The organism is Sphingobacterium sp. UBA7038 (assembly GCF_002494055.1).
GTDB classification, from domain to species: Bacteria; Bacteroidota; Bacteroidia; order Sphingobacteriales; family Sphingobacteriaceae; genus Sphingobacterium; species Sphingobacterium multivorum.
In genome coordinates, this window is sequence record NZ_DLAV01000023.1 from 1 (window position 1) to 57,671 (window position 57,671).

The following is a 57,671-nucleotide window of genomic DNA, read 5'->3' on the forward strand; positions in this document are numbered from 1 at the left end:
CGTTTAAAATAAAATCTGCGGGATTTTAAATCCTGCCCGTCTTACTTAAACCCTTCTTTTTTTTCATGGTTTCTTCTTTCGAAGTAACCGTCCCTCCCTTGTGGAGTGGTGCAAAGATAGGGAGTTTACTAACAAACTTCCAAGACTTTTGTTCTTATTTATTTCATTTTGCCCTTAACTGCCTGTAACGGTGCGATATTCTTTTTGTAAAGCAGGTGATCGGAAGGCTGGGAACGCCGGATCCGGCACAGAATGGGGACGGGAACCGGGATCTAACCTGGACATTGCAGGGGAACCGCGGCGCGCTGCGTACATACCGGGAACCGGGCTTTGGCACAGGCTTCCCTGGGGAAAAAGGAATGGTGCTGGAAATTGGATCGTACCGCGGAAACCGGGCTAACCCTGCTGTGTTCCCACTTCCCGGGGAAAGAGAAACGGTATCGTGAACAGTAAAGGTGGTATTGTTAGGCCTGAAAGATGCAAAGGGCATTCTTCGCTCTGCTTTTGCCCAATTGAAAACGGTGTGCCGGCTATTGATAAAGCCAGAACAATGGCAGAACACAGGCTGCCGGAATACCTTCTTCTGTAGCTATACTTTTGTACCGTTTTACTTAGGTTTAGTTTAGGTTTTAGTTAGGTTTTGTTTAGGTATAGTATAGGTTATAGCTAAACAAAACCTAACTTATTGCTAAGCTAAATATAAACAAAAGCTAACCTAAGGAATAAGAAGTCTTCAACTTTTCTTTATTTACTGGGGAAGCACGGCTCATTTAGGGCAAACTTGGGTTCCGCCCCGTGGACAGGGCTCCGGCTGCTACGCAGGGCTTGCGGGAACCTTCGGCTCCCCTCCCCACCTGCTTCGTACCATGCTCGGGGTAGGTTTGCCCTGCAACCGTGTCCTGTCCGTGTTGAGTCCGTGTTGAGTCCGACTCTGGCACGGATTCAGGTTACTTTTAAGGTAGCCGCACCCTGCCCGCAGGGCGAAACTAAGCCCTAGCTAAACCCTCGCTAGGCTCATTCAGGATAGATTCTGGACTGGTTCAAGATCGAAAACGAAACGAACCGCAGCGCGACATCTTACCTAGAAATACCGAAAAATAGCCAAAAAAACACCAAACACTCGGACTCGCATAGGTTACATGGGCCAAAAAGCCCTTGGTTAGCTTCGAGTATGTCGAACTTCTTTTTAATTTTGAAGAGGGATTAGAAAAAGGAAATCCTGCCAATCAAATCCATTGACTAAGTCCCAGCCGACCATAGATAATGGCTAATTATGAAGATAAAAACACATTTATACATTTTTTTATGTAGATTTATCTTCTTAAAATAACCACCAAAGCGATGAGCAGAACTACCCTGAAAGATATAGCGTTGGCACTCAATATTTCTGTTTCGACGGTTTCCAAAGCATTATCAGACAGCTACGAAATAAGTGAAGCGACTAAAAAGATGGTTCAGGAATATGCCAAAAAGCATAATTTCCGCCCAAATAAGTTGGCACGGAGCTTAAAAATAGGAAAATCCAATACAATAGGGGTTATTGTATCCAACATTAGTAATACATTCGTTTCACAAATCCTCGATGGAATTCAAATAGCCTCTCAACAGACTGTCTATGACGTTATTTTCATGCAAAGCCGGGAAGACGAACGGATCGAAAAAAATTGTATTGACGTCTTACGCATGCGCGGTATTGATGGCTTAATGATATCTCCGGTTTCTTCCGATTCAAATATTGAAGAGCTAAAAGCATTGATAAAATCGCAGATCCCCGTCGTTATTTTTGATCGTATCAATCACCAGCTCGACACATTCAAGGTTGGTGTCAATAATTTCCAGGGTTCATATAATGCCACAAAGCATCTCATCGAACAAGGTAAAAAGAATATTTTGCATATCACCGGAAAGAACTTAGGGGTCGCAGCTGAACGATTAAATGGCTTTAAATCTGCTTTATCAGATGCGGGGATTCCTTTTGATACTAGACATTATATCGAATGTAGTTTTAATAATACCACCGATATAGACGAAACAATTCGGGAGATTTTGCGCAAAGAATATCTTGAGCATAAAAATATAGATGCAATTTTTGGAGCAACAGATATTATTACAACCCGAACATTGGGTATTTTGGCTGAGCTTCAGATTCAGGTTCCTTCCGAAGTTGCCGTTATCGGTTTTTCAAACACACAAATTGCTGCTTCGTTAAATCCAGCGCTATCCACCGTTGTACAGCCTGCAACAGAAATTGGAGAATTAGCAACAAATAAATTAATCGCCACCATTAACCAAACAAGACCAATACATGAATTTGAAACGATTGAGCTTCCAACACAGCTCATCATTCGCAAATCTTCCTTATAATTCTTTTGATTATAGTCTCGCCGACATACTTAAAACAAAACAGTCGGGAAATAAGACGTTAGCGCTCTTATTTCCCGACTGTCGTTATGCTAGACCACTATTACAGGTCATAATCTCTAATCTTCGCTTGAATGATTGGTATCATTCACCAACAATACCATACTCTAGGCCCCGTAATTCCGCAAGCCCTCTCAATCTTCCAATGGCAGAATACCCTGGATTTGTTACTTTATTCAGATCATCCAGCATCTGATGGCCGTGATCTGGTCTGAATGGGATCGCTGTAGATCTCAATTGATTTTCAGCAACCAGTATTTTCATGATTTTATACATATTGACATCCCCATCCAAATGGTCTGCCTCGTAAAAGCTTCCGATCGCATCTTTTCTCACATTCCGTAAGTGAACAAAATTTACCCGCCCTTTAATATTTTCTAAGATAGCTGGTAGATCGTTTGTCTGACTGGCTCCCAAGGATCCTGTACAAAAGCAGACACCATTAAATTGTTGTGGAACCGCTTTTAAAAAATACTCGAAATCCTCACCATTACTAACGATGCGGGGCAAACCTAAAATAGGATACGGTGGATCATCGGGATGAATGGTCATGCATATACCATTCTCCTCACAAGTTGCCGCAATACCCCGTAGGAAATAAACCAAATTATCGCGTAAACCATCCCGTCCAATATGCTTATAGGTATCAATGCTCGCTTTTAACGCATCCAATTCCACATTCTTCTCTCCGGGGATTCCCATTAAGACAACATTTGCCAATTCTTCTTTTTGCTGTTCGGAAATTTCATCGAAACGTAAAGTTGCACGTTTTACAACATCCTCTGGATACGCTGTCTGTGCTTCATCACGTTTCAATATAAAGATATCAAAAAGTGCCAAATCAATCCAGTCAAAATACAATGCTTTTGAACCATCCGCCATGGTTAAGTCCAATTGCGTTCGCGTCCAGTCAAGCACTGGCATAAAATTATAACAAATTGTTTTGATGCCGCATTGTGCGAGATTGGTTAAAGTCTCCTTATATTTCTGAAGGTATTCATCGACTCTAGCACCTTTTGTCTTAATCTCTTCGTGTACCGTCACACTTTCCACAACAGACCAGGTAAGACCAGCATCTTCTATAATGCGTTTTCTTTCTTGAATGTCTGCCAATGGCCATACCTCACCGTGTGGAATATGATGTAATGCCGTAACAATACCAGTAGCTCCAGCCTGTTTGATATCCTGTAAAGATACCGGGTCATTGGGGCCATACCAACGCCAGGTTTGTTCTAATTTTCTCATCTTAAAGTTTAATTAAACGCCACACCATGCATTAAAACCACCATCGACAAAAACCGTCTCCCCTGTCACAAAGGCCGATGCATCACTCAATAGATAGATTAAAGTTCCTTTTAACTCACGAGGGTCGCCCAAACGGTTATAGGGAGTTCCGTTAAGAATACGTTTGGTACGGTCGCTATACGTACCGTCTGGATTGATCAATAAGTTTTTGTTCTGCTTGGTTAAGAATACGCCGGGAGCGATTGCATTAACCCGAACTTGATCGCCATAACGCTGAGCGAGCTCGGTGGCCATCCATTTTGTATACCCATCGATACCGTGTTTTGCAACAGTATAGCCCAAAACACGTGTAAAAGGACGACTGGCTGTAAGAGAAGATATATTGATGATGACACCTTTTCCGCTTTCAGCAATCACACGACCAATAATATGCGTAGGAATCATTGTACCATACAAATTAAGCTCTATCGCTTTAATAGTATCCTGAATATTGCTCGCAAATAAATCTTGATCGGCACCAATTGTTGCACCTGGAATGTTGCCTCCAACGGCGTTTACTAAAGCGTCTATCCTACCCCACTTTTGCAAAACTTCATCTTTCGCCCGAGTGACATCCTGTTCGTTCATGATGTCAACTTCAATAAATATAGCTTCGCCACCAACAGACTCTACCTGCTGGACACGCTCCGCTCCGATTTGTCCATTACGTCCAAGGATTGCGACTTTGGCTTCTGCCTCGGCCAAAGCCTCAACAAATGCTTCGCCTAAAATCCCTGTACCTCCCGTAATTACAACTACCTTATCTTTTAATGAAAATGGATTATTATGCATGTATTTTTTTTTCAAATTGGTATTTACCCCCAATTTTATTGATAATAACCTTAATTACAAAAAAAAGTAATTGATTTAATTACGATAACGTTTTAGTTACGCCGCCCTCCTTATCTTCTTCTTCTTCTGTCGTTTCATCATCAAACAGAATCCGTATAGAAGGTGTATAGGTATCGTTATGCTGACCGGTTTTATTTGCCCAGAAAAAAGCACATAGGAAAACCAAAGCCAACAAAACACTACAACCGATCAAAATATACATTATTTCCATAACAACTAGAGTTTACGGCGTTTGGCATACCACCTCGTCATGAGACTTGTAAAGGAGATGATCGTTACCGTACTTATTGGCATTAGAATCGCGGCAAATAACGGCGACATAATACCTTGCACGGCAAAGCTCAATCCAATTACATTATATAAAAGAGATATACCAAAGCTCATATGTATTACTTTCACCGCATCTTTGCTAAAAGCAAAGAAATCCGGCATTTTTGAAAATGACTCCCCATCCAGTATCGCATCGCAGCCGGGAGAGAAGTTATTGATATCATCACTCACGGCGATGCCCAAATCTGCTTTACGCAATGCCCCCGCATCATTAAGGCCATCACCAATCATGCAGACATGCTTTCCTGCTACCTGAAAATTTTGAATGGTTTCCAGTTTTTCCATTGGTGATTGATTAAAAAGCAAACTTGCATTCGAGGGAAAAATTAACTGGAGTGCATCCAGACGTCTATCGTTATCCCCTGAGATTAAATGAAGGTCGTATTCGACTTTAAAATCTTCAATCAAAGCCGAAAGGCCATCCCTCCAGGATTGCTCCATGGTAAAATACCCCTTTAACTCCTCACCTATACGAATAAAAACCACTGAACCATCTGTTTTAATGTTACCGATATTCAAAAAGTTAGCACTACCGATTTTAATTTCCTTGCCACTTACATTAGCCTGCATCCCCTTTCCCGGAAATTCCTTAAAATCCTGTATCGAAATAGCAGAAGAGACATTCAGCCACTTGACAATCTCACGGCTCAATGGATGGCTAGAGTTTCTACATACCGCATTCAGTAACTTTTTGTCAATTGCTGAAAGACTACCTTCAAAATAAATTGAAGTTGCTTTAGGCGATGATATTGTGCCAGTTTTATCGAACACCAAAGTATCAATCGTTGCCATCTGCTCAATTGCGGCCGTATTTTTCACATAGAACTTATTTCGATCAAAAATACTTAGCGCTGCAGAAAGGGTAAATGGAGAGCTCAACGCCAACGCACATGGACATGCGATAATTAATACCGCCGTAAAAGCTCCCCAAGCCCGGCTTGCACTTCCATCAACGGCCCAAAATAAGGCAGCCAATAGTGCAATAGCCAATAAAACAACAGTAAAATATTTACTTATAAAGTTGACAAAAGTCTGAAAATGTTTGTCATAATCTTTATAATTCTCATTATTCCATAATTTGGTCAAATAGGACTGTGAAATCGGTTTGACCACTTCAAGTTCTATCGCTTCCCCCGTCTGGCGTCCGCCGGCATAGATAATTTCGCCTAAGGTCTTACTGACCGGACTTGATTCTCCCGTTACAAAGCTAAAATCTATCGCAGCATCGCCTTTTAAAAGCATGGCATCAGCGGGTATAATTTCATTGTTCCGAACCAAGATACGGTCACCGATATGAACGTCAGCTAATTGTACAGGTTTGTCCCCTGATTCCGTCAATACTGTTACAGCCACGGGGAAATAACTCCGGTAATCCCGTTCAAATGAGATATGATAATAGGTACGTTGTTGTACCCATTTTCCGATCAATATAAAGAATACAAGACTACAGAGTGTATCCGTAAAACCAGCTCCTGTCTGTGTGATCACCTCAAACGCGGAACGCAAAAATAACACGAGGATTCCTAGAGCTAATGGCACATCCAGATTCAACCGCTTTTGTTTCAGACTCCAATAGGCCGATTTGAAATAATCCGATGCACAATACAATAAAACAGGGAGACCAAAGGCCAGGTTTATATAACCAAAGAAATTGGCATATTCCTTTTCAAAACTCCCCATTCCAAAATAATCAGGGAAACTGAATAACATAGAATTTCCAAAACAGAAACCGGCAACAGCAATTTTTGCGACCAAAGGATTCAAATTATTTCTATTCCCTTCCTTTACAACATCCTGCAAAGTGATTTTAGGGTCATAACCGATATTGACCAAAAGATAAACCAGGTCTTTCAATGGCAGCTCATTGTGATTGAATGTAATGCTCGCCTGTTTCTTCATAAAGTCCACGCGCGACTGCAGTACGTTGGGATTTAGTTTATATAAATTTTCCAGCAACCAGATACAAGAGCTACAGTGAATAGCTGGAATATAAAAGGTGATGATAGTCATCTTATCATCTTTATAATCCACTAATTTACCGGCAATCTGTGGTTCATCCAGATAGGAAAAATCTTCTTGCTTGGATTTATTTGATTTACCCGGGTGCTGATTATAGCGATAATATTGCTGCATACCACTATCGTTCAGTACTTGGTAAACGGTCTGACATCCCAGACAGCAAAAATCATGATGATCAAGCTGATAGCCCGTTTCCTCAATTTTATCACCGCAATGGAAACATTTTTCTGCAAGTTGTATTTCATCCCTTAGCTCTGCCATACCTTCGTTCTAAATTGCCTGACTAAATAATTGATTTTGTGCTTTTGAACGCAATAATCGCTGATCAAAGGCCATACAGATATTTCTTAAAAAGGAGCGTCCAATAGCAGTACATTGAATTAGATCGCCGGATATGGAGACTAAACCATCTGCAACAAGTTCAGACAATTCGTCGATAATCTGCTCATTCAACGGCGCACCTGTCGGCAAATGCACTTTGCCTTTACACATCATATCGAGGATATAACGCCTTACAAGAAGATCCTCCTCGTTGAGTATATGTCCTTTTATAACGGGCAATACCCCTCCATCAATAAGTTTATGGTATTCTTCTACGGTCTTCACATTTTGAGCAAAAGCCCCCCAGGCATCGCTGATCGAAGAGACTCCGATACCGATTAACAAGGGACTAAATCGATCGGCATACCCCATAAAATTGCGATGTAATCTTTCTTGTTGAAAAGCCACAAATAACTCGTCCTCTCTTTTCGCAAAATGATCCATACCGACATCTTCATAGCCATGGGCCAAAATCATTTTTTTTCCAAGGTTATATAAGGCGAGTTTGGCTGCGCCATGAGGTAGATCTGCTTCAGTATAATGCCGTTGACCGGGTTTTATCCAAGGCACGTGGGCATAGCTATAGAAAGAGATCCGGTCTGGACCGAGCAGCATCGCTTTTTGGATCGTATCTTCCACCGTAGCCAATGTTTGCTTGGGCAATCCATAGATCAAATCGAAGTTGATCGACTCAAATCCAATTTTCCGCGCATTCAGCATAACCTCCTCCACTTCCTCCAAAGTTTGATGCCTATTGATCACAAACTGCACAAGTGGATCAAAATCCTGTATTCCCAGGCTCAAGCGCCGAAATCCCAAGTCAAATAAGGTTTCTAAATGTGTGACGGTTGTATTAGCAGGATGAGCTTCGAAAGAGAATGAACGATCAGGAGCCAGGTCTGCGTGTTTAAGTATCCCCTCAATCAGTACTTTCAAATTATCCGGATGGAAAAAGGTCGGAGTACCACCACCCAAATGTATTTCTGCCAATAACGGTCTTTCTCCCTTAAATAAAGCGACATACATTTCCCATTCTTTCAAAAGAGAGGCAATATAAGGTTCTTCAACGCGATGGTTTTTTGTAATGCGCGTATTGCAACCACAATACGTACATAGGCTTTCACAAAAAGGAAGGTGAATATATAAGCTGATACCTTTTTCTTTCGACTGCTGGAAAGTTTGGTAGACTTGATTAGTCCAAGCTGCCCGGGAAAATGCTTCATTATCCCAAAAGGGAACAGTAGGATAGCTTGTATAGCGCGGTGCGGCAACATTATATTTTTGCACCAATTCTTCCATTGTAACCTGCGATGTAATCATTTTATTTTATTTTTTTAGCACAGTCGTTCAGACAACAACAGGCTTTACCAACACATTTTTCTAATCCCCATAAGTTGAGATTCCGGACGGTCTGCTCTGCCAGTCCTTTTGGACTCTGATCTTCAAATGGTGCATTGGCAATCTGAATATTCAGATCTCCAGCCTTTACCAGATCGATATGAGCAGTATCCTTACTGCGGGTCATAATCTTATTGATCCCTAACCCTTTTAAATTAAGTAGCATGCTCTCGTCCAACATATCGCTCACGGAAATAACTACCGCATCTTTTCCACGCGCGTAATTCTGTGTCTCCGCATTTAATCCATTTGAAATCAAAGTCAAATCATGTTGTTTGGCATTTGCCAATGCCCAAAACTCTTTTTCAAATGACCTTACATTATATACTACTACTTTCATTCTGATTCTACAATCACCAATTAAGGTTTATCCTAAGAACAAAAGTAAATCATGCATATGGGCAAAAAGATGATATAGCACCACACCTTAAAATGATATTTATCACAATTCACAAAAACTTGCATGATTTCGCTAACATCAACAGCTGTAAAAGTCAACCGAAAGCTATTATATGACCAATAATCGCGTACTATACGTTCATTGAAACCAATGAAACCAAACTAGTTCAATAAAACGGCATAGCGAACTCGCATTGATACTTTAATGAAAAGACACAAATCAGTAAACATAGGCTATCAGAAAAAAAGCGTGTTCAGAAAAACTGAACACGCCTTTTTTAGTAAATTGATTTTTAAATCTTAGCTGCTGATCGCTACTGCTTCACATCCCGCAGGTTCTTGATGGAATTGATGTATATCTTCCCTTTTTCTTTCGAAATCAGTTTTTCTTCTTTAAAGTCGGAGAGCATACGGGAAACAGTTTCATTGGCTGTCCCTGCAATTGAAGCTAGGCCGTCTCGTGTCACATCAATTGAGCATGCATCAGCCTCATTGATATTAACTCCACTTTTTTCAGCAACGCTAATCAAGGCATTGGCGACACGCTTACGGACAGAATGATAGGCAAAACCCAGCAATTGCTCTTCTTTTTCACGTAAGTCGACAGAAAGGAGCTTAATAAATTTACTGGCTATTGCAGGTTTTTTCCATAACAGCTCCAAAAAACTGTCCTTTGGAATCAACACAATTTCACTTTGTTCAACAGCTTCGGCGTAGTCTTCATAATTATCATTCAACAAAATCGAAGCATAACCAAAGTAATTGCCTTCAATAAAAATACCTGTAGACAGCTCACGTCCATCTTTATAGGACTTAAAGCTGCGCACCTGACCAGATTTCACAAAATAGACGTACGTTGGCGAATCATCTTTTTCATAAATAGACTGTTTTTTCTTCACTGTTTTCACCCGTGAATTGGCAATTAGCTCTTTTAGCAACAATACCTGCTCTTCGGCGCTCAAACTCAAATCTTCTTCCTGAGGAATATCTGCTGCAAGCTGCTCATGTCTTTTGAGGCGAACATCTATTGCATTCATCAATTCAACATCATCAAAAGGTTTCGTCAAATAATCATCCGCCCCCATTTCCATCGCTTTGCGCATATCTGCGCGTTCCGCTTTGGCAGTCAGAAAAATGAACGGAATTTTAGCAGTACTCTCAATTTTGCTTAACATAAATAAGACTCCGTAACCATCCAATTCAGGCATCATGATATCACAGAGAATCAGATCAGGTATATGTCTTGTCGCCAGGTCGACGCCAACACGTCCATTTTCGGCAGTAATGACATCATACCTTCCTGTCAACTCCAATATTTCGGTAGTCCCCTCTCGGATATCAATATTATCTTCAATAATTAGAATTGTCTTTTTATTTCTCATCTGCAATTATTTATTCAGTTATGCGAATCTGCAAGTTCACCTTTATTTAAAGCTTACTCTGAATGAAGTTCCTTTGTGTACTTCCGATTCAAATTCCATCTGCCCCGCCATCAATTCGATGTATCGTTTTACAATATTCAAACCTAATCCTGTACCAGGGATATTACCTGTATTATGTGCTCTAAAAAAAGGCTCAAACAAATGTACCTGATCTTCCTCGGGTATACCAATACCATTGTCTTTCACGGATATTAAGCAGCCTTCGTCGTCGATACAGGTTGTGAATTCGATCAAGGTATCTTCTCCGGAATATTTGATCGCGTTGGAGATTAAGTTGACCAAAGCATTTTTCAACAAATTTGGATCTAGGGTGAAATGCCCAATTTCTCCGGTATGTTGGTATACAATATGCTGATTTTTCTTACAGATCAATTGCATTTCTTCGGTGATCTCTTCTGCCAGCTCAACGAGATTGATGTATTGCTTATTCATCACAACAATACCCGCTTCCAATTTTTCAAGTGACAGAAAGTCGTTCAGGATACTTGTGAGCAATTGAACTGCACTTTTAATTTTATTGGTGTGTTTAATGATATTAGCCTTATCATCCGGTCGTTCGGAATACTTTTCAATCAGAGAAGCCGAAAGCTGGACGGAGCTTAGAGGCGTACGAAACTCATGCGAAGCCATAGACACAAAACGTGATTTTAGTTGGCTAAGCTCAATTTCTTTTTCCAAGGATTTAGAAACCTCTGCCTTCGCCTTTTCAAGTTCGGACACCAAGGAGATCAGGTCGCGTGTACGCTCACTGACTTTATGTTCAAGTTCGGTTGCATGTTGCTTGAGCATATCCTCGGCAGCTTTCTCACGCGATAAATCGTGAATAAAGCCGGTAAAGATATTCTTATCTTTTAACCAAACCTCACTGACTGCCAAGCGGAATGGAAATGTTTCTCCATTTTTCTTTAAGCCCATCACTTCACGACCGATTCCGATAATTTTCTTGTGGCCTGTGGTTTGGTAATTATGCAGATAACCATCGTGATTACCACGATCAGGTTCAGGCATTAACATGGAGATATTGTGTCCGATCACTTCTTCAGCCTGATAACCGAACAATTCCAAGGCAGCAGGGTTAATGCTTTCCACATTCCCCCTGTTGTCTATGGTAATTATTCCATCAATAGCGTGATCTATTATAGCAGATAAAAGCCTTCCACCGTCCATGATCGTTGCTTATTTTACCAGTTTCTTGTATTTAATACGGTGCGGTGTCACGTCACCAACACGTTTTTTACGGTTTTCTTCATATTCAGTGTAGTTACCTTCAAAGAAATAAACCTGTGAATCCCCTTCAAAAGCAAGGATATGTGTACAGATACGATCCAGGAACCATCTATCGTGGGAGATCACAACGGCACAACCGCCGAAATTCTCCAAGCCTTCTTCCAGTGCCCGTAAGGTATTTACATCAATATCATTGGTCGGCTCATCGAGCAAGAGCACATTTGAGCCTTCTTTGAGTGTAATAGCCAAGTGAACACGGTTACGTTCTCCACCGGAAAGTACACCTACTTTCTTTTGTTGATCAGCACCGTTAAAATTAAATTTGGAAACGTAAGCTCTTGAGTTTACCGAGCGGTTACCCAGCATCATATTGTCGCTGCCACCCGTAATATTTTCCCAAACCGATTTTTCAGGATCGAGGTCGTGGTGCATTTGGTCTACGTAACCCAATTTTACTGTTTCTCCGACCTTGAAAGAACCCGTGTCAGGTGTTTCCTGACCTGTAATCAGACGGAATAAGGTTGTTTTACCTGCACCGTTGGGTCCAATAATCCCTACGATACCCGCAGGCGGCAACATGAAACTCAAATTTTCAAACAAGATACGATCGCCATACGCTTTGGAAATATTCGTTGCCTCAATGACCGAATTACCTAAACGTGGTCCCGGAGGAATAAACAATTCCAATTTTTCTTCGCGTTCTTTCGTTTCCTCAGAAGCTAATTTTTCATAGTTATGCAAACGAGCTTTCGATTTGGCGTGGCGTGCTTTCGGTGCCATACGCACCCATTCCAGCTCACGTTCCAAGGTTTTTTGACGTTTGGTTTCCTGTTTTTCTTCCTGTGCCAAGCGTTTTGCTTTTTGATCTAACCAAGAAGAATAATTTCCTTTCCAAGGAATACCCTCACCACGATCCAATTCAAGAATCCATCCGGCTACATTATCCAAGAAATAACGGTCGTGGGTAACGGCAATGACCGTTCCTTTATATTGTTTTAAATGTTGTTCTAACCAATCAATCGACTCGGCGTCCAAGTGGTTGGTCGGCTCATCCAGGAGTAATACATCAGGTTCCTGCAACAATAAGCGACATAATGCTACACGTCTGCGCTCACCACCTGACAAATTGACAATCTTCGCGTCTGGTTCGGGGCAACGTAAAGCATCCATTGCTCTTTCCAATTTCGAATCGATTTCCCAAGCGTTAGTGGCATCAATGATATCCTGAAGTTCCCCTTGTCTAGCCAACAATTTGTCCATCTCATCGGCATTTTCATAGACCTCTGGCAGGCCAAATTTTTCGTTGATTTCTTCGTATTCCTGTAAGATGGCTGTAATTTCGGCAACACCTTCCTGTACCACTTCAAGAACAGTCTTTTCAAGATCCAATTGAGGTTCTTGCGCTAAATAACCCACAGAATAACCAGGGGAGAACACCACCTCGCCTTGATATGACTTATCCAATCCAGCGATAATTTTTAATAGGGAAGATTTACCTGATCCATTCAAACCGATCACGCCGATCTTCGCACCATAGAAAAAAGATAAATAGATATTTTTTAAAACTTGTTTTTGAGGCGGATAGATCTTGTTGACACCCGCCATCGAAAAAATGATCTTCTCGTCTGACATAAAATTTAAAAAAATTCGAAAACTCTTGTTATATTAACATACAAATGTAATCTTTTATACTGACATTTTGGACGTATAACGGTCATGGCTTAATTGTTGATGACATTATTTAAAATAATTTTAAGGTTTGAAATGCAGAATTTACTACATTTATATATCCTTAATATAAAACAGAAAGGTATTCAATGGAAGCAAAATTTTCACCGCGCGTAAAGGATGTCATATCGTACAGTAGAGAGGAAGCTTTAAGATTGCGTCACGATTATATAGGAACAGAGCATTTATTGCTTGGATTGATTCGTGAAGGCGATGGAATGGCGATAAAGATCCTTAAAAACATAGGCATTGACACGGCAGCACTACGTCAATCTGTGGAGGACGCAGTGAAGGGGGCATCGGTTTCACGAGCACCTATTGGCAATATGCCATTAACAAAACAGGCTGAAAAAGTTTTGAAGATCACTTATTTGGAAGCTAAAATATTCAAATCGGATATCATCGGAACGGAGCATCTATTATTGGCTATCTTACGGGATGAAGATAATATTGCTTCTCAGATTTTACAACAATACAATGTGACTTACGACATCTTCAAATCTGAAGTTGAGCAAAATAGAACGACGATCAAGGACGAAGCTCCGGGCTCTCCTACCGGCGATGATGATTTTGCAGAGGATGATCAATATATCCAACCTAAAAAAGTTTCGGATATTAAATCCAAAACTCCAGTATTGGACAACTTTGGCCGTGATTTGACCAAAGCTGCCGAAGAGGGTAAATTGGATCCTATTGTAGGTCGCGAAAAAGAGATTGAGCGTGTGTCTCAAATTTTATCCCGACGCAAGAAGAACAATCCGTTGTTAATCGGTGAACCGGGAGTTGGTAAATCAGCTATTGCGGAGGGACTTGCGCTTCGCATTGTCCAACGCAAGGTATCGCGTGTACTCTTCAATAAGCGTGTAGTTACATTGGATCTAGCTTCATTGGTTGCCGGGACGAAATATCGCGGTCAATTTGAAGAACGTATGAAAGCGGTTATGAATGAACTGGAGAAATCACCGGATGTCATCTTATTTATCGATGAGATTCACACCATCGTTGGTGCAGGTGGCGCTTCAGGATCGTTAGATGCTTCCAATATGTTCAAACCAGCCTTGGCAAGAGGAGAAATCCAATGTATTGGTGCAACAACATTGGACGAATATCGTCAATACATTGAAAAAGATGGTGCTTTGGACCGTCGTTTCCAACGTGTAACGATTGAACCGGCTACACATGACGAAACAGTTGAAATATTGAATCGTATCAAAGAGAAATATGAGGATCACCACAACGTGACCTACACTCCAGAAGCGATTGAAGCCTGTGTGTCGTTAACAACACGTTACATTACAGACAGGTTCTTACCAGATAAGGCTATTGATGCTTTGGATGAGGCAGGCTCTCGCGTGCACTTAAACAATATTCATGTACCGCAGTCCATTATTGACATTGAGAATAAAATTGAAGAGGTCAAATTGGAAAAGAACAAAGTCGTTCGTAGTCAAAAATACGAAGAGGCTGCCAAATTGCGTGATACGGAGAAAAAATTGATCGAGGAGCTCGAGAAAGAAAAAATCGCTTGGGAAGAAGAGACGAAGTCTAAACGCTATACTGTTTCGGAAGAAAATGTTGCTGAAGTAGTAGCCATGATGACAGGTATTCCAGTACAACGTGTTAGTCAAACAGACAGTCAAAAACTGTTAAATATGGCTGAGTTGATGAAGGGAAGAATCATTGGTCAAGATGACGCTGTAGGTAAATTGGTTAAAGCTATTCAACGTACACGTGCGGGCTTGAAGGATCCTAAAAAACCAATCGGGTCATTTATCTTCTTAGGTCCTACTGGGGTTGGTAAAACAGAGTTAGCTAAAGAATTAGCGCGATTTATGTTTGATACAGAAGATGCACTGATCCAAATTGACATGAGCGAATACATGGAGAAATTTGCGGTATCTCGCCTTGTTGGAGCGCCTCCAGGATATGTTGGTTATGAAGAAGGTGGTCAATTGACTGAAAAAGTACGTCGTAAACCTTATGCGGTTGTCTTATTGGATGAGATTGAGAAAGCTCACCCGGATGTATTTAATCTCATGTTACAGGTGTTGGACGAAGGCCAATTGACAGATAGTTTGGGCCGTAAAGTAGATTTCAGAAATACCATAATCATTATGACTTCAAATATTGGTGCACGCCAATTGAAGGAATTTGGTCAGGGTGTTGGTTTCACCACTGCAGCAAAGTCACAACAATCTGATGCACATTCACGTGGAGTTATTGAAACCGCTTTGAAAAGAGCTTTCGCTCCTGAATTTTTGAACCGTATCGATGATGTGATTGTGTTCAACTCATTGACAAAAGAGAATATCTTTAAAATCATTGATATTGAATTAAGGTCATTGTTCAAACGTATCGCTGATTTAGGTTATACCATCAATTTAACGGATGAGGCAAAAGATTTCATCGCAGACAAAGGTTACGACAGTAATTTTGGTGCACGTCCATTAAAACGGGCAATACAAAAGTATTTGGAAGATCCAATTGCGGAAGAAATCCTCAAAGGGAATGTGCAAACGGGTTCAGTATTGACCGTTAGCATCAATCCTGAAACAAAAGATATTGAAGTCTCTAGCTCAGATTCTAAGTCTTCAAAAGACACAGCTGAGAAGTAAGCATCTGCTGTAATCAAAAATAATTTCAATAAAATGCACCTTTATGGTGCATTTTTTGCTGTAATGAAAGTTGACGTTAAACTTTCATATCATTTTATCGTCCTATAATAAAAAAAATTGTCACAAATAACACGAACAATATGAAAAGACTTTTATTAGCAGCATTAATTGGAACCGCCGCCCTGGTTTCATTTTCTTCTTGTAAGAAAGAATATATTACACAAGAAGTGAACGTCTTAGACGGCACAAGTTATGTATTTCCCGTAAAATCAACTGAATGGATTAAAGAGGGCAATAACACTTATAGAAAAGACGTCGCAATCAGTGATTTAGATCAACGTTATTATGAAGACGGTCATGTTAGTGCGGCGATCATTTTTGACACATCTAATGATAGATACGAAGCGATTCCTTCAGAACTATATGGATATCAGTTTTCGTACAATTACTCTATTGGTGTTGTTCGCATTTATGCCAATGATGTAAGCGGAAGTACACCAGTTGCGCCTGACAATATGAAAGTTAAGATCGTTTTAACGGATGCGAGTATAGGAAACTAGGAATTTATTTTCAAAACTATAATGCCTCAAAAGTTAGTTGTTTTTGAGGCATTTTATATTTAATAACTATCCTTTCAGTAACAACTCCGCATGTTCCAGTGCTGCATCTGTGGGATTGGTACCACTGAGCATCTGAGCGATTTCCTTGACTCTCCCTTCTTGATCTAAACGAACAATGTTGGATATGGTTCGGTTGGCTTTGTCTTTCTTATATACCTTATAATGCGCAGCACCTTTAGCTGCAATTTGGGGCAAATGGGAAATAGCAATAACCTGCATATTCTCAGCAAGACTTTCCATCATCTCTCCTACGCGTAGCGCAACCTCTCCAGAGATTCCTGTATCGATCTCATCAAAAATAATAGTAGGTAATGCAGAAGTTTTAGCAACTAAGGATTTAATGGCCAACATAACACGAGAAAGCTCTCCTCCCGATGCAACCTTATGAATGGATTGCAATGCCTGTCCTTTATTGGCCGAAAATAAAAACTGTATTGAATCCATCCCCGATTCCCGCATATCCCCTTCCTTTAATGGTTCCAGATTAATTTGAAGTCGTGCATTCGGCATACCTACATTTGACAAGGTCGCTTGCACATCCTTTGCGATCATCTCCAGTACCTTCCTCCTGGCTGCTGATAGTTCCTTTGCATTTTTTTGGGCAATGGCTAATTTAGCCACAACCTCTTTTTCCAGTCGCTCCAATTGCTCATCCGAGGAATTTATAGCAAACAGTTTGGATTCAAGATCATCGCGTAATTTGATCAGCTCCTCAACGGAGTCCACATGATGTTTTTTCTGCAAGGAATACAATAAGCTCAAGCGCTCATTGATTTCCAATAAAGTACCTTCGTCGATTTGGGTATCCTCCTCAAGAGAGCTCAGCTCTGCAGCGACATCCTTCAGCTCAATCCATGTGCTCTTTAATCGTGCAGCCAAATCTGCAGCCTCAGGCAGAAATGAGGCAATGCCTTCCACCTGGCTCATCGTCTCTTTTAAACGGCTTAAAACTGCCGTATCTTCATTTTCCAATAGATGTGATGCCCCAGTTAGTGCACGCTTGATATCTTCTGCATTTTCCAACTGCCGCTGTTGTACTTCGAGCTGTTCCTGTTCATCTGCCACCAATCGGGCGGCGTCAAGTTCATCAAATTGAAACTGAAAATAATCCTGTTCTATTGCAGCTTTTTTTACCAGATCCTTAAATTCTTCGAGTTCTTTTTTTGCTTTCTTATAAGCGAAGAAGCTCTCTCGATAGCTTTGCTTCAGTCCGAAAGAGCCTGCTACACTATCCACTACCAAAAACTGAAAATCTTCTGTATTAATCTGCAATGTTGCATGTTGAGAATGCACATCAATCAACTGCTCGCCTAAAGCTTTAAGGATAGCCAGGGTGACGGGAGAATCATTAATAAATGCCCGGGATTTACCATCGGGAGATATCTCTCTTCGAATAATCGTATGGTCCGCGTAATCGAGATCATTTTCCTCAAAAAAACGAAGTAACTGGTAAGAACCAATTTTAAATTCCCCTTCAATCACACATTTCTTGGTTGGGTCGAAAAAATGCTTGCCTTCTGCTCTATTTCCTAAGATCCACGATAATGCTCCCATGATAATAGATTTACCGGCACCGGTTTCACCGGTAATCATATTCAAACCTTTATCAAATTGGATTTCCAATTCGTTGATGAGCGCATAATTTCTAATATGTAAGGTATCTAGCATATTCTTGAAGGTCTAATTACAGTTTAGAGGAAATACCGTTCCTCAATCGGATCCTATGTTTCATGAACCTTTCTGTAGGTAATTTACCTAAAACTCAGGCGATTTCAATATATTTTATTTAAAAAAACAGCTACTCTGCTTTAATAACATGCCCACTTTTAATATTCTCAGGTACTAAATACTAAAAATAATATCATTTTTCCAAATTAAAAACTACTATTTTTAGTAAACTGCTTTTATTTTTGACAAAAGGATGTTCTCATTTAGCACTATTGACATGAATAAATCCCTATTTTTATGGCATGCAAGATTATAGTGCTACGCTTAAAAAATACATGCCCGAGGAAGCTGCGCCGATTATATCCAACTGGATTAATCATACCCGCTGCTTATTTAAGATCTCTCGTTCAAGGAGTACCAAGCTGGGGGATTACCGTGCCCCATTCAAAGGGAGCCCACACCGTATCTCGGTCAACCACGACTTAAATTCGTATTCGTTTCTGATTACGACGATCCATGAATTTGCCCATTTACAAACCTGGAATAAACATCAGCATCGTGTCAAGCCACATGGTACAGAGTGGAAAAATAATTTCAAGGAACTGATGGAGCCCTTCCTTAAATTGAATATTTTTCCAATCGATATTAGCAGTGCCATTCATCGCTACATGGAAAACCCCGCGGCTTCGAGCTGCACGGACCTTCACCTGTTTCGCACCTTAAAATCATACGATACCGTCAAAACCAGTGCCCTTACGGTGGAATCCCTAGAGGATGGTCATTTCTTTAGGTTGCAAAATGGTCGCTCATTTCAACGTATTGAAAAAATAAGAAAACGCTATAAGTGCATGGAATTGAGTAGCAAACGCATGTACTTATTTAATCCAATAGCGGAGGTATTTCTGCTCGAACAATGATTTTTGATAAATACATTCATTATATTTTTATCTTTGCTAACTTAGGAAATAAATAAAGAGAGCTTTTATGTTACACTTACACTCGACTATAGCAATTGTATTATTGCTAGCCCTGGTGATATCGATCGTGATCACCCTATCAAACTATTTAGGCAACAAACCGTACAACCGTAAAATTGCTTTATTGGGTTTCATTGCATCGCATATTCAATTATTGGTGGGATTGATCTTATTCTTTTATTTAAAGTATCCATCGATGATCTCTGGCGCCGTAATGAAAGATCCGACATTACGTTTTAAAATCATCGAACACCCTTTAACCATGATCATTGCTATTGTATTGATTACAATTGGTTACTCTAAAGCTAAAAAGATTGAAAATGCAAAAAAAGCAAACCAAACGGTTGTTATTTTCTATATCATCGGTTTGATTTTGATTCTTTCACGTATTCCTTGGTCTACTTGGTCTCTTTTCGCGTAGTCTGCGATAATCATACAAAAGAAGGCTTCACCGTTGTGAGGCCTTTTTTGTGCCTTGTAGATCATGAAAGCATAACGGGACGGGATCGTCAACAATGAACTTGAGTTTAAAAAAAGGATTAAAATAAAAAAGCCCCAGTAAACTGGGGCTTTCAAATATCTTAGTTTACTTTTAATTAGTCACGGTTTTTTCCAAATCCCAAAATTCCGAAAACGGTTTTGAATGCGATAAGTGCACCTACGATCATAGCAATATTAGCTATTGCGGAAAACAAAAAAGTTTGTTGGCCCAATGCCGTACATACATCCGGTACAAAACGGATAAATGTACCTATTAAACCTAAAGCGATCGCTACTACTAATGTTTTGTAGTAATGAGTTTGGTTCGCATTATTATCAGTTGTCTTTGGACCTCTTGGTTGTACAGTTTCTGCCATTTCAATTTCGATTTTATTCGATACAAATGTACAAAATAATCTATGTTAGAAAAATAAAAATGAAAAAAGCGGAACCACTGTCATTTCATCCCCCAATACTGATAAATTAACCCCGTTTGACGCATTTAAAATATCTTTAAATGGCGCCGTATAGACGCTTGAAAAATCTACTCAGCGTCACCTTTACCTACAAAACTATCCAACTCTTTATTTACCTCATCCAGCAACTGTTGCTCTGTTGGTAAATAAAGCTCATATTGACTGGAGACAATCTGCTTTTGGTCTTCCGGAAGGGTAAATTTGACGACCGCATCGTTTTTACTGGCACAAAGTAAGATGCCAACTGTCGGATGCTCATGGGGAAGTTTTTCTATACGATCATAGTAATTGACATACATCTGCAATTGACCGATGTCCTGATGCGTTAATTTATGGGTTTTAATTTCAATGATCACAAAACTTTGCAGCAGACGGTTGTAAAAGACCAGGTCAACGAAAAACTCATCGCCCTCGATATGGATACGTTTTTGTCTAGCGACGAATGAGAAGCCATTTCCTAATTCGAGTAAGAACTCTTGAAGATGGGCAATAATGGCTCCCTCAAGATCTTTCTCATAGTAAGCGCTTTCGCGTTTCAAACCCAAAAATTCCAGTACCATTGGATCTTTGATAATCTCCTTCGCATCAGAAGGCATCTTTTCCTTTTTTGCTACAGCCAGTACACTTTCCTTATCGTTGCTAAGCAGCAGGCGTTCATATAGATTAGTATTAATCTGCCGCTCAAGCTGTCTGACTGTCCAATTATTCTTTATGGTTTCGGCAATATAAAACTCCCGCTGTTCCTCGCTATTAAGACTTAAAAGCAGCTTATACTGGCTCCAACTCAATTGCGTCCACAGTGTAGACACAATTGGAAATGTGCGATAAAATTGGCGGTACCAATTTAGCTGTCTATACGAAAAACCACTACCAAACTCAGGCTGTAATTCTGCTGAAAGATATTTTATGATGTATTTCCCATAATCCGCTCTATCCTTACCTTCCTGCTCCTGTTCAAAAATACGTTGGCCAATATGCCAGTACATCAATGTGCGCTGATGATCGACAGCACGAATCGCATTATCTTTGGACTGCGCAATAATTGCCTTTATATCGGATACTAAAGTTTGATCGGACAACATAATTGTTTATTTTATTGGTATTACTTCTGTAAGTGAGCAATACAAAGATAGCAAAAAAACAAACAATATACTAAATATTTTAGTAAATAAATTAAAAAATAATTTCCTTTAGCATGTCTGACTTTAAATGTATAATACCTCAATAACAACCATCCTATGGAAGGGCTAATCTATTGACTTAGATACTCCAATGCTTTTTCCATTACCTCATCCCTACCTTCGCGAATCCCCTTGATACTCGGTTTGACAATCTCATCAATTTTAATACCTACACGCTGGGTTTCACGTTGATCGGGATAATATATCCCCAGTCCGGAAAGCATTGTCCGCTGATTGCCCGGTAACTCTATGGAACTGACATTGCCATCAGCACCCGCTGTCGGTGATCCGAAAACCTTGACATTGGAAGCTGCCTGATAAGCCATCACATGATATTCCGCAGAACTCTGGGTATCTTCATTGACCAGAATAGCCACTTTCCCCTGATAGCAATCATTGGTATTCTCCCCAACTTGTAATGGGCTGCTCATTACAAAAGTGCCGGGATATTGAAGGCTCGTACTGCTAAAACGAACGAAATCAGTAGGCTTGGTCAACAACAAGGGTGTAAGCTTGAATACTAAAAAATCACCGGGATAATTGCGGTCATCAATCACAATACCTTTTACCTTGCTCCAGTTTGCCATATTTTCTGTGATCATCTTAGCACGCAGTAAACTGTGATTGATATACAAAATATTATTGTCCAGCATCTTAAAAGGCACGGTATCTCTTGAAGCAGGTTTAATTTGGCTAGAGGGTATCGCAGCAATATCTACTTTAATCGGCCGGCCATCACGCACTAACTCACAGGGCACAATCTCGCTATTGCTTGTCACAAGCTTTCGCGCCAGATCACGGTTGGCTACAGCTTCATTCGGTGTACTCATATAAGCCCAAAGCGAATCTCTGATTTCTTCAATCTTTTTATGTTCCTTACTGATGAGCACATCTCCTATGCTAAGTTTATCTCCGGATTTCTCACTATCAAAAACTTTAGTTACCACAGCTTTTCCTTCTATCATTCGGATCTCCACCGGCATACGGTACTTGCCATAATAATTTATCAGTCCTTTGGGCATGCTCCAGAGTCCGGTATGTGCATCTTTTACCTGGGATACCATCTTGAGAAGTGAAAGGCCATAAGAACGATCATCCCGACTCAGGATCATTTCGGGCACAGCGGTCTTTAAAACAGCATCCCATTTCGGATCCGTCAGATGTTTATAGGGGGAAAAATATTCGATCATATTCCAAAAGCGAAAGAGCGCCAATAAACGAAACCCCGCATCTGCAGAAAATACATTTTCATATTTTTTTTCATTCTTGAAAAGAACATTGCCAGCACCTCCAGCAAAACCAAAATAATGATGTTGATCAAAATTACTGTAGCGAATACGTCTTAATTTATTCTTGATATCATTGTTAAAAGAGAGACCATCAATCCAGCTATAATCTACTTCATGAACCACATTTTCAAGCTGTGGCTTGGCATAGTTGGCCGTGGCACCGAGACTGTCTAAGAGCATCGCATAATGAGCCTCAACAGATTTATTATCCTTTGCTCTAATAATAGCGTCAATGGACTTAAACAACTGCTGATCCCAATCATATTTTCCTTGCGCCACAGCGGGATGTCTATATTTCAGGAAACCCCATATTCTCCCTAAATCCACTAAGCGTTGATCAATCTCGGGCGTAGTATTAAAATCAGAAATCCCCGAACTTGCAGGTTCACTGATCCCTTTCGCAAATGGCACAAACATTCCTACTTCTTTGGTAATATCCTTACCATCTACAGTAATGAGCACATCATCAACCCACATCTTACCTTCCCCAGAAAGAAAAAATGCAATGGATATCCCTTCGGTCTGGTTTGGCACCAATTTAGTTTTCAGCTTAATATTTTCCCAGTTTTTTGTCCCATTCATTTGGCGGTTAGCCATATTGTCGAAAAAGACTTTGGGATCGATCCGTAGCATCATCGACGCATAAGACCCTGCGATGATATTCTCACGCTTGATCATCGCAGACACTTCAATGGAATCCCCCTTTAAATTTGATGGTAACCACATCATAATCCCTCCGAAAGCGCTGTTCTTCTTTATACTTTCAATCCGAAGTGCTCCTTTTGCACTATAATACGTATCGTGATCTATACCACTCTTAAAAGCCGTCGTATCCCCAACCTTGAACCAGGGATTTATAATCGGTTGATCAAATGAAAAGTTAAAATTTTGTTGACTAAACACAGGAGTAGCTACCGTTGTTAGAAAAACAACAAGGAAAATAAATAGGCGATTAGATTTCATAATTGAAAATTTTCATTAAATTAACCATTTAATGAATTATTAACAAAACATTTTTAACTTTCCACAACAATCTTTTTCTCGCTTTCCTCCGAGATTTTAAAATTTTAGGTTCGTTATAAAAAGCAGACAGAAAAGGAAATACACTACAATTTACTTTTATTCTATCATCAAGTTTGACTAAATTCACAAACAAGAAGAAAAGCAAATGAAAATAGTAGACAATTATTTATCTGGTTTAAAGAAAGCATACTATAGTAATGGTGGTGAAGAAACCTGGGATCATTTTGAACGGATTAAACATGGTGCAAGCAAAATAGATCTAGCGAAACTCCAGGAAGCATTTCCGGCAATCCCTCAGGGACTGGTAGATTTGCTCGAATATGTCGACGGGACTTATTGGCGGACCTGACAATAGACTAGCCCTTTAATGAAAATGAGTCGAATAGCTTAATTATAGAACCTGTTCATATAATCAATCCAGATCAAAAAATAGCAAGATAAAGCTGATTTGCAAAACCTATTGGATGGATGAAGATGTATAAAAAAACTCAATGACTGCCTTTACATTAAGATATCCCATCATATTGATCCACGGCACGGCTGCTGGGGATAACAGTTTATTTTGGGGCAGGATCCCCAAGACTTTCAAAAAAAACAATATCTCATTTTTTTATGGCAAGACCGATGGTTGGGGCAGCGTGGCTAACAATGCACAGATGCTGAAAAGAAATCTGTCAGATCTTGCAGAAAAAACAGGTGCCACTAAATTTAATCTCATCGCGCATTCTAAAGGAGGGATCGACGCCCGCTATTTTATTTCAACGCTAAAGGGACATCAAATGGTAGCCTCCTTAAGCACAATATCCACACCACACTTAGGAACACCAATAGCAGACTATCTAATGGAAAAACATCTATCCAGAGATTCTGTTACAAAAAAACTGATCCAACGTCTTTCTTTCTTATTTGGAGGGCAATCTCCCGCACCAATCGAACTAATTCGAGATCTCAGTGTAAAAGAAATGCGTGTTTTCAACCAGCTCAACCCCAATATGGACAATGTATTTTATCAGAGCTTTGCTTCGACAATGACTAAGCCACAAGATGATTTGTTCTATGCTTTGAGTTTTAAATACCTGAGGCGACTGGTAGGTGAAAATGATGGGATGGTCCCATTAGAAAGTGCAGTTTGGGGAGCAAACTTTAAACATATTCATGCTTCTCAGGGTATCTCACATGCTGGTATTACCGATGTCATCCGTAAAAATATTGGGGATGTGGATATACCGCAAATCTATTTAGACATTATTCGTGGATTAGGAGCTTTAGGATTATAACTATTAACAAATGTATACACTATACACGCTGATTTTTTTGATATGGTTTGGCATCCCAGGCCTATTCATCTATTTCACGTACTGGATCCTAAAAAAGTCTGGCCGTAAAAAGTTGGGAACTATCGTCTCGATTATTTTAATCTTGCCTTTTCTTATATTCGCGCTATACTTGCTATTTGATGATCTATTATTCTCTAAATCTGATGCAAGAAAACTACTCAGCGAACACCATATCACGCTAAAAGATGATTTTAAAATTATTTCCAATCAAAGTGGCGGCTTAAGAGATTACACACATCAATTTGAACTATCTATCTCCGAAAAAGACAAACAATCTTTTATTGATCAACGAAGCTGGAGTGACAAAATGGATGAAAGAATAGAAGTTCATACCACTGCAGTAGACAGATATGAAGGTGACACACTACGCGCTAATTATCACGACAAAGATTCCTATACCTATTCCATGTATCGTCCAAATGGCAAAGGCATCACTCCAACATTTATAAAAATCTGTGTATCCAATCATAAAAATACATTGACATACGAAGAGATCTTAGACTAATTCAATAACTGGCTGGCAGCCGTTGACTGTCGAACAGCGGATCCTCTTTCCTTGCTATCTGCATCTACAGCACCATTCTCAGAATAGCCTTTTTTAGTCTTCTCCGCAATTAGTTTTTCAGCATCCTTTAGACGGGCTTCCTCAGAATCAAAGGTTTTACTTTGCCCAGCCGTTCCGTTTCGTCCGTAGTTGACATCAATTAATTCGCTTACTGTTTAAATATAATGAAAGTAGCGCAAAAAAACGTATATTGACATTAAATCACAGACAGATCATGCGTATATATTTCTTATTCAGTTTTTCACTGCTATTAGTTACATTAACTTCAGAAGCCAAAATTTCAACAGTGGAAGAGTATACCCGAATATGGTCCGATCCCCCTTCTGACAATATGAAAAAGTACATGATTAAAATGGCTATTTCAGAAGGCTTAGATAAAAAATCCATAAAAATAGAAACCGATAGCTGGGGAGAAGTTATTCTTTCAGATATGTGGAGAAATACCATTAAATTTAGACGAGGTAGCCTGGGTGAATATACAACCGTAAATAAGAGTGGTATTAAACTGACTATAAAAGAAGACTTTTCAGGAAATATTGTCGTAAAAGATGAGGATGGAGGTGAAACTACTGTCAGAAAAAACAGTAGCGGCGATTTCGATCTTCCTAATCTAGACAGAAGTCCGTCCACAGTTTTTAAAAATATACACGGCAATTTAGAAATACGTGATGAAAAAGGAAATGTAAAAACTGTATCAAAAAATATTTTTGGAGGTCTCGACATCCGAGATAATCAAGGCAATAGCTCAACGATATCTAAAGATATTTTCGGCAATATGGAGATTCGAGATAACAAAGGTAATTCAAGCCGGATAACAAAAGATATTCTTGATAATCTCACTATCGAAAATAGCAATGGTCAACGTACCACAGTGAGAACTGATATTCTAGGTGGTAAAACAATTGAAGATAACAGGGGAAATCGTGTTTCCGTTCGAAAAGATATATTTGGAAATTATGAAGCTAGCGACAACAATGGAAATAGTGCATCCATGAAAAAAGACATTTTTGGCAAAATAGTTATTGATGATCCAAAAGGTATTTTAAATGACGCAGTGAAATTGCAATTGATCCAAGAACTTTCAAAGAACTAATTTTTTTCGAAAATTCACCTATTTTACAAGTGAATAATCCAAAATTACGATGGATCAAATATTATCGATTTAATTATAAATGAACTAACAAAACATCCTGAAATATCATACCGCAGGTCAAACACAAATGAGCTAAATATCTTTTGCACTCCTACTCAGGATTTTGACAGCACCTTTTTTTGAGGAATGATGAAAGGCTCAAGAACGTATTTACAAAGGTTTCAACATTCGCATAGTTAAAGATTTTCAAAAGAAAATTAAAATCCCTAAAATTGCAGTCTCATTTCAAGGAAATCGGATTTGATGTATTGATGCTATCAATCCTCAAATGATATTAGCGCTATGCAAATAGACCCTAAAAAGGGAAAACGCGAATTGAATAAAAATAAAACGATGAAAAAGATTATATTTTTTCTATTACTGATACCTTTTTGGGCAGCTGCTCAAGAACAAAATATTCAAAACTTTATCGTAAAAGAAAACCTTTCCAAAAATGGAAAACTGGCTGTAGTTGCATTGGATTCATTGGGAAACACCAATGAGACCATTAATGGCAATTACCTATTTACCATCAATGGTTTCTCGCAACCACTACAATTTCATGAGGGTGTTGCTGTCCCTAATCAGAAAATTGAGTCATCAACCTTTGTTTTCTTTAGCCATAAGAATCAACAAACTTCCAAGGGACGTTTATTCTATATCTATAAGAGCGATAGCGGACTCTCTCCTTTTGCCATTAGCGGATTGATGTTTTTGATTATCCCGGCCATTGTGTTAGGAATAGCTTACATGTTTAAAAAAGTGATTATGACGGCCATCGCGCTGGCTATAGTTTTCTTTTTATTCAACCATTCCCAAGGTTTGGATTTGAGTAAAATTTTTGAATCAATATTTTCAAGTCTCAAAAATCTCATCGGTTAACAAAGCGGTTTGTCTGAATGTCCCATCAACTGGTGGGATCAACGTAAATCATAACGAAACAGTTAGACATTAGAACGGCATACCGATTCCAAAATTGTATTGAATAAAATTGTACCTGTCGGGCCTATGGGTTTCATAATATTGGGCCTTAAATTCTTTGGAATCAAAGAAATGCTTGATAACCCATTGATCAGCACCTGAGAATTGCGGATCTTTTAGTTTAAGCCCGGCATCTAAGCGAATGACAAAATAGTCCGAATCGAAACGAAGTCCGAAGCCGGTACCAATGGCGACCTGCCCAAGAAATTTATTGAATTTAAACTCCCCCCCCGGATTTAGTTCTTCATCCTTCTTCAGTCGCCAAACATTTCCTATATCCAAAAATGTTGCTCCATTCATCTTTGCGCCCAGGAAGTTATTGAGTAACCTGAATCGATATTCGGCATTTGCTTCCAGTTTAATCTCCCCCAGTTGATCCAAATTACGCAGGTTTAAACGCAAATCCTCACTAAGACTCTGCCGGTTATAGGCACCTGGCCCCAAGGTACGTGCCTGCCATGCGCGTATGCCATTCATCCCGCCGCTATAAAAGCTCTTTTCAAAAATCAACAGTTTAGAGTTATTACCATAAGGAATCGCTATCCCCGGATTAAAACGGAAGACAAACTGCCTATTTCCACCGAGATTTCGGTATAAACGATAATCGAATTCTGTCTTGGCGTATTGAAGAAAGGGCACACCGAATATTTTTTTCTCACCATCGGCATTCTTAGGCAATTTTGCCAAGGAGCTAATAAGATCCAATACGTTTCCACTCACGTCCAATGTTCCTCTGAAATATTGAAAGTCCTCCTTGCTATTCAATTTTTTACCATTCAGGATAAAGGTATATTGTGTCCCTAAACCAAAATACTGACGGTCGTTGCTACGTACATACAGCTGATAACCTTCCTGTACAAGCTTGTTCCGAAAATTGGAATCCAAGCGTCCATCCCGATACTCCAACACAATAGGCGTAAAACTATGGTACTTATTTTCTGTTTCATACCATGAGTAATTCAGCGACGTGATGAAATAGCGGTTTGAATAGGTTTTATCTTGATCGAACAACTGCAATGTCATCGAGTAGGTCGTTTTGGGCAAACCAAACTTTCCACCTGGATTAATATGAAAGGGAACCATTAGACGAGGAATGACCAAATTTACGCCCGCTTGAAAATCGTTATTGAATATTTTGCTGGAAAGCCCACCTGCGAGGCGCGGATCAAACAATACACCATAACGTAATTTCACTTCCAATTGCTCCGAACCACCAAAGATATTACGTTGAGAGAATGTATTTCCAATATTAAATCCGCTCATACCCGAACTAAAGGTATACTCGCCCTCTATCTGGTTTCCCATCCGCGGTCTTGGAACGAAATCATAGTGCACATCGAGTTTATTGGAATCTTTTTTGACAAACTGCATCTTGACAGAACGAAAACCATTCATCTCATACAATCGGTCATATGACTTATTTTCCTCCCGCAAGGAATAGTACTGACCTGAGCGTAGATACATATAGCGTTCCAAAGGTTTCCACCTGAAACTATTTGTTTCATCAACAAATAAAAGACGTTTTGCAGAATCTAGGATACGACGTGGCTCCTTCTTCGACATTGTTCCATAATTCCTTATCGTCATATAAACACTGTCTATTTGATACTTTTTATGTATCGTAGAGTCAGATGGATTTTCGACATTAATTTTCAAGTCGATCAAAGGTCCATCGATAGTTGAATCTACCCCAGCACGCATATATTGCCTTACATAATCGTAATACCCATTGTTACGCATCGAAATATAAAGTTTCTCCCGCTCATCGAGCAACTTTGCGGCATCGTACTGGGTATTGGATTTTACAGCAGTTTTGGGGAGTACCTCCCGTTCAAATATTGCCTTAATATCTTCATCCTCAAATTTTCGATCTATATTTCTAACTTGATATGGGACACCTTCATCCACTTTAAAATCGATATGTGCTCGCTTTTTGGAAACTGAAATTGTTGGTTCGACCTTAGCTTTGAAATAACCTTTTGAAAATAGAAAGCGTCGGATTTGATTGGCGGATAAATCGACCATTGCCGAATCCAACAAATGAGGTGGTTCGCCAACATTCCGAATTTTCTTGGTTTTATAACGCCCGTTTTTAGTATTGAACGTATTGTAAATAAATAGATTTACCCTTGAATTAGGTCTTATTTGATTGGAAATATACGTTTCGGATGATTCTTTCAATGCAGGGGTGACACCAGAAATCTGTACTTTTGTAACCAGAGCTTGGTCATCGTCAAGATATTTTGAAGAACGGCATGATGCAAAAAATAACACTAAAAGCGTTATACTTGCAAATCCGATAAAACGAGGATACTTAATCATCAATAAAAATGTTGTCAAAAGCGCAAATCAGTCTAATAACGTCTCTACAAAATAAAAAGTATAGAAAACAACACGGCCTGTTTATCGTTGAGGGTATAAAATCCGTGATGGAATTTATTTCATCAAGCTATGAGGTTGAGTCTATTTTCTACACGGGCGACGCAAACACAAAAGTGGGTAAAATCTCGCATAATATAAAATCCTATGAACTAACGGATACTGAATTCCAAAAGATTAGTACACTGAAATCGCCACAAGGTATCCTCGCTTTGGTCAAACTTCCTTTACAGCAGAAAATTGTACCAAGTAATTTAAAAAACAAGTTTAGCCTTGTACTCGATGATGTGCAGGATCCAGGCAATCTGGGTACAATTATCCGCACGGCGGAGTGGTTTGGAATCGAACATATTATCTGTTCCATTGGAACTGTAGACGCCTACAACCCTAAAGTAGTGCAAGCAACCATGGGCTCACTGGCTAGACTGCAAATCCACTATACTGATTTAACGGATTTTATTCCGGCTACTGGATTAAAAGTGTATGGCGCCCTACTTAATGGTCAATCCATTTATCAGACTGTGTGGGCTAATGAGGGGCTAATTGTTATGGGGAACGAGGGAAATGGCATCAGTGATGAAATAATAGCGTTGATCGATCAAGCTATCACTATTCCGCGCATAGGCCAAGCCGAATCACTCAACGTAGCCGTTGCAACGACCATCTTCTGCAGCGAAATAGTCCGGCAACAGTTGATCTAGTAAGCTATATGATCTGAATTGCCGCTTATAACTTTTGATGTAGCCCGATCCTATTTCCTTCAGAATCTTCAATCTCCGCAACAGCAAATCCCAGATCGGCATGAAAAGTGGCGGGATATAGCTCTTTTCCACCCAAGCTCATGGCCCTTTCCAACGTAGTAGATATGTTTTCTACATGTAAATAAAGGAGTACTCCCTCGCGTGTAGGTTTATAAATTTCGCCTTTCGCCAGGGCGCCAGTAATCCCAGATAAGGTTTCTTGAAATGGAAAGTAAGCCATGTGGTTATCGTCAAAATCTTCCTGTTCAAAGGTAAAATTGAATAACTGGCTATAAAACGCGATTGCGCGATTCAAATCCGATACCGGAATTTCAAAATAAACACCAGGATTTCTAAGTTCTTGCATGTTCTAAATAAAGGGTCTTCCCAAAAATAATCTTTTTTTAGGCACTAACGTCCTCGCCTTCGTATTTTCTATCTTATATAAAGAATTCTATTATTTTTCCACCAAAAGAAACCGCATAATCGTTCCAAAAACTGTACATTTGCTCCATTCCCTAGAAGGATGGATAATCGCCACAATCCATTATTCTTTTTTGAATACTCACACACGATAAAAATAGCGCCATGCCAGCTGAACAGAAATCCATCTATACGCTTCAATTTATTTTACTTTGCTTAAGCTCACTCCTATTTTCTTCTAGCTTCAATATGATCATCCCCGAACTACCCAATTATCTGAGCAGTTTGGGCGGAGCAGAATACAAAGGGTTGATCATAGCGCTGTTTACATTGACTGCCGGAATTTCGCGGCCTTTTAGTGGTAAATTGACCGATCGCTGGGGACGTGTACCAGTCATGGCCATTGGATCCATTGTCTGTTTCATCTGTGGTTTTCTTTATCCCATTTTAACATCAGTCGCGGGCTTTCTATTCTTACGATTGATACATGGTTTTTCCACTGGTTTTAAACCTACCTCAACTTCTGCTTATGTCGCCGATCTGGTTCCACAAAAAAGATGGGGTGAGGCGCTTGGGATGCATGGATTGGCCTTTAGCGTCGGTACAGCTGTCGGCCCAGCAATTGGCAGCGCTATTTTCGAGGCCTTTGGTATCAATGTGATGTTTTATTGCTCTTCTTTCATGGCACTTCTCTCCATCCTTATCGTCATTAACATGAAGGAAACACTGGCGAAAAAAGAGAAATTCAATCTCTCCATGCTCAAAATAAACCGAAAAGATATCATTGAATGGCGTGCACTACCTGCGGGAATCGTCACGTTTTTATCTTACACCGCTTATGGAGTCATTTTAACCCTAATTCCCGACTGGAGTGAATACCTTGGACTCAAAAATAAAGGGCTATTTTTCCTAGCCTTCACCATTGCGTCAGTATTGATACGTTTTGTTTCCGGCAAAGTTTCGGACCGTTATGGAAGACCTAAGGTTATTGTTGTCGGAATAGTTATTATCGCGATTGCACTCGTTGCTATTGGCATTGGAAATAGTTTCATTGGCATGATGATCGGCGCAAGCATCTATGGTGTAGGCACGGGTATACTCTCCCCTGCTGTGAATGCCTGGACGATTGACCTTAGTTTACCCGAACATCGCGGCAAGGCGGTTGCAACCATGTATATCTCCCTTGAAGCCGGAATAGGACTTGGCGCACTGCTTGCTGGATTGTACTATAGTGATGTTATCCTACGAATTCCAGTCATTATGTATGCCAATGCAGTAGTTTTGCTACTTGCTCTGACCTATATGCTGAGCTGGCAGAAAAGACACAGGGCCGTAAAATAAAGAAATTCAAGCGTCAAAACGACCAACAATCGATCGTTGCAAGGCCGAAATAAAAATAAGGGAACAGTCCCTTGTTTTTAACTTCGATTTTTTACTTTTGATCGTATCATGGTTAGCAATTATTTAAAGCTTCAATATACTTTACTGTCTCGGCATATTCGCGCTACAGGACTGCCGGTTTGGCTCGCCTTTCTCCTGTTGTTTGGATTATGTTATTTTGCTTATTATGCATTGGTTCAATATCCGCTTTTTGGTTGTTATGCCCTACTGCTTGGCAATTTCCAAGCACTGTTTCTGCTCACAGAAAAAAACAGAAATGACTTTCTCAAAAATACATACAGTAAATACGATTTCCACAAAATCAGAATATTGGAAAATGGCTTGTTAACGCTGCCGTCCTTCATCATTCTTTTCCTCCACAACCAATGGGGCTATGCAGTGTTATTAGCTATTTTGGCTATTATCTTTGCATTTTTGACATTTAAGGCTTTCGGAAAATCTATTCCGACACCTTTCGCAAAAAAACCTTTTGAATTTATCATCGGATTCCGACGGAGCTACCTGCTCTTGCTTGTATTGTATCTCTTGGCCGGAATCGGCTTTTATGTGGCCAATTCCAATCTTGTTTTATTTTGTGTGGTTTGCATTGCGCTCGCCTGTGTTTTCTATTATCAATTACCGGAACCTATTTTTTACCTTTGGAATAACCATTATACACCAACAGTCTTTCTGATGCGAAAGTTTAAAAGAGGAATTTTACAATGTCTACTCTTGGTACTGCCCCTTCTTTTTCTGTATGTTATAATCTTTCCATCGGATTTATTTAATGTCTGTATTGTATTGGGCGGAATATTACTTTTGCTTCCTTTTGCAATCATCTTAAAATACGTCGCTTATCCACGGGAGATCAATTTCCCCGAAGGTTTTGCATTGGCACTTTGTTTTAGCTTTTACCCCTTGATCCTTGCGCTATTGCCCTTTTATTATATCAAAGCAATCAACAATCTAAAAAACCACTTATGATCGAGCTTACGAATATCAGCAAGTCCTTTGGACGGCATCAAGTGCTCCACGAGATTACTTACACTTTTGAAAGCGGAAAAGTATATGGTATCGTCGGTGAAAATGGCGCCGGAAAGACAACGCTGTTTCGATGTATTGCTGGACTGGAAACCGCCTCGGGAAGTATAAAATCTGATTTGGCGCCGCTCAAAAACAATTTAGGTTACCTGACCTCCGATCCATATTTCCTCTCTAAGCTCACAGGTGAAGAGTATATTTATCTGCTGACAGATGCGCGTGGTAAACAGATCAAAAACCTCAGTGAAAGAAATATTTTCGAGTTGCCCTTAAAAGAGTATGCGAGCGACTATTCCACGGGTATGAAAAAAAAACTAGCCCTGACAGCTACTTTACTTCAGGACAATAATTATTATATCCTTGACGAACCTTTTAATGGCATTGATCTACAAAGCAGCATTATTCTTACGGAGATTATATTACGCTTAAAAGCGATGGGTAAAACGATCCTAATTTCGTCGCATATCTTTTCCACACTAAAAGATACCTGCGATGAAATCTTGGTACTCGAAAATGGCAGAATCAGTAAATCTGTTAACAAAGAACTGTTCGGAGACTTTGAGGAGGAAATGAAAGACAAAATACTACAAAAAGATATCGACAAATTGTGGCTTTAGCATGCCTAACACTTGAGATAAACAATATGGAAAAACACTTACCTATACTGGAAACTGAACGTTTAATTATCCGTCCAATAGAGATGGATGATGCCGCTTATTTTTTCGCGATGGATTCACAGCCGGAGGTTCATACCTTTCTGAATAAGGAGCCTGTTCAATCCATTGAAGAAATGAAAAAAGCCATCGCGCCTATTCAACAACAATATGAAAAATACGGTATAGGCCGTCTAGGGGTCGTTGAGAAATCAAGCAATCAATGGATAGGCTGGACGGGATTTAAATATATTGATGAATTGGAGAACGGACGTATCGGTTTTTTAGACCTTGGTTACCGTTTCAGAACGGAATCTTGGGGAAAAGGCTATGCGACAGAAGCTGCACAAGCCTGCATGCAATATTATAGAGAACAGCTGATCCATTTTGAAGTACATGCCATCACACATACGGGAAATCTGGGTTCAAGACATGTCTTGGAAAAAGTAGGATTTCAGGTGACTGAAGAATTTCATTTCGATCTATGGGATATTCCCTGTTATTGGTATGATTTGGCCACTGACAACGAAACAAGCTAATTATATTAGTTTTAAAAACTAATTTTTTTAACTTTTCATAGTTTCGCTGGGATAAAACAAAATGGTTTTGTATTTTTACACGTTCGAATAAAATACTATTTCGAACATTTCTGTATTGTACAATTTAATCTATTGCTGAGTAAATGAGTGACGAAACGAACTTCCCAACGGAAGATAATCAAGAAGAACTGGGATCAGGAAAAACAGAGAGCGGAAGTCAGACGATACCTTTATCAGGACTATACGAAAACTGGTTTTTGGACTATGCATCCTATGTTATCTTGGACAGAGCCGTACCACATATCAATGACGGTTTGAAACCCGTACAACGTCGTATCCTCCATTCCTTAAAGGAAATGGATGATGGAAGATATAATAAAGCTGCCAACGTCATTGGTAACACGATGAAATATCACCCACATGGTGATGCTTCTATCGGTGATGCCATGGTACAATTGGGACAAAAAGATCTCTTGATTGACTGTCAAGGTAACTGGGGTTTCCCAATTACGGGTGACTCTGCTGCTGCTCCACGGTACATCGAGGGAAGATTATCCAAATTTGCAAATGACGTTGTCTTCAATCCCGAAACGACTGAGTGGCAATTAAGTTACGATGGACGGAATCGCGAACCTGTCACCCTTCCTGTAAAATTCCCGTTATTATTGGCTCAAGGTGCCGAAGGGATTGCTGTTGGTTTAGCGACCAAGATTATGCCCCACAATTTCATTGAGCTAATTGACGGATCAATTCAGGTATTACACGGTGAACGTCCGAATATCTTCCCAGACTTCCCTACGGGTGGTATGGCCGACGTTTCAAATTATAATGAGGGGCAACGTGGTGGTAAAATCCGTGTACGTGCAAAAATTGAAGAACGCGACAAAAAGACGCTCGCAATTACAGAAATTCCATTTGGAACGACAACCGGCGGTCTGATTGAAAGCGTGGTTACCGCAAACGATAAGGGAAAAATTAAGATCAAAAAAATCGAGGATAATACAGCGGGAAATGTAGAGATCATTGTACATTTGGCTCCTGGAATTTCTCCCGATGTAACGATCGATGCATTATATGCCTTTACCGCCTGTGAAGTCTCTATCTCTCCTAACACCTGTGTTATCAAGGATGAGAAACCTCACTTTATGAGTGTCAACGACATTCTGACTGAAAACACAATAAACACCAAAAATTTATTGAAACGAGAATTGGAGATTCGTTTAAACGATCTTCAAGAAAAAATCTTCTTCAGTAGTTTATTAAAAATATTTATTCAAGAGGGGATGTACAAGCATCCGGATTATGAAAATGCAGGTGACTTTGAGGTTGTTGTGCAAGTTCTGAATCGCTTATTTGAGCCTTTCTTCGATCAATTTTACCGCGAGATTCGTCCAGAAGATTACAAAAAATTGATCGATAAACCAATGAGTAGCATTACACGTTTCGACGTTAAAAAAGCGGACGAAATGATGAAAACACTCGAAAATGAGATCAAAGAAGTCAAGCGTCATCTACGTCAATTGACGGAATATGCCATTGCATGGTTTGAGAAATTGCGTGATAAATATAGTAAAGACCGCGAGCGTAAAACTGAACTGCGGGTATTCGACAAAGTAGAAGCGACCCAAGTTGCGCTAGCAAATACCAAACTATATGTCAATCGCGAAGAAGGATTTATTGGTTCGGGAATGAAGAAAGATGAGTTTGTATGCGACTGTTCGGATATCGACGATATTATTGTATTCCGCGAAGATGGCAAATATGTTGTCAGTAAAATTCAGGATAAAGTATTTGTTGGAAAAGGAATTATCCACGTTGCTGTTTTCAAAAAAGGTGATGAACGGACAATCTATAACGCCATCTATAAAGAAGGTGAAACTGGAACCAGTTTTATCAAACGTTTCTCGGTAGTAGGAGTTACGCGAGATAAGGAATATGATGTGTCCAAGGGATCCAAGGGCTCAAAAATCCTGTATTTCACAGCCAATCCCAATGGTGAAGCGGAAGTCGTTAATATACAGCTTAAGCCGCACACAAAATTGCGTAAGTTGAATTTTGACATGGACTTTGCCGAGATTGCAATCAAGGGCCGTGCTTCACAAGGAAACATTGTATCAAAATATCCTGTCAAAAAAATCAGCTTTAAAAGCTCTGGAGTCTCCACACTAGCAGGACGAAAAATATGGTACGATACCATCATGAAACGTCTAAACGCAGATGAGCGTGGACAATACCTTGGCGAGTTTGACGGCGACGACAAGATATTAGTAGTCCTTTCGGATGGTAGCTACGAATTAGCAAACTTTGATCTAAGCAACCACTTCGACGAGAAAATGATCCGGATCGAAAAATATTATCCAGACCATATCTATACAGTCGTGCATAAGGACGGCAAGAGCGGAACGTACTTTGTCAAACGTTTTAAATTTGACGATCAGCCTATTGGAAAACGTATTTCCTTTATCAATGAAGATGCAGGATCCAAACTGATCCTGATGAGTAATGCAGCTGAACCGATGGTCAAATTGGAGATTTTAAAAGGCAAATCCCAAACGGAAGAAACCCTTGATCAACCTTTGACTGAAATTATTGACGTAAAAGGAATAAAAGCGCAAGGAAACCGCCTATCTTTCCATACCGTAAAATCGGTTACACTATTGACAGCGGATGAAGATTTAAGTCAAAAAAGTAAAGAAAAGGCAGCCGAATCAAGTACTGATACCACAGAACCAACAGTTGATAGTACGACGACAGAAGTTGACAGTTCCGTGAACGAAAAAGAGGTCGAGTCAACCGAAAAAAATGACGACATCAAATTGGAGATCACCAATCCAAATGATATTCAAATCGATGATAAAGGACAGATGGAAATGTTCTAACTCATATTAAATACACAAAAAAAGCTCGAATAAATATTCGAGCTTTTTTTTGGGATACAACACCTTAAATATTGTCTTTTTAAAAATATTGTCTTTTTAAGCTTTAAATTCTTTTAGGAATTTTTGAAGTTTTGGAGCAATGACTACTGAACAAAATGGATTTTCAGGATGATCATTGAAATAATTATGATGATAATCTTCTGCCAACCAAAATGTAGACGCAGGTTCTACCGCTGTGACAATAGGGTCCTCGTAAACATCCTCATTTTCCAATTCATCGATAAAATTCTGTGCTAAGATCTCTTGTTCTTCATTATGATAAAAAACAACTGATCGATACTGCGTACCCACATCGTTACCTTGACGGTTTAATGTCGTCGGGTTATGGGTCTTAAAGAAGATTTTCAAGAGATCTTCATAATTCACCAGCTCGTCGTCATATTCTAGCTCGACAACCTCAACATGATCAGTTGTCCCCGTACAGACCTGCTCATAAGTCGGCTTATCTACATGTCCCCCCATATAACCAGGTAATACCGATGTTACCCCTTCAGTGTTTTGGAAAATAACTTCTGTACACCAAAAACATCCTCCTCCAAATGTTGCTTTCATACTTTTATAACCTTGCGTATTTTACTCTCACTTTTATAAACCTATAGCCGATGCATCAGCTGCGGCTATAGGTTTAAACAAATATAATGATTAATCGGCAATGATATACCTTGCTTTCATCGCTCCTCGAACCCGTAAGCCCCTATTTTTACTATTTATAGTAGTGCTTTCCTTTAATCAATAAATCTTGTTGTTTACTGTCACAAACCGCATAGGAAAAACCTTGTTGTAGCGCATAGGCACCATATTCCCCTTTTTTATTAATTGCTAAGAATCCAACTTGGATTTCCTTTGCAATTGCAGGCTTCTTCTTAACGATACGCATAACAGCTTCCTTACAGGCATCTTCGGGAGAATAACCCTGACGCATCAATTCGACTACCAAAAAACTACCTACATTTCGGATAACTTCTTCACCAACTCCGGTCGAAGTAGCACCCCCAACTTCATTATCGACATAAAGTCCGGCTCCAATAATAGGGCTATCTCCTACCCGACCATGCATCTTGAAAGCCATACCACTCGTGGTGCAGGCTCCAGAAATATTTCCATTGGCATCCAACGCCAACATACCGATCGTATCGTGGTTGTATTGATTTCCCGGCAAACGTTCTGCGGCAAAAGATTGGTTTTCAATATTGGCTACAGGTTTGTATTTTTTCTCTTTCAACCATTCCTTCCAGGCCTTTTCACCTTCCGGGGTCAGTAGATTTTCTTCCTTAAAACCATTTTCTAACGCAAATTGCAATGCGCCTTCGCCTACTAGCATGACATGGGGTGTTTTTTCCATAACCAGCCGTGCTACAGATATTGGATGTCCAATTTTTTCCATTCCGGCAACAGCACCGCAGTTACCATCCGCATCCATGATACAAGCATCAAGTGTGACGTGACCGTCGCGATCTGGATAACCACCTTTACCAACTGTCATATTTTTGAGATCAGCCTCGGGTACACGTACGCCTTGTTCAACGGCATCCAATGCCTTACCACCTTTCGACAATATTTCCCAAGCGGCTTTATTTGCTGCGATCCCAAAGTCCCAAGTTGAAATTACAATAGGGTATTTTTTAACACTGCCTTTTGCTGCAATCGTCAATCCTTTCGCATCAAATGCGGTTAATGTCCCCATTGTCGTCGCAGCAATCAAACCTTGCCGAATAAAATCACGTCTTGAACTCATTTCCTTATTACTATTTTATAAAACTATCGCTATTTATTAATCCGGCAAAAAACAATCATTAAAACTGCTTTCAGTCTACCGAATACAAGAAATTTTCATCATTGACTGTACAAGAGCATCACTTTCTTTTCTAGCATATTACACTATCTTGCATCAGATCTCCCCCAAACCTACTTCGTCAATATCCGCTGTAAAATGTTATGCTACATTTTTACAGCTTCGCCGTAAACGGAAGAAGAATGTTGCCGTCACAATCAATAAGCAATATTACAAAATGGTTTTAGCAAATAGATGATTTAATTAAAATTAAACCTAAAAATTCGTTTTTTAGCAACATAACATCAAAATCACTTAAAAATCGACAATAAAAATTGACTTATATTATGAATTAATCCTATCTTTAGAAACAAACTAATTCGCATGAAAAACACTCTTAAATTCGCTATTTTAGCTTATGCAAGCCTTATAGGGGTTGAAAGCAGTCAGGCGCAGCAGCTAGATTCCACGACTTATTTCACGATCAAAGAGTTGCAAGAAAACGTAAAACGTGAATTTGCTCCCGATAAAAGAACCAAGATCGTGGCCATCCAGAAAGCGGATATAGCACAGAACCAATATGTGCTCGAAACAACTGAAAAAAATGCTAAATTCGTTTTAGAGCAAAAGGCAAAAGATATATCAGCCAATATTCAAGTACAGCTCTTGCCCGATGCAAGTGTAGGCGAAAAAACGACTGGAGTAATCAGACTCTCCGTCGCAAATATGCGCACATTTCCAGATAATGCTGCCGAGCTGACTAGCCAGGTTTTATTAGGAACGCAAGTTGACCTTCTTCAAAAAAAGAGCGGTGACTACCGTGTCCGTACACCCGACGGCTATATCGCATGGGTTCCTAGTTCGTCTATTGAAGCCATGGACAAAACCATGCTGGCCAATTGGCGACAAGCGGAAAAAGTGATTTATACAGCTGAATTTGGAAAATCATATTCTGAACCCAATGAAAAAAGCCAGCGGGTATCTGATCTCGTTTATGGTGACATCCTTCAATTGAAAGGACAGAAAGGCAATTTTTATGAAATTGCCTATCCGGATGGACGTTTAGGTTATATTAAAAAATCAGAAAGTCTAACCTTAAAAAATTGGTTTGAAACACGCCAACCTACGGCGGAAAATATTATTGCCAGTGCAAAAACAATGTTGGGTCTACCCTATTTATGGGGTGGGACATCAGTAAAAGGCGTAGATTGCAGCGGTTTTACTAAAACAAGTTTCTTTATGAACGGCTTCGTAATTCCGCGAGATGCATCGCAACAAGTACTTGCAGGTGAAAAAATCGACATTTTAGATCAAGAAGGGCATTTCGACCCTGAGAAAGCACTTAAAAATCTGAAACCGGCAGACTTATTATTCTTTGCGGCAGGCAAAAATAGCAATCCTAATGCGCGTGTAACACACGTTGCACTCTATATCGGCAATGGAACCTTTATTCATGCTGCAGGCTTGGTACGGATCAACAGCATGCTAAAGGATGCAGCTAACTATGATGATTTTCAAACCCGAACTGTGGTTGCTGCACGCCGTTACCTCGGAGTTCACGATAGCGCAATACAGAAAGTCGTTGAAAACAATTACTACAACAATAAATAAACATAGCGATGAGCAATCAATCTGAATGGATTAGTAAAGATTTTGGGGCCTTTAAATTAAGGTTTCGGCCTTACACGCTAACTTTGCGCCATGTCTTTACAGTAGCTTCCTTTAGCCGAAGCACAACACCGGTTGTATTGACCGAATTAGAGTATGATGGCGTTATCGGTTATGGCGAAGCGAGTATGCCACCCTATCTTGGCGAGTCGCAAGATAGCGTGATTTCGTTTTTGAATCAAATTGATCTCACAGGTTTTAACTCACCTTTTCAAACCGAAGAGATTCTGCATTATATTGATCAGCTTGCTTCGAAAAACACGGCTGCAAAAGCGTCCATTGATATTGCCCTACATGATATCCTTGGTAAAATTATGAACCAGCCCTATTATAAAATCTGGGGGTTAAATCCTGACCTTATCCCACCGACGTCCTACACCATCGGAATCGATACAGAAGAAATGATCCGCCAAAAAGTTGCCGAGGCTGNNGCTGATCAGTTTAAAATTTTAAAGGTGAAGCTGGGGCTCGACACCGACAAAATGATTATTGATACCATCCGTCAGGTTACGGATCGACCATTATGCGCCGATGTGAACCAGGGTTGGAAAACACGTGAAGAAGCCTTGGAGATGGCGCATTGGCTTGCAGAAAGAAATGTTTCTTTCTTAGAACAGCCTATGCCTAAAGAGCAGATCGATGATAATGCTTGGTTGACAGAACATAGCCCAATTCCCACAATCGCCGACGAAGGATGCCAACGATTGGTCGATGTGCCGGGTTTAAAGGGGGTTTATTCGGGTATTAACATTAAACTGATGAAATGCACGGGCATGCGCGAAGCGAAGCGAATGGCAGAACTTGCTCGTTCTTTGGAAATGAAAGTTATGATCGGCTGTATGACAGAAACTTCTTGCGCCATCAGTGCAGCGGCACAACTTGCACCATTAACAGACTGGGCAGATCTAGACGGTGCTTTATTAATTGCAAATGATATATACGACGGCATGACCGTGGTAAATGGCAATTGCCTTCTCCCCGACCGTCCGGGAATTGGAATTGTAAGAAAATAACCCTATATTCAGTGCAATGTTTTTTTCTTAAAGAAAAGATTGCACTGAATTGCTATCGCAAGTTTGACCAACACTCGACAGCACCAAAATATTAACAACTAAATTAATCAATTCACACTTTTATGAAACAACATGTGCTCACAACGTTGTGTCTCATAGCCTGTAGTTCGATGCAGTCTTTATATGCACAACAGATCCAAATTGCTGGTAAAATAACAGACAGCAACGGAAAACCAATTAGCGGAGTTACGATTAATGTAAAAGGCGCTAATCAAGGGACATCCACAAACGAAAATGGCCTGTTTACCCTAAACGCAAACGCCAATGCAACATTGAGTATATCTGCCGTAGGTTATAGCTCACAAGAAGTACAGGTCAATGGCCGCAAAACTATCGGTATTTCACTTAACAGTGATGAAAAAGCTTTGGACGAAGTCATTGTCATTGCTTATGGAACGGCTAAAAAAAGCACCTATACCGGTTCGGCGGCACAAATAAAATCAGATGCTATTGATAAACAACCTGTCACCTCTTTTGAAAAAGCACTTACCGGTCGTGTCGCGGGTCTACAAATGTCAAATGGATCGGGGCAAGCGGGGGCTACTTCGGCGATTCGTATTCGAGGCATAGGCTCCATGAACGCATCGAATGAGCCATTATATGTTATTGACGGTGTTCCAGTTATTTCGGGAAGTGTCGGACAAATGGGAGATTACATTGTTAATACAAACAACGTCATGAGCACATTAAATCCGAGTGATATAGAATCAATCTCTGTGCTTAAGGACGCCGCTGCCTCTTCTCTTTATGGATCCCGAGCCGCAAATGGCGTCATCATCATCACCACCAAAAGGGGTAAAAATGGAGATCCAAAGATCAATGTCAAGTCTTCTATTGGCATTAGCCCTTCCTGGGCAACAAAAAATAATGAACCTGCTTCCGTACAGGATCAAATCAACATGCTTTATAGCGTTTTATATGATTCTAGAATAGCAGCTGGTCAAACCGCTGAACAGGCGAATAAAAATACTTTATTCCGCTTAAATTCCTTGGACTGGAATCCAAATTCGGCAAATTATGGTAAGCCAACTTCTTCTTATGGTTTTGGTATTCATGGTTATCAATTTAGTACGGATGGGACCACCCAATGGGAGAACGTACATATTTCAGGAAAAACTGATGGTGTCGTGAATAGAGATGGTCAATATTATGACTGGAACAATGCTTTATTCAGAACGGGAATATTCAACAGTAACGATATTTCGGTAAGTGGAGCAACTGAAAAAACCAATTATTATGCTTCCTTAGGCTATACGCAGGACAAAAGTAGGGTGATCGAGAATAATTTTGACAGAATTAATGGGCGGATTAATTTGACGCAAACAATTGGAAAATATCTTGAATTTGGATCAAATGTCAACTACGCCAACAACAAGCTTATTGGAATGAATGACACCCGAAATACAGGAACAAATTACCTGTATCAAACCAGTAATTTATTATGGCAGATGTATTGGCCAACGGATTATAAAACTGGTAAGGAATATACGGCTCGCTACGGTAGTCTTGCATACAATCCTTTATACTATAATAAAGAATGGGAAAACTCTTCGAAAACGAGCAAATTATCAGCTATAGAATCTCTATCATTGAAGTTATTGCCTGAACTTACCTTGAAGACTATTTTCTCCTATGACAGAACAGAGGTCAAAGATCATATTTACTATAGTGCGAAACATTATAACGGAATGGCAGATAATGGCCGTGTTACCGAGGTTTCTACGTCCATTGAGAAATTGGTATCATCCACAACCGCCAATTACAACAAAAGCTTCGGCTTACATCATATCGGGTTGTTAGCAGGCTTCGAGGCTGAAAAAAATACAACGGATTTTATCCGTGCCACGGGGAAAGATCTACCATCCTCTTCCCTTCATACGGTCGCCACTGCAGGTATATTGGATGCATCGGCTTATTCTTGGGGCAATAATATGATGTCTGTACTATCGCGGGCCGAGTACAATTATGATGAACGCTATTTTGCATCAGCATCCTTTAGAAGGGACGGTTCATCACGCTTAGCACCAGGTCCTCGTTGGGGTAATTTTTGGTCTTTAGCCGGCTCCTGGAATCTGGCAAAAGAATCTTTTATTAAAGGGATTGAGGAAATCAACAACCTCAGAATCAAAGGTTCATATGGCGTAAATGGAACATTACCTACCGACCTTTTTGCCTGGAGAAATCTGACAAGCTATTCCAACAAATACATGACGCAGCCAGGAGGTGGTCTAAATAATCTAGGCAATCCGGACGTCGCTTGGGAGAAAAATTACTCCACAAACGTCGCATTAGAATTTGGCCTGTTCCGCAACAAACTATTTGGTACTATTGAATATTTTAACAGAGACTCGAAGGACCTACTACAGAACGTTCCAATCTCCACAATAACTGGTTTCGGCTCCATACTGCGAAATGTTGGTGAAATGAACAATAAAGGGATCGAGATTGAATTAGGTTCAGATATCGTTAAAAACGAAAATTGGAAATGGACATTAAGCGCAAATGCCGCAATCATCGGATCCAAAATTACAAAATTATATGGTGGACGGGATATCGTTTGGTTCGATCCCACAGGGGGAGACGATAGAGCCCGATTTATTTACCGTGAAGGAGAGTCATCCTTATCATTCTTTGGCTTGGAATGGGCAGGTACCGATCAAACCAATGGTAAAAATGTCTGGTATACAAATGATGGCACTAATGGCGACTTTATATTTAATGGAAAGGCGGCAAGTTATGACTACAAAAAAGCGAAACAAACCATCATCGGAAATGCAAATCCTAAGTTATACGGAGGTATAAACTCTGATGTTGACTATAAAAACTTTTCACTAGGATTTAATTTCGCTTATAAAATAGGCGGTAAACTTTATGACGCTACATCCAAAGATGTTGCCGACGATGGCTATTATTGGGAGCGAATTCATGCGGCTTATTTTACGGAAAACAGCTGGTCACCATCAAATACCGGAGGATCTTACCCAATGGTAACGGGAAGAGATCTGGAAGATGTTAACCAAATCAGTAGCAGGCAGCTATTTGACGCATCCTATCTTAGATTAAAAAACATTTCTTTGAGCTATAGATTACCAAATGAGTTTTTAAAGCGGGCCGGCATTTCCAATGCAAGAGTATTTTTCAATGGAAGCAATTTGTTGACTGTTTCGAAATATAAGTATATGGATCCGGAAGTCAACCAGTTTGGTACGCGCGGTTGGGAAACACCATTGGCAAAAACATACACTTTTGGTGTCGAATTTAGTTTTTAATAAAAAAAACAGTATTATGAAAAAGCTTTTTATTGCCTCGTGCATAACAATATCATTAGCAATCAGCTCTTGTAGCAACTTTCTGGATGTCACACCGACTAATATGGGTGACTCTAATTCCTCTATCCAAACTGCTGCCGACGCAAAAGTTATCATCAATGGGTTAATGAGTAAAATGGCAAACGTCGCCTACTACGGACGAAATTTCCCACTCTATGCTGATGCTAAAGGAGGAGACTTTACGATAGCATCTCAGGGTCGCGGTTATGATTATCTTTATGTTTTTAATCATTCAGCCTCTTCTAATCCTTACTCAGGTATCTGGACACAAGGATTTCATGCACTTGTGCAGATTAATAATCTTTTGACGAATATCGATAAACTAGTCGCTGCCGGTTCAACCGAAAATTTTAATACCTACAAAGGACAAGCATTGACCGCAAGAGCCCTCATCAATTTTGATCTTGTGAGGCTATATGGAAAACCCTACAATATGGATAAATCTTCCCTTGGTATTCCTAATGTGACAAAAGTCCTCGAATATAGTACGCAGGAAAAACGCATTTCTGTCGAAGAAAACTACAAACAAATTGTACAGGATCTAAAGGATGCGGAAAACATTTTGCCAAAATCTAAATCGGATGGATATTTTAACTTTTTCGCCAATAAAGCGCTTCAAGCTCGCGTGTACCTTTACATGAACGATTATGAAAACGCGCTAAAATCCGCTCAAGAAGTAATAGACTCCAAAGTTTACACATTATATAGCAATGAAAATTGGGTAAAATCCTGGACAGGTATGTTTGGAACTGAATCTATTCTAGAATTGGGTGTTTATCCGAATGAAGCTGATGCAGGGACTAGTTCACTGGGTGCGATGTTCCGCAGAAAAGGACATGGCAGTACAGCCATATTGGGAAACTTTATAGCCGCAGATCCATTCTTGGCCAAACTTAAGAAAGACGAGACAGATGTCAGATGGGGTGTTATGGCGTATGATGAAGTCGGCACCACCCATTTAGGAGCGGTTTATAAATATAGCGGTAGCACCACGCTTGCCGGTGATAAAAATTCAACAGCAAATAGTACCGCTGTCAATATTAAGGTCATCCGTTTGTCCGAAGTATATCTTATCGCTGCTGAAGCTGCTCTACTAAAATCATCTCCTGACAAGGTCCTTGCAGCAAATTACCTGAATGCAATACGCCAACGTTCTCCAAAATTAGATGTCGCGACCTCAGGCACGATTACTTTAGATATGATTGCCGATGAGAGAAGCAAAGAGCTCCTTGGAGAAGGTCATCGCTTCTTTGATATGATGCGCTGGAACAAATCGATAACTTTTGATGATGATTTAGGAAATATAAGCACAACAAATAGACAAAAAACGATCGATAGAACCTTCTTTAAAACCATTCTTCCTATTTCACTGGATGAGATGAATGCAAACCCAGCTATAGCAAATCAACAGAATACCGGCTACTAGTAGTCTCAAAAAAGAAAAAAGGTCACAGCCTATGCTGTGACCTTTTTTCTTTTTTGAGCTATATTAAGCATTCCTGACTTATCTGATTTTTATACTGCTGTTGCCTTGGTTTTTTCAAATCGACCACCCAACCATTAACTACGGCGTAAATGATCTTACCTTCTTTCCGAAGGAAAAAATCCGCCTGAGCTCCGAGAGCTAATTGTTGTGAAAATTCTATAGCTTTTTTAGTTAATACACGAATTGGAAGGTTATGCAAAACTTCTCCCGGGATCACATTTTCAATCATAACAGCGGCATAGCCTTTTTCAAGTAATCCCATCACGATGGCATCATCTAAATCTGCCAACGAAGCAAATGGCTCCATATACATCTTGGCTGGGCCAAACTCCATTCCTGTAACATCAATATCTACATAACCATAAAAATCTTGCAGATCGCCAATATCTTCAACAATACCCTCTACGTAATAGTCTGATCCAATTGTCTTTTCATTCTGCCGGATGGCAACATCGACAAGCAATGTTTTTCCACTCCGCTCAATGGTCAAATTTCTCAGCAACACATCATGGAGCTTTTCATCATTGAAGGGAATTGCATCGTAATCGGTAATCGAATGCTGTTTAAAGGATTGGTCAGCAATTTCCTCAAATGCTTTAAACAAAGCCACGAAATTACATTTTCGGACCAGCATTTTTTCGATATCACCAACATAAGCTCCTGATTCAATTAAAATCGTCCTGGCGCCCCATTTTTGAAAATTATCACCGAAACCGCGCGGTGTATGCTCATCGTCATATTTTGCCACTGCATTTGGAACAAATTCCTGAAGGATCTTGTTTATTCCGACAATCACCCGCATCGCATCTCCCCGAGTTTTATTGATACTCCGCGCATAGTCATAAGCAGGCGCCAATAAGGAAATTGTCACTGGCGTATTTGTTCCGGGAATGTTGTAGTAATTGTTTTGGTTATGCAGGTTAAAAGCAAAATCAGGTTTTAGCAACATGGCTTGCGACTTCAATAAGGCTCCTTCCACTGTTGCTGCTGCCCTTGCATCTCTGTTCATATCCACATCCATGGCTGTCCTACGCTGAAACCTTTCGGTTCCATCAGGATTTAGCATCGGAATAAAATATAAAGTCATTTTTGATGCGATGTCATCTCTAAAGGCATCAAAACCATCATTTTTCCCGCCAAAGAAATTAAATAGATCAAACAGGGCCATTGTCGCCGTAGGTTCATCACCATGCATTTGTGACCATAAAAGTATCTTGATTGGCCCTTGTCCGTATTGTAGTCGAAAGATCAAACGATCTTCAGTGGACTTCCCAATTTCCGCTACAGTGAAACGTCCATAGCTCCTGATATTTTCTAATAACGGTAAAATATCAGCATGTTTAAATCTTCTATGCATCAAAGCCTTTTCTTCATATAAAGAAAAGGCTTTGATGAAATCAACTTTTACTAATTTCATATTAATCTTTTAATGCAGGCTCCATTAAAGCAATTGTACCTTGAGAAGCATCTACACGGACTTTTGCTCCTACGGGCAAAATAAACTGTTCGGCAATATGCCCAACGACAGCCCCTGTATACGCCGGAATTTTCAAAGGTTTGATATAATCATTGAACAGTTGGTCAAGTGTTACGGATCCATAGCCAGCAGATGGTTTGCAATTGGTGCACTTGCCAAAAATAAAGCCCTTAATTACGCCTAATATACCCGCATTTTTCAATTGACAGAACATCCGATCTACCCGTTCCATATCTTCGTCTACCTCTTCAATAAAAAGAATTTTATCTTTAAAGTCCGGCAGATAAGGTGAACCACATAATCCGGTCAATACGGTCATATTCCCACCCAACAATATTCCTTCTGCTATGCCAGGATGAATCGTTGCTATTCGGTCTTTGGTCTGTACAATGGTATCCCCCTTCAACTTGGGATTCTCAAATATCGCTGGCTGATTGGCAACAAACTGGGCTTTAAAAGCCTCTGCAAGTTTTTGGGTCCATGTACTGATACCTACTGCGCCATGAAATGTAACAAGTCCTGTTTTTGTATACAGGGCCAAAAGAAGCGCTGTTATATCTGAATAACCCAATAGAATTTTGGGATTATTGAAAATCAGTTTATAATCTAGCCGATCTAAAAGGCGCGAAGTACCCGATCCACCCCTGATACAGACAATCGCTTTGACAGTCTTATCTGCAAACATATCGTGTATGTCGGCAATACGCTCCTGATCTGTACCGGCCAAATTACCGTAGCGACTGCGAATATGTTTACCTTCTTTTACTCTAAAACCCAGTGTCTCGAATATTTCACGCGCAATGCTAATGGACTCTTCCTCATCCAATACACCTGCAGGTGTAATTAAACCTATGGTATCCCCCAATTTTAACCTCGTTGCAAGCAAAGCCGCTTGGCCGTACAATTCATTTTTGTCTCCGGTTGGCAATCCCATTCCCAGTACAGGAATAGACAACATGCTTAAAGCAACCGATTTTAGAAAGGCTCTTTTTTCCATTGTTAAATACTATCGGTTGAACAACAGACGTTCACCAGCACCTTTCTCAATAAGTCGCCCATTGGAGAAAGCAAGTTTACCTGATACGAAAGTATGTTCAATCGTTGAACTAAATGTGTGTCCCTCAAATGGTGACCAGCCACATTTTGACAGGATATTTGCTTTCGAAACCGTATAAGGTTTATTCAGATCGACCAACACAAGGTCGGCCCAATATCCCTCACGAATGTAACCTCTATCTTCGATTTGGAACAATGTAGCCGTATTGTGTGCAGATTTTTGCACCAATTGTTCCAGGGTCATTTTTCCCGCTTTGACCATATCCAACAAGGCTTGCAATGCATGCTGTACAAGAGGTCCTCCGCTTGGCGCTGAAGCATAGGGCTGCGATTTTTCCTCCATTGTATGCGGAGCATGATCTGTCGCTATCACATCGATATGCCCATCTAATAAAGCTTTTAGAATTTGGTCGCGATCATTGGCTGTTTTTACAGCTGGATTCCATTTGATAAAATTACCTTTTGAAGCATAATCCTGATCAGAAAACCAAAGGTGATGGATACAAGCTTCAGCCGTTATTTTTTTATCCTTTAATGGAATATCATGACTAAATAATGCAATTTCTTTGGCTGTTGATATATGAAGGATATGCAAGCGTGTATTATGCTTTTTTGCCAATTCGACAGCTTTCGACGAGGATAAATAGCAGGCTTCCTCAGAACGAATCAATGGATGCATCTCAATTTTCAATCCATCCTCACCATATTTTTCCTTAAATAGGGCCAGATTTGCCTTTATCGTCGCCTCGTCTTCACAATGCGTAGCCACCAAGGTCGGAGCATTCGCAAAGATCCCTTCCAACGCTTTTTCATTATCCACCAACATATTCCCTGTAGATGACCCCATAAAAACTTTGATACCACAGACATCTCTTGGATTAGTTTTAAGCACCTCCTCAAGATTATCATTAGCCGCCCCCATAAAGAATGAGTAATTGGCCAATGCATTTTTTGCTGCAATATCATATTTATCTTGAAGCAACTGCTGAGTCAACGTATTCGGGACAGTATTAGGCATTTCCATGAAGGAGGTTGTCCCACCAGCAACTGCGGCGCGGCTCTCATGCCATATATCCGCTTTATAAGTTAACCCGGGTTCTCTAAAATGAACCTGGTCATCGATAAGTCCCGGTAGCAAGTGTAGCCCCTCAGCATTTATCTCCTGATCAGCAGGATGATTAATTTCCTGAGCAATCATTTCGATTCGACCATTGCTGATATATACGTCAGCAACCTCAACTTTACCTTCATTGACTAGTTGTGCAGATTTTATAAGAATAGATGACATGTTGAAATTTTTACTTTGCTTTAGGTCAAAAGTAAAGATTTGTTGCGGTGATATCAAGTCATCTCGAGAAAGAGTTCCCTATAACGATGGCAATTCCTTCACTAAATCCGCTCCTTTCTCTTATGTTAAATTGGAAACATCTGCCCCAGATTTGTCCAGATTTGGCGCAAGGCGAATCGTATAGAATCTATACTGCGGAAAGTTAATCAATAAAAAAAGAGGCTTTGGCCTCTTTTTTTTATTCTTTATCAAATTTGTATCCCACTCCTTTTACAGTGGTTACATAATCGTCTCCTATCTTTTCACGCAGCTTGCGGATGTGAACGTCAATTGTACGGTTAGTCACAACAACAGAATCTTCCCAGATGCTCTTTAAGATCTGTTCACGCGTAAACACCTTATTCGGTTTTGAAGCCAACAAATATAATAGCTCAAACTCTTTCTTTGCAAGAACGATCTTTTGTTCCCCTTTGTAGACTAAGAAAGAATCTCGATCAATAACCAAATCGGCAATTTCAATTTTATCCTGAACGGCAGCATCTGACTCTTCGGAAGCATTTCTTCTTAAGATAGCATTGATGCGACTCATTAGCGCACGCGGTTTGATCGGCTTTGCAATATAGTCGTCTGCACCGACATGAAATCCTGCGATCTCCGAATACTCTTCGCTTCTAGCAGTCAAAAACACCATAAATGTACTTTTGAATTCAGGCATTGCGCGCATGATGCGACAAGCTTCAATTCCGTCCATCTTTGGCATCATCACATCCAAAATGATGAGGTCCGGATTTACTTGTTTAGCAACGTTGATTGCCTCTTCCCCATTTTGCGCTGTAGAGACCTGATAACCTTCACGATTTAAGTTGAATGCAATTAAATCCAAGATATCTTTTTCGTCATCAACAATTAAAATCTTTTGTTTCGAAGAACTCATTTGTCTTATTTTTTTTGCTAAATTATAAACAAAATGATAACAATCAGTTAATCTAATGTTACCAAATTATTAAGTAATATAATATTTAACAATAACAGATTGATTATTTAATTGTTTTCTTCAAAAATGCCTCCAGCTCCTCGCCGCGCAGGTTCTTTGCTATAATAATGCCGTTCGGATCGAGAATATAAGAGGTAGGCAAGGCTTTCACACGGTAATCAATCACAACTGGTGAGCTCCAAGCTTTCAAATCTGATACATGTGTCCAGGTTAACTTGTCATCTTCGATAGCACGCATCCATGAGCCAGGATTATCATCAAATGAAACGGAGAGTATATCAAAGCCTTTAGCGTGGTAAGTATTGTACAACCTAACGAGATTGGGGTTCTCCTGGCGACAAGGCATACACCATGAAGCCCAGAAATCAACCAAGGTATATTTTCCTTTAAAACTCGACAATTTTACCTCTTTGTTGGAAGGCGTAAATGAAGTCAGTTCGGGAGCAGGTTGTCCAATAGCCATTTTTTTTAGCTTTTGGGTCTCCTCCTTAAACTGTGTCACATATCTGTTCTCCGTAAATTCATTCTTTATTTTCTCTGCATAGGTAATGATTTCATTTTCGGCGACTTCGGGATCTAAGGTAGAGATCGCATAAAAACCAGCAAGATCATTGTGTTTATTAGCGAAATCGACGGCTTTTTTTGTATATGTACGCAATTCTTCCGCAAACTTTGATTTATATTCAGCACGAATCTTTTCGATCTCAGCTGCTGTTGAATTGGCTGTCAGCTTAGAAAACACCGTCTGTAAGGAGTCCTGTAAATAATCGCGATAATTTCGCTCTTTGGCAAAAGGCTGTATCGTCTTTGACAATTCAGACCCATCCACTTGATAATCATTTACATCTTTATGAAGATCTGTCTTAAATGTGATCGTCTCCCCCGGAGAAGCAATCAAATCGTACCGATTTTTACCTACACGCAAGGACAACAGTCTGGATTGGCTAGCAGGTCGTACGAACTGAAATTTGTTATTATCGCCAAAAAACATTGAATCTAGCTTGGTATCACCTTCATACAATGAAATAACTTTGATATTGCCAGGATTTTCGACATTTCCAGCGATGGTAAATTGCTCTTTATTTTGGCAACCCATCATCAAACCAACGATCCCTACTGCTAAAAAAACTGCCTTTTTCATCCGTTTATTTTTATTTGTTAAGTACCTATTCCCAATTACGCAAATGGCTTTGCTCTGTTTGATTCACGCTACATGTCACAGCTTTAAGAATCGTGAAAACTATCCGATTTATTCGGATCTCCCAAGGAAGGCGCCGAATAAATCCGATGGCTTGGTATTGTATAAAATTTATTTCAAGAAATCTATTGCTCGCTCAATTGCAACCTTTAATCCAGCAGGGTTCTTACCTCCAGCTGTTGCGAAGAACGGCTGACCACCGCCGCCACCTTGGATATCCTTAGCCAAATCACGCACAATATTACTTGCGTTCAACCCTTTTTCTTTGGCCAATTCGTCTGATATGACAACGGTCAAACTTGGCTTACCATCAAATTCAGCACCGATCACCAGGAACAAGTTATTAACAGCCCCCTTTACCGCATAAGCCAAGGTTTTCACCGCCTCTGCACTCGGTAGATCGACGATTGTGGACAAGAAATTAATCTCGCCGACCTGCTGGATCTTTGCTTCCAGATCTGACTTTAACGCTAAGGATTTTTCTGTAATACTTTTCTCTACCTCTTTTTTCAAAGCACCATTCTCATCGATGATTTTACCCAGTGCAGAAACAAAATCTTTCGGATTATTCATGAGCTCTTTCAGGTGGTGAACCAATTCGAAATGCTCGCGGATAACAGCTGCAGAGCGAGTTCCAGTGATCGCTTCTATACGACGTACACCAGCTGCTACAGCAGATTCAGAAACAATTTTGAAAAAACCTATTTGCCCCGTTGCTTTAACATGTGTACCACCGCACAATTCTTTAGAATATTGATCTTCGAAGGTGATTACACGAACAAAATCGCCATACTTCTCACCAAATAGTGCTGTTACGCCCGAATCCAATGCTTGTTGATAAGGTACATTTCGTTCCTCCTTCAATGGAATATTTTCACGAATTTTGGCATTGACAATATCTTCCACCTGTTTGACCTCTTCTTCAGTCATTTTTGCAAAATGAGAGATATCAAAGCGCAAAATATCTGCGTTGACCAATGATCCCTTTTGATTCACGTGACTTCCCAACACCTGCTTCAGGGCAGCATGCAGCAAATGTGTTGCGGAGTGATTGTTTTCAGTATCGATTCTTTTGGTTTTATCGACCTGCGCAACAAATGTTCCTTTCAATTCCAGCGGCAATTTGTTTGTAAAATGTACAAATAGACCGTTTTCCTTTTTCGTATCTGTGATATAAATCTTTTCTCCAGTTTCTTCGGAAACCAATTCTCCAGAGTCGCCTACTTGGCCACCACCTTCGGCATAAAAAGGACTAACAGAAAGCACCAATTGGAATTGCTCTTTATTTTTCGCAACAACTTTACGGTATTTAATAACTTCAGTAACGGCAGTTAACGTATCATAGCCTACAAATTCAAATCCATCATCATCATTTACCACAACCCAATCACCCGTATCTATAGCAGTGGCAGCACGAGAACGATCTTTCTGAATTTGAAGTGCCTGGTTGAAACCTTCCATATCAACTGTTAAACCTTTTTCGCGCGCTAGCAATTCCGTCAAATCGATCGGGAATCCATAAGTATCGTATAATTCAAAAGCAAAATCCCCATTAATTACGGTGTGGTCCTCCACATAATTTTCAAAACGTTGGACGCCCGTAGACAACGTTCTTAAGAATGAAACCTCTTCTTCCAAGATTACTTTCTGTACAAAATCCTGCTGCTGGATCAATTCGTCAAATACTCCGGCGAACTGAGCTGCCAATACAGGTACAAGTTCATTGATAAAAGGAGTCTTAAAGCCTAAAAATGTATACGCATAACGTACTGCACGACGTAAAATACGACGGATCACGTAGCCAGCTTTATTGTTGGATGGCAGTTGACCATCGGAAATTGCAAAACTAACCGCACGAATATGATCAGACACTACCCGCATGGCAATATCAGACTTTTCATCTATACCGTATTTTATACCTGACTTCTCAGCAATAAAATCAATGGTAGGCGTAAATACATCTGTATCATAATTGGAGGTCTTCCCCTGTATACATCGCACCAAACGCTCAAAGCCCATTCCCGTATCCACATGTTTAGCTGGTAACGACTGAAGTGAACCATCTTTCAACCGATTAAATTGCATGAAGACAAGGTTCCAGATCTCAATTACTTGAGGGTGGTCTGCGTTGACCAAACTCTGCCCTGAAGTCTGTACGCGCTCTTCCGGACTACGCATATCGAAATGGATTTCGGAACAAGGTCCACAAGGCCCTGTCTCGCCCATTTCCCAGAAATTATCTTTTTTGTTACCAAGGAGAATTCTATCTTCACCAATCCATTCTTTCCAGAAATCGAAAGCTTCCATATCACGTTCTAAGCCTTCTTTTGCATCCCCCTCAAAAATAGTTACATATAAACGATCTTTGTCTAATTTATATACTTCTGTCAACAGCTCCCAAGCCCAAGCAATAGCTTCTTTCTTAAAGTAATCACCAAAGCTCCAATTTCCCAACATCTCAAACAACGTATGGTGGTAGGTATCGATCCCTACTTCTTCCAAATCATTGTGCTTTCCGGAAACACGCAAACAACGTTGCGTATCGGCAACACGCGGGAATTTGATGGGTGCTTCACCAAGAAACAAATCTTTGAATTGATTCATCCCCGCATTGGTAAACATTAATGTCGGGTCATTTTTTACCACTACTGGTGCTGAAGGTACTATCTGATGCCCTTTACTTTTAAAAAAGTCCAGAAAGGCTTGACGAATTTCTCTACTTGTCATTTAATTATCTAAAAATATGTGCAAACTTACTCAAAATTGGTAGGTTATGCAATGTAGAATTCCATATATTGACCTTGAAACGACTGTTTTCTCTAAACGACCAAAACTTCAATATTGACTTTTCAAACAAAAAAATCAGGAGATAACATACAGACAATTAGGGTACACTTATTTTAGATATGACAGAAATCACAAACTGATATTAAATACAACATTTTAAAACTGTTATTCGTTATTCATATTTGTCTAAAGCGCGTCAAATTCAATACGTAAAACAACAAAAACTATTTGACTTAAGGTCATTCACAATTACATTTGTTTTATTACATTTGATAGTAAAATAGGGAATCCAGTACACTTTCACGCACATTCCCTAAATGCAAAATAAATAAGATTAGATTTTGTAGATTAAATTCCTTCTAATGAAAAAAAACATTCTACTACCGGTAGATTTTTCGGCTCATTCTAATAATGCTGTAAATTACGCAGTGGACCTTGCCCTCGAAAAGGGGTATTCTATCCATCTTTACCACAATTATACTTCGGCTTCTGCTGTATTTGAGGAAGAAAATAGCCGTAACGAGGCAACTTCCCAAACATTCAAAGCTGATATCCTTATTAAAAATCTGGCAGAATCAATAAAATTAAAGCATCCTACGCTTGAAATAACCACCCAATGTGAGCGCGGTATGATTACTGAAACACTACCGGAGCTCGCCACTCCTAGTCGATTCGATTTTGTCATCATGGGGACTAAAGGCATCACCAATGACGACAGCCAACTTATTGGCAGCACGACCTATGTCATTAGCAAAAAAGCCAAAATACCTGTCTTGGCCATCCCAACTGAAGCGTCCTTTACACCTATTGACAAAGTTGGCTTACTGTCTAATTTTAAAGAAGAAGAGGTACAGACCGTGCAGGATTTTGTCAACATTATCGGCAAAGACTTTGAACTAAAACTTATGCATGTTCACTACGATCATTCATCAGAAAACAGAATCGAAGACAAGCTTGAAGTATGGAAATATAAGATCAAAAAATATATTGGTGTGACCAATATTGCTATAGAAGTGGATTCAATACAAGGCGACATTGAGGACTTAGATACGGTTCCGGAAGTGATTAATGAGATGATCCATGAGGAAAAGATCAAAATATTACTGGTGACACGATCGAGGAAATCGTTCTTTGAACGTGTTTTTACGCGTTCCGTTGCAAAAGCATTATTTAGTCATCCCTTAGTTCCAATATTTTTTACTAAAGCATAACCTTATAGCCATGTCTAAACTATTAATACCAGTAGATTATTCCGAAAACGCACGAGTTGCCGCATTTTATGCAGCTCAAATCGCGACGACAACAAATGATGAGATTACACTCTTTCATTCGTTCACTTCGCATATCAACAAATTTGCAAATGCGAAGCATTTAGTAGACCCCACCGAGGGAGAAGCTCGCCATCAGATGGAAAAACTTGTAGCCGAACTTCTACAGGAATATCCTTCGCTTAAAATTTCTACCTTATTTGCCAACGGTATTTTGGCTGAAACACTGGATAAACAAGAGATAAAAGAGGTCTATCAAACGGTGATTATGGGTACAAAAGGAGTGACCGGACTTGAATCTGTATTGATTGGAAGCAATACATATGATGTCATTAAAGAGTCGAAGATCCCTGTTCTAGCCATCCCGAAAAACGTGACAAAATTCAAAAATGACAACATCGCTCTATTGACAAATTT

The 57,671-nt window shown here is 39.8% G+C and carries 48 protein-coding genes (1 of these 48 running past the window's edge); 23 read left to right on the forward strand and 25 right to left on the reverse strand.

What is annotated here, in order from left to right:
* The first annotated feature begins 215 nt into the window (after window positions 1–215).
* Window positions 216–446 (forward strand): hypothetical protein, encoded by a 231-nt coding sequence (locus B3H30_RS15650; RefSeq protein WP_112374201.1) that lies wholly within the window; start codon window positions 216–218, stop codon window positions 444–446.
* Window positions 447–770: 324 nt separating this feature from the next.
* On the opposite strand, the gene B3H30_RS15655 is transcribed toward B3H30_RS15650, so the two are convergent.
* On the reverse strand, window positions 771–938 hold the full coding sequence (locus B3H30_RS15655) for a hypothetical protein (protein ID WP_201639493.1): 168 nt from the start codon (window positions 936–938) through the stop codon (window positions 771–773).
* A 403-nt stretch (window positions 939–1,341) separates the two neighbouring features.
* Here B3H30_RS15655 and B3H30_RS15660 point away from each other — a divergent pair, with 403 nt between their 5' ends.
* Entirely contained in the window at window positions 1,342–2,364 is a 1,023-nt protein-coding gene (locus B3H30_RS15660) for a LacI family DNA-binding transcriptional regulator (protein ID WP_201639494.1), read from the forward strand.
* A 141-nt stretch (window positions 2,365–2,505) separates the two neighbouring features.
* On the opposite strand, the gene uxuA is transcribed toward B3H30_RS15660, so the two are convergent.
* From uxuA to ettA, 9 genes are all read right to left on the reverse strand, one after another.
* Window positions 2,506–3,666, reverse strand: a complete 1,161-nt coding sequence (gene uxuA, locus B3H30_RS15665; protein WP_070567175.1) for a mannonate dehydratase — start codon at window positions 3,664–3,666, stop codon at window positions 2,506–2,508.
* A 12-nt stretch (window positions 3,667–3,678) separates the two neighbouring features.
* Complete coding sequence (locus tag B3H30_RS15670) at window positions 3,679–4,497, reverse strand: SDR family oxidoreductase (RefSeq protein ID WP_070567614.1); 819 nt, start codon at window positions 4,495–4,497, stop codon at window positions 3,679–3,681.
* A gap of 79 nt (window positions 4,498–4,576) precedes the next feature.
* Window positions 4,577–4,768 carry a cbb3-type cytochrome oxidase assembly protein CcoS gene (gene ccoS / locus B3H30_RS15675; protein WP_070567177.1) on the reverse strand — a complete coding sequence of 64 codons (192 nt, stop codon included), beginning with the start codon at window positions 4,766–4,768 and terminating at the stop codon, window positions 4,577–4,579.
* A gap of 5 nt (window positions 4,769–4,773) precedes the next feature.
* Complete coding sequence (locus tag B3H30_RS15680; RefSeq protein ID WP_201639495.1) at window positions 4,774–7,167, reverse strand: heavy metal translocating P-type ATPase; 2,394 nt, start codon at window positions 7,165–7,167, stop codon at window positions 4,774–4,776.
* Between the two features lie 9 nt (window positions 7,168–7,176).
* Window positions 7,177–8,547 (reverse strand): oxygen-independent coproporphyrinogen III oxidase, encoded by a 1,371-nt coding sequence (hemN, locus tag B3H30_RS15685; protein WP_286727375.1) that lies wholly within the window; start codon window positions 8,545–8,547, stop codon window positions 7,177–7,179.
* Between the two features lies 1 nt (window position 8,548).
* Window positions 8,549–8,965, reverse strand: coding sequence for a lactate dehydrogenase (locus B3H30_RS15690; protein WP_070567181.1), 417 nt, complete (start codon window positions 8,963–8,965; stop codon window positions 8,549–8,551).
* Between the two features lie 373 nt (window positions 8,966–9,338).
* On the reverse strand, window positions 9,339–10,406 hold the full coding sequence (locus tag B3H30_RS15695; protein ID WP_070567183.1) for a response regulator: 1,068 nt from the start codon (window positions 10,404–10,406) through the stop codon (window positions 9,339–9,341).
* A gap of 42 nt (window positions 10,407–10,448) precedes the next feature.
* On the reverse strand, window positions 10,449–11,633 hold the full coding sequence (locus B3H30_RS15700; RefSeq protein WP_286709847.1) for a PAS domain-containing sensor histidine kinase: 1,185 nt from the start codon (window positions 11,631–11,633) through the stop codon (window positions 10,449–10,451).
* A gap of 9 nt (window positions 11,634–11,642) precedes the next feature.
* Window positions 11,643–13,325 carry an energy-dependent translational throttle protein EttA gene (ettA, locus tag B3H30_RS15705; RefSeq protein WP_046672222.1) on the reverse strand — a complete coding sequence of 561 codons (1,683 nt, stop codon included), beginning with the start codon at window positions 13,323–13,325 and terminating at the stop codon, window positions 11,643–11,645.
* 185 nt (window positions 13,326–13,510) lie between these two features.
* Between ettA and B3H30_RS15710 the strand changes: the two genes are divergently transcribed.
* Entirely contained in the window at window positions 13,511–16,036 is a 2,526-nt protein-coding gene (locus B3H30_RS15710) for an ATP-dependent Clp protease ATP-binding subunit (RefSeq protein ID WP_286752861.1), read from the forward strand.
* 140 nt (window positions 16,037–16,176) lie between these two features.
* Entirely contained in the window at window positions 16,177–16,596 is a 420-nt protein-coding gene (locus B3H30_RS15715; protein WP_070567189.1) for a hypothetical protein, read from the forward strand.
* A 66-nt stretch (window positions 16,597–16,662) separates the two neighbouring features.
* Here the strand turns inward: B3H30_RS15715 and recN are convergent, their stop codons facing one another.
* Window positions 16,663–18,324: a DNA repair protein RecN gene (recN, locus tag B3H30_RS15720; RefSeq protein WP_286777401.1), complete on the reverse strand. Its 1,662-nt coding sequence runs from the start codon at window positions 18,322–18,324 to the stop codon at window positions 16,663–16,665.
* Between the two features lie 302 nt (window positions 18,325–18,626).
* On the opposite strand from recN, the gene B3H30_RS15725 reads away from it, so the two are divergent.
* Together B3H30_RS15725 and B3H30_RS15730 are read left to right on the forward strand one after the other, a co-directional pair.
* The gene (locus tag B3H30_RS15725; protein WP_286709849.1) at window positions 18,627–19,241 is read left to right on the forward strand and encodes a sprT domain-containing protein; all 615 of its coding nucleotides are present in this window, start codon (window positions 18,627–18,629) and stop codon (window positions 19,239–19,241) included.
* Window positions 19,242–19,308: 67 nt separating this feature from the next.
* Complete coding sequence (locus tag B3H30_RS15730) at window positions 19,309–19,722, forward strand: hypothetical protein (RefSeq protein ID WP_070567195.1); 414 nt, start codon at window positions 19,309–19,311, stop codon at window positions 19,720–19,722.
* Window positions 19,723–19,897: 175 nt separating this feature from the next.
* Here B3H30_RS15730 and B3H30_RS15735 read toward each other — a convergent pair whose 3' ends face one another.
* From B3H30_RS15735 to B3H30_RS15745, 3 genes are all read right to left on the reverse strand, one after another.
* Window positions 19,898–20,158, reverse strand: a complete 261-nt coding sequence (locus B3H30_RS15735; RefSeq protein ID WP_070567197.1) for a hypothetical protein — start codon at window positions 20,156–20,158, stop codon at window positions 19,898–19,900.
* A 167-nt stretch (window positions 20,159–20,325) separates the two neighbouring features.
* Complete coding sequence (locus tag B3H30_RS15740) at window positions 20,326–21,339, reverse strand: PDDEXK nuclease domain-containing protein (protein ID WP_286727378.1); 1,014 nt, start codon at window positions 21,337–21,339, stop codon at window positions 20,326–20,328.
* 170 nt (window positions 21,340–21,509) lie between these two features.
* A complete protein-coding gene (locus B3H30_RS15745; RefSeq protein ID WP_286727379.1) occupies window positions 21,510–23,690 on the reverse strand; it encodes a S41 family peptidase in 2,181 nt (726 codons plus the stop codon).
* A gap of 205 nt (window positions 23,691–23,895) precedes the next feature.
* Between B3H30_RS15745 and B3H30_RS15750 the strand changes: the two genes are divergently transcribed.
* The 3 genes from B3H30_RS15750 to B3H30_RS15760 all read left to right on the forward strand — a co-directional run bounded on the left by B3H30_RS15750 (window position 23,896) and on the right by B3H30_RS15760 (window position 25,592).
* Window positions 23,896–24,099, forward strand: a complete 204-nt coding sequence (locus B3H30_RS15750) for a hypothetical protein (RefSeq protein WP_070567203.1) — start codon at window positions 23,896–23,898, stop codon at window positions 24,097–24,099.
* A gap of 142 nt (window positions 24,100–24,241) precedes the next feature.
* A complete protein-coding gene (locus B3H30_RS15755) occupies window positions 24,242–25,027 on the forward strand; it encodes an esterase/lipase family protein (protein ID WP_201639501.1) in 786 nt (261 codons plus the stop codon).
* Window positions 25,028–25,037: 10 nt separating this feature from the next.
* The gene (locus B3H30_RS15760; RefSeq protein WP_286727380.1) at window positions 25,038–25,592 is read left to right on the forward strand and encodes a hypothetical protein; all 555 of its coding nucleotides are present in this window, start codon (window positions 25,038–25,040) and stop codon (window positions 25,590–25,592) included.
* On the opposite strand, the gene B3H30_RS24900 is transcribed toward B3H30_RS15760, so the two are convergent.
* Window positions 25,589–25,792, reverse strand: coding sequence for a WGR domain-containing protein (locus tag B3H30_RS24900; RefSeq protein WP_083296024.1), 204 nt, complete (start codon window positions 25,790–25,792; stop codon window positions 25,589–25,591). The genes B3H30_RS15760 and B3H30_RS24900 overlap by 4 nt on opposite strands.
* Window positions 25,793–26,004: 212 nt before the next feature.
* Between B3H30_RS24900 and B3H30_RS15765 the strand changes: the two genes are divergently transcribed.
* Both B3H30_RS15765 and B3H30_RS15770 read left to right on the forward strand, forming a co-directional pair.
* Entirely contained in the window at window positions 26,005–26,745 is a 741-nt protein-coding gene (locus B3H30_RS15765; protein WP_286709850.1) for a hypothetical protein, read from the forward strand.
* Between the two features lie 393 nt (window positions 26,746–27,138).
* Window positions 27,139–27,666 (forward strand): hypothetical protein, encoded by a 528-nt coding sequence (locus B3H30_RS15770; protein WP_070567618.1) that lies wholly within the window; start codon window positions 27,139–27,141, stop codon window positions 27,664–27,666.
* Between the two features lie 69 nt (window positions 27,667–27,735).
* Here B3H30_RS15770 and B3H30_RS15775 read toward each other — a convergent pair whose 3' ends face one another.
* On the reverse strand, window positions 27,736–30,087 hold the full coding sequence (locus tag B3H30_RS15775) for a BamA/TamA family outer membrane protein (RefSeq protein ID WP_286776892.1): 2,352 nt from the start codon (window positions 30,085–30,087) through the stop codon (window positions 27,736–27,738).
* A gap of 8 nt (window positions 30,088–30,095) precedes the next feature.
* Here B3H30_RS15775 and B3H30_RS15780 point away from each other — a divergent pair, with 8 nt between their 5' ends.
* The gene (locus B3H30_RS15780; RefSeq protein ID WP_070567214.1) at window positions 30,096–30,845 is read left to right on the forward strand and encodes a TrmH family RNA methyltransferase; all 750 of its coding nucleotides are present in this window, start codon (window positions 30,096–30,098) and stop codon (window positions 30,843–30,845) included.
* Between the two features lie 25 nt (window positions 30,846–30,870).
* On the opposite strand, the gene B3H30_RS15785 is transcribed toward B3H30_RS15780, so the two are convergent.
* Complete coding sequence (locus B3H30_RS15785) at window positions 30,871–31,251, reverse strand: VOC family protein (protein WP_112374217.1); 381 nt, start codon at window positions 31,249–31,251, stop codon at window positions 30,871–30,873.
* Window positions 31,252–31,472: 221 nt separating this feature from the next.
* Between B3H30_RS15785 and B3H30_RS15790 the strand changes: the two genes are divergently transcribed.
* The 5 genes from B3H30_RS15790 (at window position 31,473) to B3H30_RS15810 (ending at window position 37,799) form a co-directional block, all read left to right on the forward strand.
* Window positions 31,473–32,648, forward strand: coding sequence for an MFS transporter (locus B3H30_RS15790; RefSeq protein ID WP_070567216.1), 1,176 nt, complete (start codon window positions 31,473–31,475; stop codon window positions 32,646–32,648).
* Window positions 32,649–32,756: 108 nt separating this feature from the next.
* Window positions 32,757–33,671: a hypothetical protein gene (locus B3H30_RS15795; RefSeq protein WP_286727382.1), complete on the forward strand. Its 915-nt coding sequence runs from the start codon at window positions 32,757–32,759 to the stop codon at window positions 33,669–33,671.
* Window positions 33,668–34,345, forward strand: a complete 678-nt coding sequence (locus tag B3H30_RS15800) for an ATP-binding cassette domain-containing protein (protein WP_286727383.1) — start codon at window positions 33,668–33,670, stop codon at window positions 34,343–34,345. The genes B3H30_RS15795 and B3H30_RS15800 overlap by 4 nt, the downstream gene beginning before the upstream one ends.
* Before the next feature lie 26 nt (window positions 34,346–34,371).
* Entirely contained in the window at window positions 34,372–34,920 is a 549-nt protein-coding gene (locus B3H30_RS15805) for a GNAT family N-acetyltransferase (RefSeq protein ID WP_286727384.1), read from the forward strand.
* 143 nt (window positions 34,921–35,063) lie between these two features.
* On the forward strand, window positions 35,064–37,799 hold the full coding sequence (locus tag B3H30_RS15810) for a DNA gyrase/topoisomerase IV subunit A (protein WP_115047656.1): 2,736 nt from the start codon (window positions 35,064–35,066) through the stop codon (window positions 37,797–37,799).
* Window positions 37,800–37,895: 96 nt separating this feature from the next.
* On the opposite strand, the gene msrA is transcribed toward B3H30_RS15810, so the two are convergent.
* Together msrA and B3H30_RS15820 are read right to left on the reverse strand one after the other, a co-directional pair.
* Window positions 37,896–38,411: a peptide-methionine (S)-S-oxide reductase MsrA gene (gene msrA, locus B3H30_RS15815; protein WP_286709853.1), complete on the reverse strand. Its 516-nt coding sequence runs from the start codon at window positions 38,409–38,411 to the stop codon at window positions 37,896–37,898.
* A 151-nt stretch (window positions 38,412–38,562) separates the two neighbouring features.
* Window positions 38,563–39,594, reverse strand: coding sequence for a N(4)-(beta-N-acetylglucosaminyl)-L-asparaginase (locus tag B3H30_RS15820; RefSeq protein ID WP_070567228.1), 1,032 nt, complete (start codon window positions 39,592–39,594; stop codon window positions 38,563–38,565).
* Window positions 39,595–40,014: 420 nt separating this feature from the next.
* On the opposite strand from B3H30_RS15820, the gene B3H30_RS15825 reads away from it, so the two are divergent.
* The 4 genes from B3H30_RS15825 to B3H30_RS15840 all read left to right on the forward strand — a co-directional run bounded on the left by B3H30_RS15825 (window position 40,015) and on the right by B3H30_RS15840 (window position 47,126).
* A complete protein-coding gene (locus tag B3H30_RS15825; protein WP_286709854.1) occupies window positions 40,015–41,241 on the forward strand; it encodes an NlpC/P60 family protein in 1,227 nt (408 codons plus the stop codon).
* An 8-nt stretch (window positions 41,242–41,249) separates the two neighbouring features.
* Window positions 41,250–42,311: a dipeptide epimerase gene (locus B3H30_RS15830; protein ID WP_286834583.1), complete on the forward strand. Its 1,062-nt coding sequence runs from the start codon at window positions 41,250–41,252 to the stop codon at window positions 42,309–42,311.
* A gap of 122 nt (window positions 42,312–42,433) precedes the next feature.
* Complete coding sequence (locus tag B3H30_RS15835) at window positions 42,434–45,640, forward strand: SusC/RagA family TonB-linked outer membrane protein (protein WP_286727385.1); 3,207 nt, start codon at window positions 42,434–42,436, stop codon at window positions 45,638–45,640.
* Between the two features lie 16 nt (window positions 45,641–45,656).
* Complete coding sequence (locus B3H30_RS15840) at window positions 45,657–47,126, forward strand: RagB/SusD family nutrient uptake outer membrane protein (protein ID WP_201639512.1); 1,470 nt, start codon at window positions 45,657–45,659, stop codon at window positions 47,124–47,126.
* 58 nt (window positions 47,127–47,184) lie between these two features.
* Here the strand turns inward: B3H30_RS15840 and B3H30_RS15845 are convergent, their stop codons facing one another.
* The 6 genes from B3H30_RS15845 to alaS all read right to left on the reverse strand — a co-directional run bounded on the left by B3H30_RS15845 (window position 47,185) and on the right by alaS (window position 55,926).
* Window positions 47,185–48,603, reverse strand: coding sequence for a M14 family zinc carboxypeptidase (locus tag B3H30_RS15845; RefSeq protein ID WP_070567235.1), 1,419 nt, complete (start codon window positions 48,601–48,603; stop codon window positions 47,185–47,187).
* A gap of 1 nt (window position 48,604) precedes the next feature.
* Window positions 48,605–49,660 (reverse strand): S66 peptidase family protein, encoded by a 1,056-nt coding sequence (locus B3H30_RS15850; protein WP_070567237.1) that lies wholly within the window; start codon window positions 49,658–49,660, stop codon window positions 48,605–48,607.
* Window positions 49,661–49,669: 9 nt separating this feature from the next.
* Window positions 49,670–51,007: a dihydroorotase gene (locus tag B3H30_RS15855; RefSeq protein WP_070567239.1), complete on the reverse strand. Its 1,338-nt coding sequence runs from the start codon at window positions 51,005–51,007 to the stop codon at window positions 49,670–49,672.
* 238 nt (window positions 51,008–51,245) lie between these two features.
* Entirely contained in the window at window positions 51,246–51,941 is a 696-nt protein-coding gene (locus B3H30_RS15860) for a response regulator transcription factor (protein WP_046672195.1), read from the reverse strand.
* Window positions 51,942–52,044: 103 nt separating this feature from the next.
* Window positions 52,045–53,142: a TlpA family protein disulfide reductase gene (locus B3H30_RS15865; protein ID WP_070567241.1), complete on the reverse strand. Its 1,098-nt coding sequence runs from the start codon at window positions 53,140–53,142 to the stop codon at window positions 52,045–52,047.
* A 168-nt stretch (window positions 53,143–53,310) separates the two neighbouring features.
* Window positions 53,311–55,926 carry an alanine--tRNA ligase gene (gene alaS / locus B3H30_RS15870; RefSeq protein ID WP_286834584.1) on the reverse strand — a complete coding sequence of 872 codons (2,616 nt, stop codon included), beginning with the start codon at window positions 55,924–55,926 and terminating at the stop codon, window positions 53,311–53,313.
* Window positions 55,927–56,348: 422 nt separating this feature from the next.
* Here alaS and B3H30_RS15875 point away from each other — a divergent pair, with 422 nt between their 5' ends.
* Window positions 56,349–57,197 (forward strand): universal stress protein, encoded by an 849-nt coding sequence (locus B3H30_RS15875; RefSeq protein ID WP_088160702.1) that lies wholly within the window; start codon window positions 56,349–56,351, stop codon window positions 57,195–57,197.
* A 10-nt stretch (window positions 57,198–57,207) separates the two neighbouring features.
* A protein-coding gene (locus B3H30_RS15880; RefSeq protein ID WP_088160701.1) for a universal stress protein crosses the window boundary here: on the forward strand, window positions 57,208–57,671 show its 5' portion. 379 nt of this gene lie beyond the right edge of the window; 464 of the gene's 843 nt are visible here — the first part of the coding sequence; it begins with the start codon at window positions 57,208–57,210; its stop codon lies off the right edge, out of view.

What these genes read in the sequence shown, in the direction of transcription:
- alaS (WP_286834584.1), bottom strand. Translation starts at nt 55,926, where the DNA reads ATGACAAGTAGAGAAATTCGTCAAGCCTTTCTGGACTTTTTTAAAAGT.
- B3H30_RS15845 (WP_070567235.1), bottom strand. Translation starts at nt 48,603, where the DNA reads ATGAAATTAGTAAAAGTTGATTTCATCAAAGCCTTTTCTTTATATGAA.
- B3H30_RS15820 (WP_070567228.1), bottom strand. Translation starts at nt 39,594, where the DNA reads ATGAGTTCAAGACGTGATTTTATTCGGCAAGGTTTGATTGCTGCGACG.
- B3H30_RS15695 (WP_070567183.1), bottom strand. Translation starts at nt 10,406, where the DNA reads ATGAGAAATAAAAAGACAATTCTAATTATTGAAGATAATATTGATATC.
- msrA (WP_286709853.1), bottom strand. Translation starts at nt 38,411, where the DNA reads ATGAAAGCAACATTTGGAGGAGGATGTTTTTGGTGTACAGAAGTTATT.
- B3H30_RS15795 (WP_286727382.1), top strand. Translation starts at nt 32,757, where the DNA reads ATGGTTAGCAATTATTTAAAGCTTCAATATACTTTACTGTCTCGGCAT.
- ccoS (WP_070567177.1), bottom strand. Translation starts at nt 4,768, where the DNA reads ATGGAAATAATGTATATTTTGATCGGTTGTAGTGTTTTGTTGGCTTTG.
- B3H30_RS15725 (WP_286709849.1), top strand. Translation starts at nt 18,627, where the DNA reads ATGCAAGATTATAGTGCTACGCTTAAAAAATACATGCCCGAGGAAGCT.
- B3H30_RS15835 (WP_286727385.1), top strand. Translation starts at nt 42,434, where the DNA reads ATGAAACAACATGTGCTCACAACGTTGTGTCTCATAGCCTGTAGTTCG.
- B3H30_RS15680 (WP_201639495.1), bottom strand. Translation starts at nt 7,167, where the DNA reads ATGGCAGAGCTAAGGGATGAAATACAACTTGCAGAAAAATGTTTCCAT.
- B3H30_RS15770 (WP_070567618.1), top strand. Translation starts at nt 27,139, where the DNA reads ATGAAAAAGATTATATTTTTTCTATTACTGATACCTTTTTGGGCAGCT.
- B3H30_RS15790 (WP_070567216.1), top strand. Translation starts at nt 31,473, where the DNA reads ATGCCAGCTGAACAGAAATCCATCTATACGCTTCAATTTATTTTACTT.
- B3H30_RS15780 (WP_070567214.1), top strand. Translation starts at nt 30,096, where the DNA reads ATGTTGTCAAAAGCGCAAATCAGTCTAATAACGTCTCTACAAAATAAA.
- B3H30_RS15785 (WP_112374217.1), bottom strand. Translation starts at nt 31,251, where the DNA reads ATGCAAGAACTTAGAAATCCTGGTGTTTATTTTGAAATTCCGGTATCG.
- B3H30_RS15750 (WP_070567203.1), top strand. Translation starts at nt 23,896, where the DNA reads ATGAAAATAGTAGACAATTATTTATCTGGTTTAAAGAAAGCATACTAT.
- B3H30_RS15755 (WP_201639501.1), top strand. Translation starts at nt 24,242, where the DNA reads ATGACTGCCTTTACATTAAGATATCCCATCATATTGATCCACGGCACG.
- B3H30_RS15775 (WP_286776892.1), bottom strand. Translation starts at nt 30,087, where the DNA reads ATGATTAAGTATCCTCGTTTTATCGGATTTGCAAGTATAACGCTTTTA.
- B3H30_RS15765 (WP_286709850.1), top strand. Translation starts at nt 26,005, where the DNA reads ATGGCTATTTCAGAAGGCTTAGATAAAAAATCCATAAAAATAGAAACC.
- B3H30_RS15745 (WP_286727379.1), bottom strand. Translation starts at nt 23,690, where the DNA reads ATGAAATCTAATCGCCTATTTATTTTCCTTGTTGTTTTTCTAACAACG.
- B3H30_RS15730 (WP_070567195.1), top strand. Translation starts at nt 19,309, where the DNA reads ATGTTACACTTACACTCGACTATAGCAATTGTATTATTGCTAGCCCTG.
- B3H30_RS15865 (WP_070567241.1), bottom strand. Translation starts at nt 53,142, where the DNA reads ATGAAAAAGGCAGTTTTTTTAGCAGTAGGGATCGTTGGTTTGATGATG.
- B3H30_RS15670 (WP_070567614.1), bottom strand. Translation starts at nt 4,497, where the DNA reads ATGCATAATAATCCATTTTCATTAAAAGATAAGGTAGTTGTAATTACG.
- B3H30_RS15840 (WP_201639512.1), top strand. Translation starts at nt 45,657, where the DNA reads ATGAAAAAGCTTTTTATTGCCTCGTGCATAACAATATCATTAGCAATC.
- B3H30_RS15855 (WP_070567239.1), bottom strand. Translation starts at nt 51,007, where the DNA reads ATGTCATCTATTCTTATAAAATCTGCACAACTAGTCAATGAAGGTAAA.
- B3H30_RS15740 (WP_286727378.1), bottom strand. Translation starts at nt 21,339, where the DNA reads ATGTTGTCCGATCAAACTTTAGTATCCGATATAAAGGCAATTATTGCG.
- hemN (WP_286727375.1), bottom strand. Translation starts at nt 8,547, where the DNA reads ATGATTACATCGCAGGTTACAATGGAAGAATTGGTGCAAAAATATAAT.
- B3H30_RS15860 (WP_046672195.1), bottom strand. Translation starts at nt 51,941, where the DNA reads ATGAGTTCTTCGAAACAAAAGATTTTAATTGTTGATGACGAAAAAGAT.
- B3H30_RS15710 (WP_286752861.1), top strand. Translation starts at nt 13,511, where the DNA reads ATGGAAGCAAAATTTTCACCGCGCGTAAAGGATGTCATATCGTACAGT.
- B3H30_RS15660 (WP_201639494.1), top strand. Translation starts at nt 1,342, where the DNA reads ATGAGCAGAACTACCCTGAAAGATATAGCGTTGGCACTCAATATTTCT.
- B3H30_RS15810 (WP_115047656.1), top strand. Translation starts at nt 35,064, where the DNA reads ATGAGTGACGAAACGAACTTCCCAACGGAAGATAATCAAGAAGAACTG.
- B3H30_RS15825 (WP_286709854.1), top strand. Translation starts at nt 40,015, where the DNA reads ATGAAAAACACTCTTAAATTCGCTATTTTAGCTTATGCAAGCCTTATA.
- B3H30_RS15805 (WP_286727384.1), top strand. Translation starts at nt 34,372, where the DNA reads ATGGAAAAACACTTACCTATACTGGAAACTGAACGTTTAATTATCCGT.
- B3H30_RS15850 (WP_070567237.1), bottom strand. Translation starts at nt 49,660, where the DNA reads ATGGAAAAAAGAGCCTTTCTAAAATCGGTTGCTTTAAGCATGTTGTCT.
- B3H30_RS15735 (WP_070567197.1), bottom strand. Translation starts at nt 20,158, where the DNA reads ATGGCAGAAACTGTACAACCAAGAGGTCCAAAGACAACTGATAATAAT.
- ettA (WP_046672222.1), bottom strand. Translation starts at nt 13,325, where the DNA reads ATGTCAGACGAGAAGATCATTTTTTCGATGGCGGGTGTCAACAAGATC.
- recN (WP_286777401.1), bottom strand. Translation starts at nt 18,324, where the DNA reads ATGCTAGATACCTTACATATTAGAAATTATGCGCTCATCAACGAATTG.
- B3H30_RS15700 (WP_286709847.1), bottom strand. Translation starts at nt 11,633, where the DNA reads ATGGACGGTGGAAGGCTTTTATCTGCTATAATAGATCACGCTATTGAT.
- B3H30_RS15690 (WP_070567181.1), bottom strand. Translation starts at nt 8,965, where the DNA reads ATGAAAGTAGTAGTATATAATGTAAGGTCATTTGAAAAAGAGTTTTGG.
- B3H30_RS15760 (WP_286727380.1), top strand. Translation starts at nt 25,038, where the DNA reads ATGTATACACTATACACGCTGATTTTTTTGATATGGTTTGGCATCCCA.
- B3H30_RS15875 (WP_088160702.1), top strand. Translation starts at nt 56,349, where the DNA reads ATGAAAAAAAACATTCTACTACCGGTAGATTTTTCGGCTCATTCTAAT.
- B3H30_RS15800 (WP_286727383.1), top strand. Translation starts at nt 33,668, where the DNA reads ATGATCGAGCTTACGAATATCAGCAAGTCCTTTGGACGGCATCAAGTG.
- uxuA (WP_070567175.1), bottom strand. Translation starts at nt 3,666, where the DNA reads ATGAGAAAATTAGAACAAACCTGGCGTTGGTATGGCCCCAATGACCCG.
- B3H30_RS15715 (WP_070567189.1), top strand. Translation starts at nt 16,177, where the DNA reads ATGAAAAGACTTTTATTAGCAGCATTAATTGGAACCGCCGCCCTGGTT.